The following is a 45516-nucleotide window of genomic DNA, read 5'->3' as shown; positions in this document are numbered from 1 at the left end:
TCCTTTCTCCTCCTTTACTATTTAAAAGTTTAATGCTAGACTTATTTTACCATAGATAGCAAGAATTTTCCACAAGCTGTGAAAAATAATCCACAATGTTATCAAATGTTATCCACAGGTTGGGGATAAAATCAGAAACTATTGATTTATTAAGCTTTTTATTAAAAAAAAGAGTGGATAACATTGTGAGATAAAAAAATAAAAGAACAGCCTTATTTCAGGCTGTTGATAATTCTACTGTATTCTTCTTGATTTGAGAAAGCAATAATGATTTTTCCGCTATCTTTTTTAGACAGTTTGATTTCTACATCTAATCCGAGTAGTTTTTTTAACTGTTCTTCTTCATTTTGTATGAAATGATTCGTTTTTTGAAGTTTCTTTTGTTTTTTCTCTGTCAGAAGAGCTTCTAACTTCCTTACAGAAATGTCTTCCTCTATAATTCGTTGAAAGAAATAGTCTTGTTGTTCCTTATTCAACCCAACTAGAGAACGCGCATGAGCTTGTGATAGTTTGCCATTTTCTACTTCTGAGATAATCTGTTCTGGTAAGGAAAGCAAACGAATGGAGTTGCTGATATAAGGACGAGACTTGCCCATTTTATCTGCAATTTCAGCATGGGTAAATCCTTTCTCTACAAGAGATTCATAGGCGCGTGCTTCTTCTATTGGATTTAAATTTTCTCTTTGTAAATTTTCAATGATGGACTGGACCATCATCTCTTGGTCTGAAAGTTGTTTAACAACAGCTGGGATAGACGTTAGACCAGCTAAAAGTGAAGCGCGATAGCGTCTCTCTCCTGCAAGGATTTCATAACCAATAACAGGAGATTGACGAACAATAATCGGTTGAATGACCCCATTTTCTTTGATAGACTGTGCTAGTTCATGTAGTTTTTCTCCATCAAATTCTTTTCGAGGTTGATAGGGATTTTTTTGTATATCCGTGATAGAAATCATTTCAAATTTTTCCATGATTCTACACTAACACATCTTTTCTCTTATGTAAAGCTTTCTTTACATAGATGTCAATTAAGATTCTAAATCACCTGAACTCTTGTCAAGTTTAATAGATGTAGTTTCTTCTTTACCGTTACGATAGTAAGTTATCTTAATGGTGTCTCCGATAGAATGATTGTAAAGAGCACTTTGTAAGTCTGTTGATGAAGCGATGTCTTTGTCATCTACTTTTGTAATAACATCGTATTTTTCAAGGTGACCATTTGCAGGCATATTACTTTGCACAGAACGAACAACTACACCAGATGTTACACTGCTTGGAATATTCAGTCTTCTAATATCACTTGTATTAATATTTGAGAGATTGACCATTTGAATTCCCAAAGCTGGACGAGTCACTTTTCCGTTCTTTTCTAATTGTTCAATAATATTGATAGCATCATTTGCAGGGATTGCAAAACCAAGACCTTCTACAGATGTTCCTCCATTTGTGGCAATTTTACTTGAGGTAATTCCGATAACCTGTCCTTGAATATTGATTAGTGGGCCACCAGAGTTACCTGGGTTAATAGCAGTATCAGTTTGGATGGCTTTCGTAGAAATGGCTTGTCCATCTTCAGATTTTAAAGATACATTTCGATTAAGACTAGATACGATACCTTGAGTGACAGTATTTGCATATTCAGAACCTAACGGGCTACCGATGGCAATAGCAGTTTCTCCTACGGTTAACTTGCTAGAATCACCAAACTCAGCTACTGTTGTCACTTTTTCTGAAGAGATTTTGACGACAGCGATATCAGAGAAAGTATCAGCTCCGACGATTTCTCCAGGTACTTTAGTTCCATCTGACAAACGAATATCTACTTTGCTGGCGCCATTTATAACGTGATTGTTGGTGACAATGTAAGCTTCTTTGTCATTCTTTTTATAAATAACCCCAGAGCCTTCACTAGAGATTTGCTGAGAATCTGTGTTAGTATCATCATTACCAAATACGCTATTTTGTCTGTTTGCTGAATAAGTAATAACAGAAACAACAGCATCTTTTACTTTGTTAACAGCCTGTGTTGTTGAATTTTCGTTCTTATAGGCAGTCTGTGTAATGGTGCTATTGTTGTTCGAGCTACTTACACCAATTTTTTGAGTTAGCTGGGTTATTGAAAAACTACCCAAGGCTCCACTAAAAAAGCTAATGACGATAACGACTAATAATTGAAACCATTTTTTGTAAAATATTTTTAGATGTTTCATATTTGCCTCCATTTGTTTGAAATTACTGAAAGTATAAACTGACTAGCTTAATTATAACTTAAAAATAAAAGTTTTTCACAGATTGTGGATAACTTTCAAAAATCTGTGGTTTTCTCGGCTAAAATTAACCTTTTATTTTGTGAATAAGATGTGAAAAAATAGAGAATATGTTAGAATAGAGTCATGAAAATTAAAGTTGTAACAGTTGGGAAACTGAAAGAAAAGTATTTAAAAGATGGTATCGCAGAGTATTCAAAACGAATTTCTCGATTTGCTAAGCTTGAAATGATTGAGCTAGCAGATGAAAAAACACCAGATAGGGCCAGTGAGTCAGAAAATCAAAAGATTTTAGAAATAGAAGGTCAGAGAATTTTATCAAAAGTTGGTGACCGTGATTTTGTTATTGCGTTGGCTATCGAAGGGAGAACTTTCTCCTCAGAAGAATTTAGTAAGCAGCTAGAAGAAGCTTCTATAAAAGGATTTTCTACTCTTACCTTTATTATTGGAGGGAGTCTGGGGTTAGCACAGGATGTAAAAAAAAGAGCCAATCTTTCTGTTAGTTTTAGTCGCTTAACCTTGCCTCATCAGTTAATGAGACTAGTCCTTGTTGAACAAATCTATCGGGCTTTTACGATTCAGCAGGGATCACCCTATCATAAATAGAAAATTGACTTTCAATTGGATTTTTGGTAGAATAGCTGTATTAGGTCTCATAGCTCAGCTGGATAGAGCATTCGCCTTCTAAGCGAACGGTCGCAGGTTCGAATCCTGCTGGGATCAATATAGTAGCAAAGCTGGGAATTTTCCCGGCTTTTTTCTTAAAAAAGTACACTTGGGGAGAAAAAAATGACAGTTGAGAGAATTTTATCTACAATGAAATTCCATTTTGTATAATAGTTTTTGTAAGTTAGCTTACAGGAAAAAACACTTTAGGAGATTTTATTATGAAAAACACAGTTAAATTGGAACAGTTTGTAGCCTTGAAGGAAAAAGACTTGCAGGAGATTCGAGGTGGGGAAACTAGAAAAACAATTAATAGTTTACTTAATCTCTTCAAAAGAAGATAAGGGAGTAGAATAATGGATTTTTTCTTATTAGTAGATTTGATATTATATGTTTTTATTATTAGTCAAAGTTACCGTTTAATTTGTAAAAGGCAAATAAAAACAAAGGAATTATGCTTTTTTGGTGGTTATACATTACTAGTAGGAACAGTACTTGACCTTCCTTTTTATCTTCTATACTTAGAGGGGTTAGGGATTGGAACATTTTTATTTCCTTTGATGCTATATTTCTATTTTAAATGTATTAAACAGTATAAGAGGGATAGAGGACTATTCCTAAGTTTACTACTATCTCTTTTATATGAGAGCACTCATACCTTTCTGTCTGTAACTTTCTCCTCTCTAACAGGAGACAATTTTGTTTTACAATATTATGGCCTATTCTTTTTAGTTGTAACGGTGTTGACTTATGTCGTTATCGTAACAATCATTCGTTATTTCCATTTGGAACTAAACTATTTTGACAAAGATTATCTCTATCCTTTCTTGAAAAAAGTCTTTTTTGCTTTACTATTGCTACATATTGTATCTTTCATTTCAGATATGGTAAGTACGATTAAACATTTGAATAGTTTTGGAAGTATTTTATCATCTATTGTCTTTATCTCTTTACTTTTGACTTTCTTTGCAATGAACTCTCATAAAGAACAAATGGAGAAAGAGATTGCTTTGAAGCAGAAGAAATTTGAACAGAAACATTTACAGAATTATACAGACGAAATTGTTGCTTTGTATAATGAAATACGTGGGTTTAGACATGACTATGCTGGGATGCTTGTCAGCATGCAGATGGCAATTGACAGTGGTAATTTACAGGAAATTGACAGAGTTTATACTGAAGTTTTGGTCAAAGCAAATCACAAACTGCGTTCAGATAAATACACTTACTTTGACTTGAACAACATAGAAGATTCAGCTTTACGAAGTTTGGTTGCTCAGTCAATTGTCTATGCTCGAAATAATGGTGTAGAGTTTACACTGGAAGTAAAAGATACGATTACCAAGCTCCCAATTGAACTATTGGATTTGGTTCGTATCATGAGTGTTTTATTGAACAATGCTGTTGAAGGATCGGCTGATAGTTATAAAAAGCAGATGGAAGTAGCAGTTATTAAGATGGAAACTGAAACAGTTATTGTGATTCAGAATTCATGTAAAATGACGATGACTCCTTCAGGAGATCTATTTGCTTTAGGATTCTCCACTAAGGGAAGAAATCGCGGAGTAGGATTAAATAATGTGAAAGAACTATTAGATAAGTACAACAATATTATTTTAGAAACAGAGATGGAAGGCAGTACATTTAGACAAATCATTAGATTTAAGAGGGAATTTGAATGAAAGTTTTAATTTTAGAAGATGTTATTGAACATCAAGTGAGACTAGAGAGAATATTGGATGAAATTTCGAAAGAATCGAATATTCCAATATCATACAAGACAACGGGAAAAGTTCGTGAGTTTAAGGAATATATCGAAAATGATGAAGTAAACCAGCTTTATTTTCTAGATATTGATATTCATGGAATTGAGAAAAAAGGGTTTGAAGTTGCTCAGTTTATTCGTCATCACAATCCTTATGCTATTATCGTCTTTATCACCAGTCGATCAGAGTTTGCGACTCTAACCTATAAATACCAGGTATCAGCCTTAGATTTTGTTGATAAGGATATCAATGATGAGTTGTTTAAGAAGAGAATTGAGCAAAATATCTTCTACACGAAGAGTATGTTACTTGAAAATGAAGATGTGGTAGATTATTTTGACTATAATTACAAGGGAAATGATTTAAAAATTCCTTACCATGACATTCTGTATATTGAAACGACAGGAGTTTCTCATAAATTGCGCATTATTGGTAAAAATTTTGCAAAAGAGTTTTACGGTACCATGACAGATATTCAGGAAAAGGACAAACATACTCAGCGATTTTATTCTCCTCACAAGTCATTTTTGGTAAATATAGGGAATATCAGAGAAATTGATCGAAAAAACTTAGAAATTGTTTTCTATGAAGACCATCGTTGTCCTATTTCAAGATTAAAAATTAGAAAATTAAAAGATATTCTAGAGAAAAAATCTCAAAAGTGATTGACAATTAGTAAGAAATTGATATAATGGTTATATCTGCTACAGATAGAAGGTCCGTTGGTCAAGGGGTTAAGACACCGCCTTTTCACGGCGGTAACACGGGTTCGAATCCCGTACGGACTATTTTATCCGCCATAGCTCAGTTGGTAGTAGCGCATGACTGTTAATCATGATGTCGTAGGTTCGAGTCCTACTGGCGGAGTATAGATAAAAGGGAACACAACTGTGTTCCTCTTTTTGTATCAATTTGTATCACCAAGCATCTTCATAAGGAAGTCTGTTATTTCTTGAGGACTTTCTTTTTTTCCGTGTGCAATCCAAGTTTGACAAACACCAAAAAGTGCATGAGTTAGATAGATGCTACTATATTCTAATTCAGTGGTATTTAGATTTAGTTGCATAAAGCGTTTTTGTAAATCCGTACTGAGCATAATATGAAGTTTATTTCGTAAGAAATTTTGGATTTCTTTAGTCCCATTTTCAGAAAGAAGGGCAGCCAGAAGTGGTTCTGATTCTAGATATTCAAAGACTTCTAAAATAGCGTCTCTTTTGTGATGAGCATGTTTTTGAAAAATATATTCAAATGTATGGAATAGCTTGCTTTGATAGTGCTCAATCATATCATACTTATCCTTATAGTGAGTATAGAAGCTGGAACGACTAATTCCGGCTTTTTTTGCTAACTTGACAGTAGAAATTTGATCAAATGGCTGTTCTATCAGTAGTTGTACCATAGCATTTTCAATAGTTCGCTTTGTTTTTAAGCGTTTGTTACTTTCTTGCATATTTCCTCCTTATAAACAAATTAGACTATGTGTCTAAAAATTGATTTTTTTATCTTGTAATTTATATTTTTTATTGTATAATCTATTATATCAAAATTTTAGACAATATGTTTAAAAAAGGAGAAACTATGTTTAAAGAATGGAAAGCAATTTTTAAAAAACCAAACTTTATTATTGTCATGATAGGGATTTCTCTTATTCCCGCTCTGTACAATGTCATATTTTTGTCATCAATGTGGGATCCATATGGTCAATTGTCTGACTTACCTGTGGCAGTTGTCAATAATGATAAAGAAGCTTCCTATAACGGTAATACCATGGCTATAGGAAAAGACATGGTGTCTAATTTAGAGCAAAATAAATCATTGGATTTTCATTTTGTAGATGAAGATGAAGGAAAGAAGGGATTGGAAGATGGCGATTACTATATGGTAGTGACTTTACCAAGTGATTTATCTGAAAAAGCAGCTTCTATTTTAACGAACCATCCAGAGCAAATGCAAATCGATTATCAGACTTCAAGTGGTCATAGTTTTATTGCCAGCAAGATGAGCGATTCTGCGATGACACAGTTAAAACAGAATGTTTCTGCTAATGTAACCGAATCCTATACGAAAGCTTTATTTCAAAAGATGGGTGATTTAAAATCCGGTTTAACGAAGGCAGCCGATGGAAGTGAACAATTGGCTAACGGGGCCAGTCAGTTAGCTGTAGGAAGTCAGACATTGTCTTCAAATCTTGCTACTTTAGCTAGCTCAAGTTTAACCTTTTCGGATGGAACAGATCAATTTACAAAAGGGTTGACAACGTATGTCACAGGAGTAAAGCAACTGAATAGTGGCTTAGGAACATTTAATGATGGTTTACAGAACTATACAAGTGCGGTTTCACAGGTTGACACAGGACTTAATCAATTATCTTCGAAAACTCCAGAATTAGTTGCAGGTGTCAACCAGTTAAATACAGGGATGAAGTCATATGCTGGTGGAGTTTCACAACTCAATTCAGGTCTCAGTCAATTTTCGGTTGGTGTCAATGCCTATACAAGCGGAGTTGACAAATTATCTGTTGGTACAAACCAACTATCAAGTCAATCAGATACATTGAGAGACGGTATTACTCAATTAAATAAAGGAATAAAAGAAATATCCACACAATTAAATACTTCATCTCAACAGAAAGAGGATATAACACAGTTAGCAAGCAGTTTAGATGAGTTGAATAAGGCTCTCCAATCAGTTACAGTTTCAGATAATACTGATCTTAAAAATACAATATCTAATGACTTAACAAATATAACGACTCTTGCTCAAACTATTGTGACTAATAGTCAAGCAGAGCAAGAGAAAACTCTTACAAATCTTCAAGCAACAGCAACTTATCAATCTCTCACTGAAACTCAGAAAAAAGAATTGACTGAAGCTGTTTCAAATAATTCTAATTCTACGATAGAGTCAGCAAAAGCAATTTTAACGACGGCAGGAGATTTAAAAGAAAATTTAGGAAGTATAAACCAACCAGTCTCTAATCTTTCTACTTTACAGACTAAAGCAAATCAACTTTTACCTATAGCGTCTAGTTCCTTGACATTTATGTCAATTGGATTTACACAGTTGCAAAATGCTGTAGATAATCAGTTAGTTCCCGGAAGTCAATCAATTGAAAATGGAGTTAATGCGTATACTAAGGGATTGGATACTATTTCTTTAGGTGTAAATCAACTAAGTAAAAAGAATACAACTTTAACAACAAGTTTGGATCAATTGGTTTCTGGCTCAACCAAGTTGACAGAAAACTCTTCAAAATTGACAACTGGTTTGGATACTCTAGCTGGGAAAACTCCAGAATTAGTAACAGGTATTGAAAAACTATCATCTGGTTCTGCTCAATTGAACAATAAGAGTCCAGAGTTAATAGCAGGTCTTACTAAATTACAATTTGGCTCTGATCAATTAACAGATAAATCAACACAATTACTTTCTGCAGCATCCCAACTAGGAAGTGGCGCTATGAAGATAGCAGATGGTACTGGAAAATTAGCTGAAGGTGGAGCAACTTTAACTGCTGGTATTGAAAGTTTACAAGTAGGAACTACTGATCTAGGACAAGGCTTAAGAAGTGCTAGCAATCAACTAAAATCAGCATCAACAGAATCTAAAAATGCAGAGATTTTGTCAAATCCACTCAATCTTTCAAAAACAGACAATGATCAAGTTCCTGTAAATGGGATTGCTATGGCTCCTTATATGATATCAGTCGCTCTCTTTGTCGCTGCATTATCAACAAATATGATTTTTGCTAAATTACCTTCAGGTCGTCATCCTGAAACTCGCTGGGCTTGGTTCAAATCTCGCTTTGAGATAAATGGAGTTATAGCTGTTTTAGCCGCTGTCTTAGTCTATGGTGGCGTTCATCTTATTGGTCTAACAGCAAATCATGAAATGAGAACCTTGTTCTTAATTATTATCGCAAGCTTAACATTTATGTCTATTGTAACTGCATTAACAACATGGAATAGCCGTGTAGGAGCTTTCTTCTCTCTTATTTTGCTATTATTACAGTTAGCATCAAGTGCAGGTACCTATCCACTTGCTTTGACAAATAATTTCTTTAGAGCTATTAATCCTTGGTTACCAATGAGTTATTCAGTTTCGGGATTACGACAAACAATTTCTATGACAGGAAATATTCATCATCAAGTCATTTTCCTTGCTGTGATATTAGCCCTATTTACTGGTTTAGGTATGCTAGCTTATCGACCTAAGAAAATGGAAGAAGATTAAAAAAATCGACCAACTGGTCGATTTTTTTATGTCTTAGATGACTTTCGTTTGTGATTATAGATTCCAAATAGTAAAAGAGAAGTAAAGGAACAGATTGCTCCAATAACAAAACCATTGGGAATAAAGGAAAGTGTAATAGTTCCTTTTCCCTTAGGAACGTCAATTTTCATAAAGCCAGTTTGAGCTTGTTTAATTTCTATTTTTTTACCATCTTGGTAGGCAGACCAACCTTTGTCATAAGGAATGGTGAAAAAAATGGACGTATCTTGTTTGACATCATATGTAGCAAAGACCTTGTTTTTAGAAGTTGATACTGTGACAGGTTGTTCTTTAATTTTTTGAATTGCCTCGGTAAAAGTTTTGGTATCTAAACGATAGAAGGTAGGAGATTCAAATGATACCTGTGAATTTCCAGGGAAACTAACATTAATATTGAAAGTTTTTTTCTCTTTAGTATATCCTAGATTAAAGAAGGAGAAGACATTATCAGTTGTAAAAGTTTTCTTTTCCCCATTTACAAGGATGTCAACCTTTTTTTGTTTGTCATTAGAAAAGTGAAGGTTTGTGAAAGAAAGATAAACTTGACTGTTTTCTGGCACTTCAATTTGATACTGGATTTCTGCATCCTCATTTGAAGAACTTGTAACACTAATCAAATCATCAGTATTCTCTGTTTTTTCATAGGGGATTGGAGAAAAATAATCAAAATTGACGTCAGCAAGTTGATTTAAAAACGAGGCCTGATTATCTAGAGTATGTTCATTGAACTTGACATCGTTGTAAATAGATTGACTAGCAAAGGCAATTGGAAGAGAGTATTGATTTTCATATAGGGTAAGATTATCTTTTTGATAGATATCTTTAAAACCATACTTATCAATAGGACTGTCTGAGATATTATACTGGATGCCAAATAAACTATCAGCCAAAATACTATTATTTGCATAACGGAGATTGAGATTGGTCCCAGAGGATTTAAAGCCAAGTTTATCCAAAGTAGAGCTTGCTGAACGATTTCGAACAGATGAAAATTGAGAGATTCCATTGTAGTTGAATTTCATACTGTCATTCCCTGTCTGAGTTTGTAGTTTTTCAGTACGAGTAAATGGATCCTCAATATATGTTGAGAAAGATTCCATAGTTGGGATATCTCTATTATATGCACTTCGAGAAGCAAATCCCCATTCCTTTGCAATTCCGTCCATTTGAGATGAAGCATTTAAACTTATTTCAACCATTATAAATAAAGAGATTAGAATGGCAAATAGATTTACAGAGATAAACTTTTTGATAAATGCAAGGAGTAAAAGCGAATAGATAACCAAAAATTCAAGAGTAAGCAGAATATTCAAATCTGTTAAAAACGAATAATGCGATTTTAGATAGATGGTAGCTAAAAATCCTGTTACTACAAGAAAAAGCGAAACTAAAAAGTTCCAGATTTTAATTTCTTTCAGACGATTTAATACTTCCTCTGCTGTGTAAATTAACAAGGTAGAGAAAATCCAAGCATAGCGATGTAAAAACATGTTTGGAGTATGCATGCCTTGCCAAAATAAATCAAGAGCTTCAATATAAAAGCTTGCAATTAGAAATGTAAAGAAGATTGCATAGATAAGTTTCACGTGAAACTTAATAGATTTCAGCGTAAAAAATAAAATGGTCAAAATAAAGGGAAGTAGTCCAACAAAAATCATTGGGATGGCCCCATACTTTGTTGTGTCAAAGGAACCAATGAATTGCTTAGCAAAGAGATCAAGATACCAGCTACTTTCAGTTTGAAACTTTGTAACTTCAGTTAATTTTTCCCCATGTGTCTGTAAATCAAACAGAGTGGGAAGAGTCATAATCAAACTAGTCATACCAGCTAAAAAGGAGGTGACAACAAAATCAAGAAAAGATGATTTTCGAGTTTTAAAGTCCCAAGAAATTTGACAGAGATACCAGAAAATAAGAAACAATGCGATCATATAGCCAAAATAATAATTTTGAATAAACAAAATTGACAGACTTGTAAAGTATAAAAGTAGTTTCTTTTCAGTTATAAGTAGGTGTAAACCAGTTATAATTAAAGGAATCAAGATAAAAACATCTAGCCAGGTTTTTATCTCTAGTTGACTAACAGTGAAACTCATCAGAGCATAGGAAGTAGATAAAGCTAGTTTTAAAGTCTGAGGGATATTTTTAAATAATTTATTTAAACTAAATAAGGTTGACAGACCAATCAATCCAAATTTTAAGAGAGTTATCAGATAGACAGCATCTGGCATATTCGTTAGATCAAAAAAGTAAACCAGAGGCGCGAGAAAACTACCCAAGTAATAACTAGATAGGGCATAGAAGTTTAGTCCTAGACCACTTGTAAAGGTGTAAAACAAACTACCATTTTCATGTAGGATATTTCTTAGAGCCATATCAAAAATAACGTATTGATGAAAGCCATCTCCTAATAAAGGAGAGATGTCACTATTCCAGTAGATACCTTGAGATAGGTATACTCCTGCCATAATCAATACAGGAATGATGAAAGAAACAAAATAGGTCCAATATGTTTTAAAAAATAATTTCATGTTACCTCATAAAATGTTAGAAAACTCAGCTGGTTAACCCAACTGAGTTTTGAAGTTTTATTTAGTCTTTCCAAAGTTCTTTAACTTTTGCTTGTACTTCTGCATTTTCTAGGAATTCATCATAGGTTTCATCAATACGATCGATGACGCCATTTTTAGACAAGACAATGATATGGTTAGCCAAAGTTTGAATAAACTCGTGGTCATGACTGGCAAAGATGATTGATTCTTTAAAGTTTTTCAATCCATCATTCAAGCTTGAGATAGATTCCAAGTCCAAGTGATTGGTTGGGTCATCAAGTACAAGCACATTTGACTTCAAGAGCATTAGTTTTGAAAGCATGACACGAACTTTTTCTCCCCCTGACAAGACATTTACAGGTTTGTTAACCTCATCTCCAGAGAAGAGCATACGGCCGAGGAAACCGCGTAGGAAAGTATTGTCATCTTCTTCTTTACTTGCAAATTGACGCAACCAGTCAAGAATTGATTCTCCCCCTGCGAAATCGGCCGAGTTATCTTTTGGCAAGTAAGAACGGCTAGTAGTAACTCCCCACTTGACAGTTCCTTCATAGTCAATGTCTCCCATGATTGCACGAATTAATGCAGTCGTTTGGATGTCATTCTGTCCAATAAGAGCTGTCTTATCACCTGGACGCAAGATAAAGCTGATATTATCTAAAATAGTCTCACCATCAATCTTTACAGTTAGATTTTCTACTGTCAAGAGATCATTACCAATTTCACGCTCTGCTTTAAAGTTGATAAATGGATATTTACGACTAGATGGAACAATCTCTTCTAGCTCAATCTTATCAAGCATTTTCTTACGTGATGTTGCTTGTCTTGATTTAGAAGCATTAGCAGAGAAACGAGCTACGAATTCTTGCAATTGCTTAATTTTTTCTTCTGCTTTGGCATTACGGTCGGCTAGCAATTTAGCAGCAAGTTCAGAAGATTCCTTCCAGAAGTCATAGTTTCCGACATAGAGTTTGATTTTTCCAAAGTCAAGGTCAGCCATGTGGGTACATACTTTGTTTAAGAAGTGGCGGTCATGGGATACTACGATAACTGTATTATCAAAGTCAATCAAGAAGTCTTCTAACCATGTAATTGATTGGATGTCCAAACCGTTTGTAGGCTCATCTAATAGAAGAACATCTGGTTTACCAAAAAGTGCTTTAGCGAGGAGAACCTTTACTTTCTCACCATTGGCCAATTCGCTCATATTTTGGTAGTGCAATTCTTCTGGAATGTTTAGGTTTTGAAGTAGTTGAGAGGCTTCACTTTCTGCTTCCCAGCCTCCAAGCTCGGCAAACTCTCCTTCGAGTTCGGCAGCACGCACTCCATCCTCATCTGAGAAATCTTCCTTCATGTAGATGGCATCTTTCTCTTTCATGATGCTATAAAGTTTTTCATTTCCCATGATAACGACATCAATGGCACGTTCGTCTTCATAGTCAAAGTGATTTTGACGAAGAACAGAGAGACGTTCATCTGGACCAAGAGAGATGTGACCAGTAGTAGGTTCGATATCTCCGGCTAAAATTTTTAAAAAGGTAGATTTTCCGGCACCATTAGCACCAATTAATCCGTAAGTATTTCCTTCTGTAAATTTGATATTGACATCATCAAAAAGTTTGCGATCACTAAAACGTAGTGAAACATCAGATACTGTAAGCAATGTTTTTCTCCTATATGTGTAATATATTCATTCTACTAGAAAATACGGAAATATTCAAATTTTTATCTGTCAATTTTATGTAAATTACATTTACAGTATACTTTACACGAATCCGTAAATAGCAAGGCTGATTTATTTTGATAAATTACGGTTATTTCATTAAAAAAATGCTATAATTGAAGGGACTATATCGAAGGAGAATAAAATGATTAAACCCATTATTTTAACAGGAGACCGTCCAACAGGGAAATTGCATATTGGACATTATGTTGGAAGTCTCAAAAATCGAGTTTTATTACAGGAAGAGGATAAGTATGATATGTTTGTGTTCTTGGCTGACCAACAAGCTTTGACAGATCATGCTAAAGACCCTCAAACAATTGTAGAATCTATCGGAAATGTTGCTTTGGATTATCTTGCAGTTGGATTGGATCCAAATAAATCAACTATCTTTATTCAAAGCCAAATTCCAGAATTAGCTGAGTTGTCTATGTATTATATGAATTTGGTGTCATTGGCACGTTTGGAGCGTAATCCAACTGTCAAGACAGAAATTGCTCAGAAAGGATTTGGAGAAAGCATTCCGACAGGATTCTTGGTCTATCCAATAGCTCAAGCAGCTGACATCACAGCTTTCAAGGCTAATTATGTTCCTGTTGGGACAGATCAGAAACCAATGATTGAGCAAACTCGTGAAATTGTTCGTTCTTTTAATAATGCATATAACTGTGATGTCTTGGTAGAGCCGGAAGGTATTTATCCAGAAAATGAGAGAGCAGGGCGTTTGCCTGGTTTAGATGGAAATGCTAAAATGTCTAAGTCCCTTAATAACGGTATTTATTTAGCTGATGATGCGGATACTTTGCGTAAAAAAGTAATGAGTATGTATACAGATCCAGATCATATTCGAGTGGAAGATCCAGGTAAGATTGAGGGAAATATGGTTTTCCATTATCTAGATGTTTTTGGTCGTCCAGAAGATGCTCAAGAAATTGCTGACATGAAAGAACATTATCAACGAGGTGGTCTTGGTGATGTGAAGACCAAGCGTTATCTACTTGAAATATTAGAACGTGAACTGGGTCCTATTCGTGAGCGCCGTATTGAATTTGCTAAGGATATGGGAGAAGTTTATAATATGCTTCAAAAAGGTAGTGAAAGAGCGCGTGAAGTTGCAGGTCAAACCCTATCTGAGGTTAAAGGAGCAATGGGACTTCATTACTTTAACTAAGTTTATTTTACAAGAAACTATCATTTCTATCTCGAAGAAAAGATAGTTTTTTATTTACCCCTGTAACATTTGACAAATTTTTATAGAATGGTATGATAGATACAATATAAAAAGAGTCAAGCTCAAAAAGAAAGAAAAGAGGAAACTTCGAATGTCTAATTGGGACACTAAATTTTTGAAAAAAGGTTTTACCTTTGATGATGTATTGCTTATTCCAGCTGAAAGTCATGTGTTGCCTAACGATGCAGATTTAACAACTAAATTGGCAGATAATTTGACTTTAAATATCCCAATTATTACCGCTGCCATGGACACAGTTACAGAGAGTCAAATGGCCATTGCTATTGCTCGTGCAGGCGGTCTCGGAGTTATCCATAAAAACATGTCAATTGCTCAACAAGCAGAGGAGGTTCGTAAGGTAAAACGTTCTGAAAATGGAGTTATTATTGATCCGTTCTTCTTGACGCCTGAACATACAATTGCTGAAGCAGATGAGCTTATGGGTCGTTACCGTATCAGTGGTGTTCCAGTTGTTGAAACACTTGAAAATCGTAAATTGGTTGGTATTTTGACAAACCGAGATCTTCGTTTCATTTCAGATTATAACCAACCAATCTCAAACCATATGACTAGTGAAAATCTTGTTACTGCTCCTGTGGGTACAGATCTTGCAACAGCTGAGAGCATTCTTCAAGAACACCGTATTGAAAAACTTCCTTTGGTAGATGAAGAAGGTCGTCTTTCTGGTTTGATTACTATCAAAGATATTGAAAAAGTTATTGAGTTTCCAAATGCTGCTAAAGATGAGTTTGGTCGTCTCTTAGTTGCAGGTGCAGTAGGTGTTACTTCAGATACCTTTGAACGTGCAGAGGCTCTCTTTGAAGCAGGAGCGGATGCGATTGTTATTGATACTGCACATGGTCATTCTGCAGGTGTCTTGCGTAAAATTGCTGAGATTCGTACTCATTTCCCAGATCGTACCTTGATTGCTGGAAATATTGCAACTGCTGAAGGTGCACGTGCCCTTTATGAAGCAGGTGTAGATGTTGTAAAGGTTGGTATTGGACCAGGTTCTATCTGTACTACTCGTGTGATTGCAGGTGTTGGTGTTCCACAAGTAACAGCTATCTACGATGCTGCAGCCGTTGCGCGTGAATATGGTAAAACGATTATTGCTGACGGTGGAATCAAGTATTCTGGAGATATTGTAAAAGCCCTTGCTGCAGGTGGAAATGCAGTTATGCTTGGATCAATGTTTGCTGGAACAGACGAAGCACCAGGTGAAACTGAAATCTTCCAAGGACGTAAGTTCAAGACTTACCGTGGTATGGGATCAATCGCAGCGATGAAGAAAGGTTCAAGCGATCGTTACTTCCAAGGTTCTGTCAATGAAGCAAATAAACTCGTTCCAGAAGGAATTGAAGGTCGTGTTGCTTATAAAGGAGCGGCAGCTGATATCGTCTTCCAAATGATTGGCGGTATCCGATCTGGTATGGGTTACTGTGGTGCGGCTAACCTTAAAGAGTTGCATGATAATGCTCAATTTATTGAAATGTCTGGTGCTGGTTTGAAAGAAAGCCATCCTCATGATGTACAAATTACTAATGAGGCACCAAATTATTCTATGTAAAAGAAATAAAAAGAACTCCCGTGAAAACAGGAGTTCTTTTACAATGTTGTCAATTTTCGTTTACAAAAACTTTACCACCCTGAATAGTGAAGATACTTAGATTTTTTGGTAGATTTTGAAGATGGTCTAAGCTTGTTGTTGTGATAAAGGTTTGGATTGACTGAGAAATCGTTTCTAATAATTTTAACTGTCTAGTATTGTCAAGTTCACTCATAACATCGTCAAGCAATAATATCGGAGATTCTGTAGTAATACTTTCCATTAACTCGATTTCTGCTAATTTTATAGAAAGGACGAGACTGCGATGTTGACCTTGACTTCCAAAGCTAGCATCCATCCCATTTATATAAAAAGAAATATCATCTCGATGAGGACCAACGCCAGTATTCTTTTTAAATAAATCTCTGGTTCTACTTTTTTCTAAAGCAATTTTGAAAGATTTGGATAAGTTTTGTTTGTCAGTTATCTTGACAGAAGATTGATAAGATATTGACAACTCTTCAATCTGATTTGAGAGTTCAAAATGTTTCTTACGCGCAAATGATTCTAGTTTTTTTATGAAATCTAAGCGGTGATTCATTACACGACATCCATAATCAACTAGCTGATCATCCAATACTGAAAGGAAGGTTTCATCTATTTTTTGAGCTGATTTTAGATAAGTGTTTCTTTGTTTTAGGATGTGATTATAATTGGTTAAGTCAGATAAATAGATTGGCTTGATTTGTCCAAGTTCCATATCAATGAATTTCCGTCGAACCGAAGGTGCTCCTTTAATTAGTTGTAAATCTTCAGGAGCAAATAAAACAACATTCATGTGTCCTACATAATCTGAAAGGCGCGCCTGTTTTAAGTGATTAACTTTTGTCACACGGCCTTTTTGTGTTAGTTCGATTTCTAGGGGAATGGATCCAGTTTTTTTCTGAACGAGACCTGAAAGATGAAGTTGTTCCTCATCAAAATGAATGAGATTTTTATCTGTTCGAGTTCGATGACTACGCGTTAAGGCTAAAAAATAGATAGCCTCTAGCATATTTGTTTTTCCTTGTGCATTGCGTCCTAAAAAGACATTCAATTTAGGATTAAAGTCTATTTTCGTCTCTTTGTAGTTACGAAAAGTCTTGAGAGATAGGTTTTGTAGCCACATGATTATCTACCAGGGAATCGCGGAGCTTGTTTGTTTTTAGGTGATGAAGCAGGTTTCGATTTGTCTTTTTTAATTCCCTTATTCATCTCTTTGACAAGTTTAGCGATCCGTTCTTTTTCAACTTTATCAGCTTGGTATTCCTCTTGTTCTTCAGAAGTAGGTTGTGTCAACAAGATGTCAATGTCCATGTCAGGGATGTCAACTTTATCACCAATACGAAGTTTTTTACCACGACGACTCTCTAATTCCCCATTAAAGTAAACAGAATGTTCAGAGAGAAATGATTTGATAGCTCCTCCGCTATGTGTAATTCCAAGTTCTTTGAGTAGTGCTTGGAGGGTAATAAATTCTTCAAATAATTTGTATTCCATAATTCACCTCAATCTTTGGTATTATACCATATTTTCCTAAAAATAGTGAGAGAAACAGGGGGGGATGTAAGCGATTTTTATTTCAAAAGTGTTACAGAGAACAGGAAAATTTCAGGTTTTCGTGATATAATAGAAGTCTGTATATAAGGAGGTAAATCATGGAGTTAGTGCATGGAATTTCAACACATTTTATCCAATCAAAAAAGTTTAAAACGAACAAAATCACCGTGCGTTTTACCGCTCCATTATCTCTTAATACGATTGCAGGTCGCATGTTGAGTGCGAGTATGCTAGAGACTGCTAATCAGATGTACCCCACTTCTCAAGATTTGAGAAGACATTTGGCCAGTCTATACGGTACAGATATGTCAACCAATTGTTTCAGAAGAGGGCAAAGTCATATTGTAGAATTGACATTCACATATGTTCGTGATGAGTTTTTAAGTAGGAAAAATGTGCTAACTGATCAGGTTTTGGAACTAGTAAAAGAAACTCTTTTTTCACCCGTAGTAGTTGATAATGGGTTTGATTCGGCCTTATTTGAAATTGAGAAAAAGCAATTGCTAGCAAGTTTAGCAGCTGATATGGATGATTCTTTTTATTTTGCACATAAAGAATTGGATAAATTGTTTTTTCATGATGAACGTCTTCAATTGGAATATAGTGATTTACGAAATCGTATTTTAGCTGAAACTCCACAAAGTTCTTATTCCTGTTTCCAAGAATTTTTGACCAATGATCGAATAGATTTCTTTTTCCTAGGTGATTTTAATGAGGTTGAAATTCTAAATGTATTAGAATCATTTGGTTTTATGGGTCGAGAAGGTAATGTGAAGGTTCAGTATTGTCAACCTTATTCCAATATCCTTCAGGAAGGCATGGTTCGGAAAAATGTGGGACAGTCTATTTTAGAGTTGGGCTATCATTGCTCTGCTGAATATGGTGATGAGCAACATTTACCTATGATTGTAATGAATGGTTTACTGGGTGGATTTGCTCACTCTAAACTCTTTACAAATGTCCGTGAAAATGCTGGATTGGCTTATACTATTTCAAGTCAGCTTGATTTGTTTAGTGGATTCTTGAGGATGTATGCTGGCATTGATCGAGAAAATCGGAATCAGGCTCGAAAAATGATGAATAATCAACTGCTTGATTTAAAAAAAGGATATTTTACAGAGCTTGAGCTAGAGCAGACCAAGGAAATGATTCGTCGGTCTTTGTTACTTTCTCAAGATAATCCAAGTTCATTGATTGAACGTGCTTATCAAAATGCCTTACTTGGAAAATCTTCAGCAGACTTTAAAGGTTGGATTGCAAAACTCGATCAAGTTGACAAAGATGCTATTTGTAGAGCAGCTAAGAATGTGAAACTACAGGCGATTTACTTTATGGAAGGAATAGAATGACAAAGGTTGTTTTTGAAGAAAAATACTATCCAGCTGTAAAAGAAATGGTTTATCGAACTCGTTTGGCAAACGGATTGACAGTTGCTCTTTTGCCTAAAAAGGAATTTAAAGAGGTTTACGGGAGTGTAACTGTCCAGTTTGGTTCGATAGATACGCTTGTCACAGACGTTGACGGAAATGTAAAAGAATATCCTGGAGGAATTGCTCATTTTCTTGAACATAAATTATTTGAGAGAGAAGATGCTAGCGATTTGATGTCAGCTTTTACGAGTCTAGGTGCAGATAGTAATGCCTTTACAAGCTTTACAAAAACAAGCTATCTTTTTTCAGCAACGGATCATTTTTTAGAAAATTTAGACTTACTTGATGAATTGGTAACATCAGCACACTTTACTGAAGGTTCCATTTTAAGAGAGCAGGATATTATCCAGCAAGAACGAGAAATGTATCAAGATGATCCAGATTCGTGTTTATTCTTTTCAACTTTAGCGAATTTGTATCCAGGCACACCTTTAGCAACTGATATAGTTGGCAGTGAGGAGTCCATTTCCCAAATAAATCTAACTAATTTGCAAGAAAATTTTACAAGATTTTACAAACCTGTAAACATGTCTCTGTTTTTAGTTGGCAATTTTGATGTGGATCAAGTACAGGACTATTTTGAAAGAAAAGAACTGGAAGATTTAGATGTTCAGGAAGTAGCAAGAGAAAAGTTTGTTTTAAAAGATGTAAAGCAAACAGACAGTATAAGAATGGAAGTCTCTTCTCCCAAACTAGCGATTGGTATTAGAGGTAAACAAGATGTTGCTGAGACTGATTGCTATCGAAATCATATTTTATTAAAATTATTGTTTGCAATGATGTTTGGTTGGACTTCGGATCGTTTTCAGAAATTATATGAATCAGGTAAAATTGATGCGTCCTTATCTCTGGAAGTTGAAGTAACAAGTCGCTTTCATTTTGTTATGTTGACAATGGATACAAAAGAGCCAGTTGCTTTATCTCATCAGTTTAAAAAGTCTATTCGTAATTTCACAAAGGATTTAGATATTACAGAGGATCATTTAGACATTATCAAAAGAGAGATGTTTGGAGAATTTTTCAGTAGCATGAACTCTCTTGAATTTATTGCAACGCAATATGATGCTTTTGGACAAGGTGAGACAATCTTTGATTTGCCGAAAATTTTACAGGAAATTACTTTAGAGGATGTCCTTGATGCTGGACACCATTTAATAGATGATGGTGATATAGTTGATTTTACAATATTCCCATCGTAGTAACTAATCATAATAGACACTAGAAACATAATAGAAACTAGAAAGAAGGAATGACAAGTATGAGGAAAAAAACAATTGGTGAGGTTTTACGTTTAGCTAGAACCAACCAAGGGTTAACTTTAGAAGAATTACACAAAAAAACAGAAATTCAGTTGGATATGTTGGAGGCAATGGAAGCTGATGATTTTGATCAACTTCCTAGTCCATTTTATACTCGTTCTTTTTTGAGAAAGTATGCGTGGGCAGTTGAACTTGATGAGCGAATTGTCTTGGATGCTTATGATTCTGGGAGCATGATTACTTATGAGGAAGTAGATGTTGATGAAGAGGAGTTGACAGGTAGGAGACGTTCAAGTAAGAAAAATAGGACATCATTTTTACCTTTATTTTATTTTATACTCTTTGCCCTATCGATTGTCATTTTTGTGACTTATTATGTTTGGAATTATATTCAGACTCAACCGGAGCGTTCATCTGCGTCTAGTTATAGTGTAGTCCAAGCAACAAGCTCGACTAGTTCTGCAACTCCATCTTCAACTAGTAGTGGTTCATCAAGTAGCTCTTCGAATATTGAACCAGTTATAAGTGTATCAGGTGAAGGAAATTATGTAGAAATCGCTTATAAAACAAGTAAGGAAACCGCAAAATTGCAATTATCGGTTTCAGATGCTAGAAGTTGGGTTAGTGTTTCAGAAAGTGAGCTTGAGGGTGGTGTGACCTTATCACCGGATAATAAAAGTGCAGAAACAACAGTTTCAACAAAAAATCCTGTGACCATTACCTTAGGTGTTGTCAAAGGTGTTGCTTTAACAGTAGATGATCAGACTGTTGATTTATCGAAATTAACAGCTCAAACTGGACAAATCACTGTAACCTTTACTAGAAATTAAGGAAAAAGAATGAAAAAAGAACAAATTCCCAATCTCTTAACAATAGGTCGAATTCTCTTTATACCTATTTTTATCTTTATTTTAACGATAGGAAATTCGCTAGAAAGTCATATAGTAGCAGCTATTATATTTGCTATTGCCAGTATTACCGACTATTTAGATGGATATTTAGCTCGTAAATGGAATGTGGTCAGTAATTTTGGCAAATTTGCAGATCCTATGGCGGATAAGTTACTAGTTATGTCTGCTTTTATTATGCTGATTGAGTTAGGTATGGCTCCAGCTTGGATTGTTGCAGTGATCATCTGTCGTGAGTTGGCTGTAACAGGTTTAAGACTTTTATTAGTTGAAACTGGTGGGACAGTTTTAGCAGCAGCAATGCCTGGAAAAATTAAAACTTTTAGTCAGATGTTTGCCATTGTTTTCTTGCTATTACATTGGATTTTGCTTGGTCAAGTTCTACTTTATGTAGCCTTGTTTTTCACTATCTACTCTGGTTATGATTATTTCAAGGGTAGTGCCTATGTATTTAAAGGGACATTTGGTTCGAAATGAAATCAGTAATTGATGTAAAAAATCTTTCTTTTCGCTATAAGGAAAGTCAGGAATACTATGATGTGAAGGATATTACGTTTCACGTGAAACGTGGAGAATGGCTTTCGATTGTAGGGCATAATGGTAGTGGTAAATCAACAACGGTTCGCTTAATTGATGGCTTACTGGAAGCAGAATCCGGAGAGATTGTAATCAATGGCCAACAGTTGACTGAGGAGAATGTTTGGAGCATACGTCGTCAAATCGGTATGGTTTTTCAAAATCCAGATAATCAATTTGTTGGAGCGACTGTTGAAGATGATGTTGCCTTTGGTTTGGAAAATCAGGGACTTTCTCGTCAAGAAATGAAAAAGAGAGTGGAAGAAGCTCTGGATTTGGTTGGCATGTTGGACTTTAAAAAGAGAGAGCCAGCACGTCTATCAGGTGGCCAAAAGCAACGTGTGGCTATTGCAGGTGTTGTAGCCCTAAGACCAGCTATTTTAATCCTAGATGAAGCAACGAGTATGTTGGATCCTGAGGGACGTAGAGAACTGATTGAGACAGTAAAAGGAATTCGGAAAGACTATGATATGACGGTCATTTCCATTACACATGATTTGGAAGAAGTCGCCATGAGTGATCGTGTGTTGGTCATGAAAAAAGGGTCAATTGAATCAACTAGTAGCCCAAGAGAACTTTTCTCACGAAATGATTTGGATCAAATTGGATTAGACGATCCTTTTGCTAATCAATTAAAACATTCTTTGAGCCAGAATGGCTATGATTTGCCTGAAAATTATTTGACAGAAAGTGAGCTAGAGGATAAACTATGGGAATTGCTCTAGAAAATGTGAGTTTTACGTATCAAGAAGGGACTCCCTTAGCTTCAACAGCTTTGTCAGATGTTTCTTTGACGATTGAAGATGGTTCTTATACGGCTTTAATTGGCCACACAGGTAGTGGTAAATCAACTATTTTGCAACTCTTAAATGGTTTATTGGTGCCAAGTCAAGGGAGTGTGCGAGTTTTTGATACCTTAATCACTTCGACTTCTAAAAATAAAGATATTCGTCAAATTAGAAAACAGGTTGGCTTGGTATTTCAGTTTGCTGAAAATCAGATCTTTGAAGAAACGGTTTTGAAGGATGTTGCTTTTGGACCGCAAAATTTTGGAGTTTCTGAAGAAGATGCGGAGCAGATTGCGCGTGAGAAACTGGCTTTGGTTGGAATTGATGAATCACTTTTTAATCGTAGTCCGTTTGAGCTATCAGGTGGACAAATGAGACGTGTGGCCATTGCAGGCATACTTGCCATGGAACCAGCCATATTAGTCTTAGATGAGCCCACAGCAGGCCTAGATCCCCTGGGAAGAAAAGAGCTGATGAATTTGTTCAAAAAACTCCACCAGTCAGGGATGACAATTGTCTTAGTAACACATTTGATGGATGATGTTGCTGAATATGCGAACCAGGTATATGTGATGGAAAAGGGACGTTTAGTTAAGTTTGGTAAACCTAGTGATGTCTTTCAAGATGTTGTTTTTATGGAAGAAGTTCAGTTGGGAGTACCTAAAATTACAGCTTTTTGTAAACGATTGGCTGATAGAGGCGTGTCATTTAAACGATTACCGATTAAGATAGAGGAGTTCAAGGAGTCGCTAAATGGATAGTATGATTTTGGGGCGTTATATCCCAGGGGATTCGATTGTTCACCGATTGGATCCACGTAGCAAATTGCTTGCCATGATGCTACTGATTTTGATTGTGTTTTGGGCTAATAACCCCTTGACGAATCTAATTCTTTTTATAGCGACAGGGATATTTATTGCCTTGTCAGGAGTATCTCTTTCATTTTTTATTCAGGGCTTGAAGTCTATGTTTTTCTTGATTGCCTTCACAACTATTTTTCAACTGTTTTTCATTTCTAATGGGAATGTTTTATTTGAGTTTTCATTTGTGAGAATTACGGATTATGCTTTGCAACAAGCTGGAATTATTTTTTGTCGCTTTGTATTGATTATTTTCTTTTCAACTTTGTTAACTTTAACTACCATGCCCTTAAGTTTGGCATCAGCTGTCGAAGCTTTGTTAGCACCTTTAAAACGTGTGAAAGTTCCAGTTCATGAAATTGGATTGATGCTGTCCATGAGTCTACGTTTTGTCCCAACCTTGGTGGATGATACGACGCGGATTATGAATGCACAGAAAGCGCGTGGAGTTGATTTTGGTGAAGGAAGCATTGTTCAAAAAGTAAAGGCTATGATTCCTATTTTGATTCCTCTTTTTGCAACAAGTTTAAAACGTGCGGATTCCTTGGCTATTGCTATGGAAGCGCGTGGTTATCAGGGGGGAAAAGGCAGAAGTCAATACCGACAATTGAAGTGGACTCGAAAGGATACGCTGACCATTCTTGTTATTATCGTACTTGGTTGTTGCTTATTTTTCTTAAAATCTTAGTAGCTTTCAGGAATTCATAAAAAATTACTGTAACAGTTTTTGATATAAAGGTAGGGATATGAACCGTTTTAAAAAATCAAAATATGTCATTATTGTTTTTGTCATTGTTCTGCTTGTGTCAGCTCTCTTAGCGACGACTTATTCAAGTACAATTGTGACAAAATTAGGAGATGGAATCTCATTGGTTGATAGAGTTGTTCAAAAACCTTTTCAGTGGTTTGATTCTGTCAAATCAGATTTGGCTCATTTGACACGAACTTATAATGAAAATGAAAGTTTGAAGAAACAGATTTATCAATTAGAAGTTAAATCAAATGAGGCGGAAAGTTTAAAGACCGAAAATGAACAACTGCGCCAATTGCTTGATATGAAATCCAAGTTGCAAGCTACAAAGACTTTAGCAGCAGATGTTATTATGCGTTCTCCAGTATCTTGGAAGCAGGAATTGACCCTGGATGCAGGTAAATCAAAAGGGGCTTCTGAGAACATGTTAGCTATTGCAAATGGTGGTTTGATTGGGAGCGTTTCAAAAGTAGAGGAGAACTCTACTATGATCAACCTTCTGACAAATACGGAAAATGCTGATAAGATTTCTGTTAAAATTCAACATGGTTCTACTACAATTTATGGAATTATTGTTGGCTATGACAAGGAAAATGAAGTTCTTAAAATTAGCCAATTAAATAGTAATAGTGAGATTAGTGCAGGAGATAAGGTGACCACTGGTGGATTAGGAAACTTTAATGTTGCGGATATTCCTGTTGGTGAAGTGGTTGCCACAACGCATAGTACAGACTATTTGACACGAGAAGTAACTGTTAAATTGAGTGCAGATACTCATAATGTGGATGTGATAGAATTAGTGGGGAATTCATAATGAGACATTTGAAGCGGGTTGGAGTGTTTTTATTGCTCCCTTTCTTTGTTCTAATTGACGCCCATATTAGCCAGCTTCTGGGCTCATTTTTTCCCCACGTACAGTTGGCTAGTCATTTTCTGTTTTTATTTCTCTTATTTGAGACGATTGAAGTATCAGAATATCTCTATTTAGCTTATTGTTTTGTAGTTGGTTTGGTCTATGATATTTACTTTTTCCACTTGATAGGGATTGCGACTCTGTTGTTCGTCTTGTTGGGGGTATTTCTCCATAAATTTAATAGTGTTATTTTATTGAATCGTTGGACGAGAATGTTAGCAATTATTGTCATGACTTTTCTATTTGAAATGGGGGCTTACATATTTGCAATAGCGGTAGGTTTAACTGTGGATAGTATGTCTTTGTTCATAGTCTATAGTTTAGTGCCATCAATGATTTTGAACCTTATATGGATGATTACTTTTCAGTTTATTTTTGAAAAATTTTACCTATAAGAAAGAAATAAAAATGTAACAAAGGCGTAATATTCATTAGGCCTTTTTTTGGTATACTAGTAATGTCTTTAAAAGAAGGAGTATCTACGAAATATGAAGAAAAAAATCTTAGCGTCACTTTTACTAAGTACAGTAATGGTTTCTCAAGCAGCTGTTTTAACAACTGCGCATGCAGAAACTACTGATGACAAAATTGCTGCTCAAGATAATAAAATTAGCAACTTAACAGCACAACAACAAGAAGCCCAAAAACAAGTTGATCAAGTTCAGGAGCAAGTATCTGCTATTCAAACAGAGCAATCAAACTTGCAATCTGAAAATGATAGACTACAAGAAGAATCTAAAAAGCTTGAGGGTGAAATTACAGAACTTTCTAAGAATATTGTATCTCGCAATGATTCATTACAAAAACAAGCTCGTAGTGCTCAAACAAATGGAGCTGCAACAAGTTACATTAATACAATTGTAAACTCAAAATCAATTACAGAAGCTATTTCACGTGTTGCTGCAATGAGTGAAATCGTATCTGCAAACAACAAAATGTTGGAACAACAAAAAGCAGATAAAAAAGCTATTTCTGAAAAACAAGTAGCAAACAATGATGCAATTAATACAGTTATTGCAAATCAGCAAAAATTAGCTGATGATGCTCAATCATTAACTACAAAACAAGCTGAGTTGAAAGCTGCAGAATTGAATCTTGCTGCTGAAAAGGCTACTGCAGAGGATGAAAAAGCAAGTTTACTTGAGAAAAAAGCTGCAGCAGAAGCAGAAGCTAAAGCAGCTGCAGAAGCAGAAGCAGCTTATAAAGCTAAACAAGCAAGTCAACAACAAAAAGTCGTTGCTTCTGGAAATACAACTTTTACAGCAGAAGTTCAAGCAGTATCAACTACTTCTTCGTCATCTAGTTCGTCTGAATCATCTTCAAGTAGTGCTTCAGCGGAATCAACAAGCTATACTCCTGCACCAGTGAAACAACATCCGACATACAGTACAAATGCATCAAGCTATCCTGTAGGTCAATGTACATGGGGAGTAAAAACTTTAGCACCATGGGCTGGTGATTACTGGGGTAATGGCGGTCAATGGGCTGCAAGTGCAGCAGCTGCAGGTTTCCGTACAGGTTCTACACCACAAGTTGGCGCGATTGCATGTTGGGATGATGGAGGATACGGTCACGTAGCAGTTGTTACAGCAGTTGAATCATCAACTCGTATTCAAGTTTCTGAGTGTAACTATGATGGAAGTGGAACTCAACCAATTGGAAATTATCGTGGATGGTTTAATCCGACAGCATCAAGAGGTACTGTAAGATACATTTATCCAAACTAATATACTGATTATTACTATACAAAGGGTGAGATCTTATTAATCTCACCCTTTGTATAGTGCTGGAAAAATTAATTTCATTATATAATTACTTGAACTTATTTTCTATTTTTATAATTATTTAATTAAAGTAAAATGAAACGTAGAGATTTAGTACGAGTGTAGCATGTTAATAAAAAATGGTTTCTAAGGGAGTCGGTGTTGAAGTTATGTTTAGGTATAAAATAAATGTTGATGTTAAAGAGTGGGATTTATTTTTAGAAAATCATCCTCAAGGAAATTTATTGCAGAGTAGTGATTGGTCCAAGATAAAGGATACTTGGGGGAACGAGAGAGTTGGTTTTTATAAAGATAATCAATTAGTTGGAGTAGCAAATATCTTAATTCAGCCGCTACCATTAGGATTTTCTATGTTTTATATTCCAAGAGGTCCAGTAATTGACTATGAAGATAAAGAACTTCTGAAATTTGTTCTTTTAACGTTGAAAAAACTTGCTAAAAAAAGCCATGCAATAATGGTTAAATTTGACCCAAGTTTATTTATAAGTAGAGGTCTTATTGACCAAGAATCTGTCCAAAATTCTATGACTTTAGCAATTGTCGAAGAACTGAAAAAAAATAAAGTTTATTGGACAGGCTTAACAAAGGATATGGCAGAAAATATACAACCACGTTTTCAAGCTAATATTCATAAAGAAAATTTCTCACTGGATCAACTTTCTAAGTCTACTAGACAGGCCATCCGAACTGCAAGAAATAAAGGATTAGAAGTAAAATTTGGTGGACTTGATTTATTAGATGACTTTTCATTTTTAATGAAGAAAACAGAGTCTCGCAAGAATATCAGTTTACGAGGCAAAGATTATTATCAGAAGTTACTGGATACTTATCCTGATCACTCCTTTATCACACTGAGCTTTTTAGATCTACCTAATAGACTGAAAGAAGTTGAGCAACAATTCGAAAAGAATCTAAAAACAGAGCAGAAGTTTACAGATAAAACGAAAGAAGGTAAAATAAAAGAGAATCAGCAAGAGAGAGAACGATTAAAGGAAGAAATTTCTTTTCTTAAGAACCATATTGACAGAGGGGATAGTATTGTCCCATTGTCTGGTACTTTAACCATCGAATTTGGGAAAACTTCTGAGAACTTATATGCTGGAATGAATGAAGAATTTAGACACTATCAACCTGCTATTCCTACATGGTTTGAGACAGCACAACATTCTTTTGAACGAGGGGCTGAGACTCATAATATGGGTGGAATTGAAAACAATTTAGAGGGTGGGTTAATTAGCTTTAAATCCAAGTTTAATCCTACTATCGAGGAATTTGCTGGTGAGTTTAATTATCCAACTAGTTCATTATATTTTTTGTTTAATCTAGCTTATAAAATTCGTAAGAAACTTCGAAGTAGATAAGATAAACTAATGATTTTGCCACTATATTAAATTTAAAAAAATTTAGCTATTAGAGCATCTTAGTAGTATATGTTGGGAAGTTAGCAGAAATTATCTACTTTAAAAATCTACTAAAATCACTTGAAAATATTGAAAAAGTATGGTAAAATGAAACTTGTCGTGTGAACGATAATACTCATTCTTGATGAATTGTGAAACAGTTGCCTTTGGGTCGTTTTGCGAGTTGAAGTCAAGAAGAGGAAAAAAACAAAAAGGAGAAATACTCATGGCAGTAATTTCAATGAAACAACTTCTTGAGGCTGGTGTACACTTTGGTCACCAAACTCGTCGCTGGAACCCTAAGATGGCTAAGTACATCTTCACTGAGCGTAACGGAATCCACGTTATTGACTTGCAACAAACTGTAAAATACGCAGACCAAGCATACGATTTCATGCGTGATGCAGCAGCTAACGATGCAGTTGTATTGTTCGTTGGTACGAAGAAACAAGCAGCTGATGCAGTTGCTGAAGAAGCAGTACGTTCAGGTCAATACTTCATCAACCACCGTTGGTTGGGTGGAACTCTTACAAACTGGGGAACAATCCAAAAACGTATCGCTCGTTTGAAAGAAATCAAACGTATGGAAGAAGATGGAACTTTTGAAGTTCTTCCTAAGAAAGAAGTTGCACTTCTTAACAAACAACGTGCACGTCTTGAAAAATTCTTGGGTGGTATCGAAGATATGCCTCGTATCCCAGATGTGATGTACGTAGTTGACCCACATAAAGAGCAAATCGCTGTTAAAGAAGCTAAAAAATTGGGAATCCCAGTTGTGGCGATGGTTGACACAAACACTGATCCAGATGATATCGATGTAATCATCCCAGCTAACGATGATGCTATCCGCGCTGTTAAATTGATCACAGCTAAATTGGCTGACGCTATCATCGAAGGACGTCAAGGTGAAGATGCAGTAGCAGTTGAAGCAGAATTTGTAGCTTCTGAAGCTCAAGCAGATTCAATTGAAGAAATCGTTGAAGTTGTAGAAGGCGACAACGCTTAATTCATATAATTAGTAATTACCTAGGAGGGCGGGGCTTAGCCCGGCTCTCCTATTTTTAAAAAATATAGGAGAATCAAAATGGCAGAAATTACAGCTAAACTTGTAAAAGAGTTGCGTGAAAAATCTGGTGCCGGAGTTATGGACGCTAAAAAAGCGCTTGTAGAAACAGACGGTGACATCGAAAAAGCGATTGAATTGCTTCGTGAAAAAGGTATGGCTAAGGCAGCTAAGAAAGCTGACCGTGTTGCTGCAGAAGGTTTGACTGGTGTTTACGTTAACGGTAATGTTGCAGCAGTTATTGAAGTAAACGCTGAAACTGACTTCGTTGCGAAAAATGCTCAATTCGTTGAATTGGTAAATACTACAGCTAAAGTTATTGCTGAAGGAAAACCTGCTAATAATGAAGAAGCACTTGCTTTGACAATGCCTTCAGGTGAAACTCTTGAAGCTGCATACGTATCTGCAACAGCAACTATCGGAGAAAAAATCTCATTCCGTCGCTTTGCATTGATTGAAAAAACAGACGCACAACACTTTGGAGCATACCAACATAACGGTGGACGTATCGGTGTTATTTCAGTTGTTGAAGGTGGAGACGAAGCACTTGCTAAACAATTGTCAATGCACATCGCAGCGATGAAACCAACAGTTCTTTCTTACAAAGAATTGGATGAGCAATTCGTTAAAGATGAGTTGGCACAATTGAACCACGTTATCGACCAAGACAACGAAAGTCGTGCAATGGTTAACAAACCAGCTCTTCCACACTTGAAGTATGGATCAAAAGCTCAATTGACTGATGAAGTGATTGCCCAAGCTGAAGCTGACATCAAAGCTGAATTGGCTGCAGAAGGCAAACCAGAAAAAATCTGGGACAAAATCATCCCAGGTAAAATGGACCGCTTCATGCTTGACAACACTAAAGTTGACCAAGCTTACACACTTCTTGCACAAGTATACATCATGGATGACAGCAAGACAGTTGAAGCATATCTTGAATCAGTTAACGCTTCAGTAGTTGAGTTCGCTCGCTTTGAAGTTGGTGAAGGTATTGAAAAAGCTGCAAACGACTTCGAAGCTGAAGTTGCAGCTACAATGGCAGCAGCCTTGAATAACTAATAATAAAAAGGAAGGAAGCTAAATTGCTTCCTTTTTTCTATGCAGTCAATCTTTATAGGGAGATGTTCCTATTTTTAAGGTATAAATAAAAAGCCCTATAATAAGGGCTAAGTGTACTTAGGAGACTACACTTCAAATTCATAGAGTGCTGTAGAGAGATAACGTTCACCGTTATCTGGTGCTAGAGCAAGAACTTTTTTACCTGTACCTAATTTCTTAGCAACTTCAATTGCTCCGTAGATAGCTGCAGCTGAAGAAATACCAACAAGGAAGCCTTCTTTTCCGCCAATCTCACGGCCAAGTGCTAAAGCATTGTCTGATGTTACACGAACGATACCATCATAAGCCTTTGTATCCAGTGTATCAGGAATAAATCCAGCTGAGATACCTTGAATTTTGTGAGGACCAGGTTTTTCACCAGATAGAATAGCAGATTCATCAGCTTCCACTGCATAAACTTGAATGTTTGAATTTGCTGTTTTGAGTGCATGAGAAACACCAGAAATTGTTCCACCGGTACCAACTCCAGCAACAAAGGCGTCTAATCCATCTTTACCGAAAGCAGCTAGTATTTCAGCTCCTGTTGTTCTTTCGTGTACTTCTGGATTTGCTGGATTGTCAAATTGAAGAGGAAGGAAACCATCACGTTCAGCAGCGATTTCTTGAGCCTTGGCGATAGCACCTTTCATTCCTTCGCTACCAGGAGTGAGGACGAGTTCGGCACCATAGGCTTGGATAATCTTACGTCGTTCCACACTCATAGTTTCAGGCATAACGATAACAACTTTATACCCTTTAGCAGCACCTACCCATGAAAGTCCAATACCAGTGTTTCCACTTGTTGCTTCAACAATGGTAGCACCCGGTTTCAGAATACCATCTTGTTCCGCTTTTTCAATCATGCTAAGAGCAATACGGTCTTTTACAGATGAACCAGGGTTAAATGCTTCAAGTTTTACATAGACGTCCGCAGCACCTTCTGGCACAATGTTGTTGAGTTTAACAATCGGTGTTTGTCCGATTAGTTCAGTAATGTTGTTATAAATAGACATATGAATACCTCTTTGTATAAGATATTTCTAGTATAACTCTAACTATACCATTTGTAAAATATAGAAATCCTATCGAAGTGATAGGATTTTTTTATATCACAGGTCTAAGCCATTAATTTTCAAACGATTGTGATAAGCTAATTCTAATAAATAGGTGTAAAGTGGAACGATATCCGTTTTCTTAGGGAATTCAAATTTATGAGCACTAAAATGCTCATTATGTGCTTTTAGAAAAACATTTTCTAAATAAGTAATAGTAATTTCACTATCATCTATACCTGCTCCAGCAGTTTCCATTTCCACGTTAACAATGTTCATCAAAAAAATTGATTTAATAGACATCTTACGACCGGTAGCGCCTTGTTTATCTGTAAAGATGATACGTATATTTGTAAATATAATTGAGTCACGAATCAGTTTATATCCACTTTGAATTTCTTCATTTTCTAGTAGATATTGTCCATATTCTTTGATAAGAGTTTCTTTGTTTTGCTCGCTAAAGTTACCAGCGAGTCCTTGAATGAATTTACCAAATGCCATATTTTTCTCCTTTTTTTACACTAAGTTTACAGGAACTTCAACTTCTCGTAAACCTTGATCAGTTAAAGTGACTTTTCCATTAAAAAACTCTACCAGTGCAGCTTTAATATTTTCTTTTTCTTCTTTATCAACATAAATCATCGTATCGACTTGATCTGTAAAGTTTGTCTCAAGTTCCATGAGATCATGTTCCTTAAGGAAGTTACTGTACTCTTGATACTGAGCGTAAGACATTTGAATAGCAATGCCAGCCTGTTCCTTTATTTCAATAATGCCAATTTCTTTGACAGCTAAGGCAACACTGCCGGCATAAGCACGAATCAATCCTCCAGCGCCTAGCTTAATGCCTCCAAAGTAGCGTGTCACTACTACACAGACATTAGTAAGATTGTGATTTTCTAGTACCCCAAGCATGGGAACGCCAGCAGTACCACTGGGTTCACCATCATCACTTGTCCGTTTAATTTCACTACGTTCCCCAATAATAAAGGCTGAGCAGTTATGCGTAGCTTTGTAGTGTTCTTTTTTGATGGCAGTAATAAAGTCCCGAGCCTCTTCTTCGCTATAAACACGCTTTGCATGACAGATAAAGCGTGATTTTTTAATTTCTTCTTGGACTTGACCGTCCTCTTTAATTGTTCTAAATTCCATGATTTAATTGTACTAAAAAATTATCTAAAGCGCTAGGTTTTTACGAATAAAGAAGTATGAAAGTAAATCCAAATTATCTCGGTCGGTTGTTTACTGAGAATGAATTAACAGAAGAGGAACGTAAGTTGGCAGAGAACATTCCAGCAATGAGAAAGGAGAAGGGAAAATTTTTCTGTCAACGTTGTAATAGTACTATTCTAGAAGAATGGTATTTACCTATCGGTGCTTATTATTGTCGGGAGTGCTTAATTATGAAGCGAGTTAGGAGTGATCAAGCTTTATACTATTTCCCACAGGAGGATTTTCCGAAACAAGATGTTCTTAAATGGCGTGGCCAATTAACTCCTTTTCAAGAGAAGGTGTCAGAGGGATTGATTCAAGCAGTAGATAAGCAAGAACCAACCTTGGTACATGCGGTAACAGGAGCTGGAAAGACAGAAATGATTTATCAAGTAGTAGCTAAAGTGATCAATGCGGGTGGTGCAGTATGCTTGGCTAGTCCTCGCATAGATGTTTGTTTGGAGCTGTACAAGCGACTGCAAGATGATTTTGCTTGCGAGATATCTTTACTACACGGAGAATCAGAGCCGTATTTTCGAACACCACTAGTTGTTGCGACGACCCATCAGTTATTGAAGTTTTATCAAGCTTTTGATTTGCTGATAGTGGATGAAGTAGATGCCTTTCCTTATGTTGACAATCCCACGCTTTACCATGCTGTCAAGAATAGTGTAAAGAAGAATGGCTTGAGAATCTTTTTAACAGCAACTTCTACCGATGAGTTAGATAGGAAGGTTCGCATCGGAGAATTAAAACGATTGAGTTTGCCTAGACGGTTTCATGGAAATCCGTTGATTATTCCAAAGCCTGTCTGGTTATCGGATTTTAATCGCTATTTGGATAAGAATCGTTTGTCACCAAAGCTAAAGACTTATATTGAGAAACAGAGAAAGACAGGCTATCACTTACTCATTTTTGCTTCAGAAATTAAGAAAGGAGAGCAACTAAAAGAAATCTTACAGGAGCAATTTCCAAATGAGAAAATTGGCTTTGTATCTTCTGTAACAGAAGATAGATTAGAGCAGGTACAAGCTTTTCGAGATGGAGAACTGACAATACTTATCAGTACGACAATCTTGGAGCGTGGAGTTACCTTCCCTTGTGTGGATGTTTTTGTAGTAGAAGCCAACCATCGTCTGTTTACCAAATCTAGTTTGATTCAGATTGGTGGACGAGTTGGACGAAGCATGGATAGACCGACAGGAGATTTGCTTTTCTTCCATGACGGGTTAAATGCTTCAATCAAAAAGGCAATTAAGGAAATTCAACAGATGAATAAGGAGGCGGGTCTATGAAGTGTTTATTATGTGGGCAGACTATGAAGGCTGTTTTAACTTTCAGTAGTCTTTTACTTCTGAAGAATGATGCATCCTGTCTTTGTTTAGATTGTGATTCTACTTTTGATAAGATTGGAGAAGAGAACTGTCCAAACTGTATGAAAACAGGATTGTCAACAAAGTGTCAAGATTGTCAATTTTGGTGTAAAGAAGGAGTTGAAGTCAGTCATAGAGCGATTTTTATTTACAATCAAGCTATGAAGGATTTTTTCAGTCGGTATAAGTTTGATGGAGACTTCCTTTTAAGAAAAGTCTTTGCTTCAGTTTTAAGTGAGGAGTTAAAAAAGTACAAAGAGTATCAATTTGTTGTAATTCCCCTAAGTCCTGAAAGATTGCTCGAGAGGGGATTTAACCAGGTTGAAGGTTTAGTTGAAGCAGCAGGGTTCTCTTTTCAAGACTTACTAGAGAAGAGAGAAGAGCGAGCTAGTTCTTCCAAAAATCGTTCAGAACGCTTGGCAACAGAACTTCCCTTCTTTGTCAAAAGTGGAGTCACTATTCCTAAAAAAATCCTACTTATAGATGATATCTATACTACCGGAACAACTATAAATCGTATGAAGAAACTGTTGGAAGAAGCTGGTGCTGAGGATGTAAAAACATTTTCCCTTGTAAGATGAGGAAAAAATTTGCAAAAACAAAATGAAAGCGTTATAATGAAATCAGAAAAACAAAAACGTTTAGAAAGAAGGTACTCATATGATTAAATATAGTATCCGTGGTGAAAACCTAGAAGTAACAGAAGCAATTCGTGATTATGTAGTTTCTAAACTCGAAAAGATCGAAAAGTATTTTCAAGCTGAACAAGAGTTGGATGCTCGAGTTAACTTGAAGGTGTATCGTGAAAAAACGGCTAAAGTGGAGGTGACGATTCCGCTTGGCTCAATTACTCTTCGTGCAGAAGATGTGTCTCAAGATATGTATGGTTCAATTGACCTTGTAACCGATAAAATTGAACGTCAGATTCGTAAAAATAAAACAAAAATCGAGCGTAAAAATAAAAATAAGGTAGCAACTAGTCAATTATTTACAGATGCTTTGGTGGAAGATACAAATGTTGTCCAATCAAGAGTTGTTCGTTCAAAACAAATTGATTTAAAACCAATGGATTTGGAAGAAGCTATTCTACAGATGGATTTGTTGGGACATGATTTCTTTATCTATGTGGATGTTGAAGATCAGACAACCAATGTGATTTATCGTCGTGAAGATGGCGAGATTGGCTTGTTAGAAGTTAAAGAATCTTAATTTCAATATGTGTAAAGGAAGGTTTACTAAATTGTAAATCTCCTTTTTCTTATAATTGATAGAATTACTGATTACACTTTTAAAAAGTCGCTTTTTGGTGGTTATTATGGTATAATGGGTGCCAAGAGGTTTGGAATGAAAAAATTTTATGTAAGTCCTATTTTCCCCTTAATATTAGGAATAGTGGCGTTCGGAGTGCTATCTGTGCAACTTGTTTTTGTAACGAATACACTGGTAACGCTATTTCTTTTGCTACTTATTTTGGGTTCATATATTTTACTATTCATCCATCAGAGAGACTACTACTCAAAGAGTGAAGTAGAACAAATCCAGTATGTAAACCACCAAGCTGAAGATAGTTTGACAACTTTGTTAGAACAGATGCCTGTCGGAGTTATTAAACTAGACTTATCGTCAGGTGAAGTTGAATGGTTCAATCCTTACGCTGAATTGATTTTGACTAATGAAGTGGGGGAGATTGATGTTGCATTAATTCAAACAATTATAAAGGCGTCTGTGGGGAATCCAGGTTCTTATGCCACCTTGGGTGAGACTCGCTATTCGGTTCATATGGACAAGGTATCTGGTGTTCTTTACTTCTTTGATGTGTCTGGAGAATACGAAGCGACTGTTGAGTTAGTGACGAGTCGTCCGGTTATTGGAATTGTTTCCGTTGATAACTATGACGATTTAGAAGATGCGACATCGGAGTCTGACATTAGTCATATTAACAGTTTTGTAGCCAATTTTGTTTCAGAATTTGCTGGGAAGCATGCCATGTTCTCCCGTCGAGTAAGCATGGACCGTTTTTATCTATTTACGGACTACACAGTACTTGAAGGATTGATGAATGATAAATTTTCTGTTATTGATGCTTTTAGAGAAGAGTCCAAACAGAGACAGTTGCCATTGACCCTAAGTATGGGATTTTCTTATGGTGATGGAAATCATGATGAGATAGGGAAAGTTGCTCTGCTCAACTTGAACTTGGCTGAAGTGCGTGGTGGCGACCAAGTTGTTGTCAAGGAAAACGACGAAACGAAAAATCCAGTTTATTTTGGTGGTGGCTCTGCTGCCTCAATCAAACGTACACGGACCCGTACGCGTGCTATGATGACGGCTATTTCAGATAAGATTCGTAGTGTGGATCAGGTTTTTGTAGTTGGTCACAAAAATCTAGATATGGATGCTCTTGGCTCTGCTGTAGGTATGCACTTGTTTGCCAGCAATGTGACTGAAAATAGTTATGCCCTTTATGATGAAAATCAAATGTCGCCGGATATTGAACGAGCTGTTTCATTCTTAGAAAAAGAAGGAGTTACAAAGTTGTTGTCTGTTAAGGACGCAATGGGGATGGTGACCAATCGTTCTTTGTTGATTCTTGTAGACCATTCAAAGACTGCCTTAACTTTATCAAAAGATTTTTATGATTTATTTACCCAAACCATCGTCATCGACCACCACAGACGGGATCAGGATTTTCCAGATAATGCGGTTATTACTTATATCGAAAGTGGTGCAAGTAGTGCCAGTGAGTTGGTAACGGAATTGATTCAGTTCCAGAATTCTAAGAAAAATCGTTTGAGTCGTATGCAAGCAAGTGTTTTAATGGCTGGTATGATGTTGGATACTAAAAATTTCACCTCACGAGTGACTAGTCGGACATTTGATGTTGCTAGCTATCTCAGAACGAGAGGAAGTGATAGTATTGCTATCCAAGAAATTGCTGCGACAGATTTTGAAGAATATCGTGAGGTCAATGAACTGATTTTACAGGGGCGTAAATTAGGTTCAGATGTACTAATAGCAGAGGCTAAGGACTCGAAATGTTATGATACAGTTGTTATTAGTAAGGCAGCAGATGCCATGTTAGCTATGTCAGGTATTGAAGCGAGTTTTGTTCTTGCGAAGAATACACAAGGATTTATCTCTATCTCAGCTCGCAGTCGTAGTAAGCTGAATGTACAACGGATTATGGAAGAGCTGGGAGGTGGAGGCCACTTTAATTTGGCAGCAGCTCAAATTAAGGATTCAACCTTGTCAGAAGCAGGTGAAAAACTGACAGAAATTGTATTAAATGAAATAAAGGAAAAGGAGAAAGAAGAATGAAAGTAATCTTTTTAGCAGATGTCAAAGGAAAAGGTAAAAAAGGCGAAATTAAGGAAGTACCAACAGGGTATGCGCAAAACTTTCTTATCAAAAAGAGTCTAGCCAAAGAAGCGACTGCTCAAGCTGTAGGTGAACTTCGTGGTAAACAAAAATCGGAAGAAAAAGCTCATGCTGAGATGATTGCAGAAGCAAAAGCAATTAAAGCTCAACTAGAAGCAGAGGAAACTATTGTAGAATTTGTTGAAAAAGTTGGTCCAGATGGTCGTACCTTTGGTTCCATTACCAATAAGAAAATTGCAGAAGAATTGCAAAAGCAATTTGGAATTAAGATTGATAAACGTCATATCCAAGTACAAGCTCCGATTCGAGCAGTTGGTTTGATTGATGTACCAGTGAAAATCTATCAAGATATTACAAGTGTAATCAATCTTCGTGTGAAAGAAGGGTAAATTTACACTTTCTTGACAAGATTGTAAAAGGAAGGGAAGTCTGATGGCAGAAGTAGAAGAGTTACGAGTACAACCTCAAGATATCTTAGCTGAGCAATCCGTTTTAGGGGCTATCTTTATTGACGAGAGTAAGCTTGTTTTTGTGCGAGAATATATTGAGTCTCGGGACTTTTTTAAGTATGCCCATCGTTTGATTTTCCAAGCTATGGTCGATTTATCCGATCGTGGCGATGCTATAGATGCAACAACGGTTCGCACCATTCTTGATAATCAAGGTGATTTACAGAATATTGGTGGCCTGTCTTACTTGGTTGAGATTGTCAATTCTGTGCCAACTTCTGCTAATGCGGAGTATTATGCTAAGATTGTTGCAGAGAAGGCCATGCTACGTCGATTAATCTCCAAGTTGACAGAGTCTGTCAATCAAGCTTACGAGGCTTCGCAACCAGCTGATGAAATCATTGCTCAGGCAGAAAAAGGCCTGATTGATGTCAGCGAAAATGCTAATCGAAGTGGATTTAAGAACATTCGAGATGTGTTGAATATCAACTTTGGAAATCTGGAAGCTCGCTCGCAACAAACGACCGATATTACAGGTATTGCGACAGGCTATCGTGACTTGGATCATATGACGACTGGACTTCATGAGGAGGAGTTGATTATCCTAGCAGCCCGTCCGGCGGTTGGTAAGACAGCCTTTGCCTTGAATATTGCTCAGAATATTGGGACTAAGTTGGACAAAACAGTTGCTATTTTTTCACTCGAAATGGGTGCGGAAAGTCTAGTGGACCGTATGTTGGCGGCAGAAGGTTTGGTGGAATCGCATTCTATTCGTACGGGTCAATTGACTGATGAGGAGTGGCAAAAATATACCATTGCTCAAGGGAATCTAGCTAATGCAAGTATCTATATCGATGATACGCCAGGGATTCGGATTACAGAGATTCGTTCTCGTTCTCGTAAACTGGCTCAAGAAACTGGAAATCTTGGTTTGATTTTGATAGACTATTTGCAGCTTATCACGGGAACTGGTAGAGAAAATCGTCAACAAGAGGTTTCAGAAATTTCACGTCAGTTGAAAATTTTAGCTAAGGAACTGAAGGTTCCAGTAATCGCTCTAAGTCAGCTTTCTCGTGGTGTAGAACAACGTCAGGATAAGAGACCGGTCTTGTCTGATATTCGTGAATCTGGGTCTATTGAGCAGGACGCTGATATCGTAGCCTTTCTTTATCGCGACGATTACTATGAGCGTGGTGGAGAAGAAGAGGAAGGCATACCGAATAATAAGGTAGAAGTTATTATCGAGAAAAACCGTAGTGGAGCTCGTGGAACGGTGGAATTAATTTTCCAAAAAGAATACAATAAATTTTCAAGTATCTCAAAGAGGGAGGCATAAGATGTCAGATGCATTTACAGATGTTGCCAAGATGAAAAAAATCAAAGAAGAAATCAAGGCACATGAGGGACAAGTCGTAGAAATGACTTTGGAGAATGGTCGTAAGCGCCAAAAAAATAGATTGGGTAAGCTAATTGAGGTTTATCCATCCCTATTTATCGTTGAATTTGGGAACGTTGAAGGAGATAAACAAGCTAATGTTTACGTTGAATCCTTTACTTACTCAGATATCCTTACAGAAAAGAATTTGATTCATTATCTTGACTAAAGTGAGAAATTTTCTCACTTTTTCTTTTTTCTCCGAATAGTTTAAGTGAAGGTAATCTTCGATTTATATTATTTTTCAAGGAGGAAGAATGAAAATTTCACCATTTAAAGTAGCAGAGACAAGGCTTTCTATTAGAAAGTCAGTTAAAAAGGTTGTTCCTTTTTTAGTAGTAGGGCTGATGTTGTCGGCTGGAGAAAGTGTTCATGCAAACAGTTCTTATGCTCGTGGAGATGATTATCCTGCTTATTATAAAAATGGGAGTCAGAGTATTGATAAGTGGAGGATGTATTCTCGTCAGTGTACTTCATTTGCTGCTTTTCGCTTGAGTGGAGTAAATGGTTTTGAGCTTCCAGGTGCTTATGGTAATGCTGGTGAATGGGGTTATCGTGCTCGTCGTGAAGGTTATCGTGTCGATAATACACCAGCTATCGGATCTATTGCTTGGTCTACTGCAGGAGGTTATGGCCATGTTGCTTGGGTTTCAAATGTGATGGGAGATAATATAGAAATTGAGGAATATAACTATGATTATAAAGGTAATTATAATAAACGAATTGTAAAAGCAAACAAGATGACCGGTTTTATTCATTTTAAAGATTTATCAAGCAATTCTAAAGAAGTCCCAAGCAGTTCAAAAGATTCGACAAGCAATCATGTTGTGACCAGTCAATCGTCATCTTTGATGAGAGGAACTCATTATTTTAAGGTGGAGACTCCTATTAAAGATCAACCATTATTGAATGCAACTCCACTTGCATATTATTCTCCAGGTGAGAGTGTTCATTATGATCAGGTGATAGAAAAGGATGGTTACAAGTGGTTGAGTTATATTTCTTATAGCGGGAGTCGACGTTATATTCAGTTGGAGGGAGTGATTTCGTCACAAAATCAATCAGTAAATAAATCTAATCATGGTTCAAATAATGGATTGACTGTGGGTTGGAAGAAAATAAATGGTAGTTGGTATTATTTCAAATCAGATGGTTCTAAGGCGACGGGATGGCTGAAAGATGGTTCTACCTGGTATTATTTGAAATCATCTGGTGAAATGCAGACAGGCTGGTTACAGGAGAAAGGATTTTGGTATTATCTAGATGACTCAGGGGCAATGAAAACGGGCTGGTATCAAGTCTCTGGTAAGTGGTATTATTCTTACTCTTCAGGTGAGCTAGCTGTTAATACAATAGTAGACGGTTATACTGTAAATCATAATGGTGAGTGGATTAAAGAAAAATAAACTAAAAAACTTGATTCATTATCATTTTTAACTATATTCAAAAGTAATTAGCACTATTTTAAATATTTACTTGAAGCGTTCTTATATATTTTTTTATTGTAGCTTGTTTGATCCGAACTATTTTCATGAGATAAATTCTTTAATAAAGAATTTATTGCTTATCTAGGTTTCCGTAGTAATATTAGAAAGTTAAAAATATGTTTATATTGACATTATTCTTTTCTAGTCGATATAAATATATTTTTTAAACAACTTAATATATTGTTTTCGTTAATCTATATTAAAAGTTATAATAGAGAGAAATATAATTCCACAAAGGGGCGTTTTAAAAATGGATAAAAAAATGATCTTGACTAGCTTAGCTAGTGTTACGGTTTTAGGTGCGGTTTTTGCTGTGTCTCAACCGTCGGTTGTAAAAGCTGATGCACTACATCTACTAGCACATCCGGAGAAACTGGATCCACACCTGACCTGTGGTTAAAACTCCAAAAACTGAAGTCGGAAAAGCTAAAGAAGATTTAACTGAAACAATTGAAAACTTGACGGATGATGCTGAGAAATTAAAAGCCGATGCTGAAAAGAAAGCTGAAATTGGTAAAGAAGCTATTCTAGATTACGTTGAAAAAGGTGATTTATCTGCTAAAGATGTTCTAAAAGAATTAGAAAACGACCATAACACTAGAAACAAAGCTCCTGAAAAAGTTGATAAAACTAAAAAATTAGATGCTGAAGAAGCTAAAAAAATTGATGAAGCTACTAAAAAAGAAGCTTCTAAATCAATCGTTAAAAAACTTACAGATATAGCTGATGATTTAGCTGATACTGGTGAAAAAGCTAAGGTAGTAGAAGAGAAAAATGCTGCCTTAGATAAACAAAAAGAAACCTTAGAAAAAGCTAAAGTTGCTCTTGAAACAGCTAAAACGAATAAAGCTGATCAAGATGTTATCGATAAATTACAAGATGCTGTAACTAAACTAGAAGGTTCTGTCGCTTCTGCTAAAGCTTCTGTTGATGAAGCTCAAGCTAAATTTGACGAAGTTAATGAATCATTACAAGATCGTAAGCAATCGATATACTAACTGACGATGACAACGCAACTTTAGGTTACATCGAAAAATTAAAAGAAGTTCCTAAGGATGAAGAACTGAAAGACTTCAGTGGTGGAGTAAGTGATGATGCAACACCTACTGAACCTGCTAAGGAAGCAGATGAAGTACCAACTGCTCCTAACGCTCCAGAATTTAATGGTGGTGTGAATCCTAGTGATTCTCCTTCTGGAGATAATGAATCTGATTTCACTGGTGGGGTAAATGATGCAACACCTCCTACTGTAGCCGATGCTCCAGAATATACAGGAGGCGTTAATAGTGTAGAAGTAGCAATTAACGAAGTTCCACAATATACTCTTACAACAGCAGGTACTAACAAGGATAATACTTATCAAGCGCCAGCAGTAAAAACAGAAGATAAAAAAGAACTTCCAAATACTGGTGGTAAAGATAATGTTGCAGTTGCATCATTAGGATTCCTTGGATTGTTCCTTGGTGCCCTTCCATTTGTGAAACGTAAAAACTAATTCATTTCGTAGTTTGAAAGAGAGGGAGTAACTTCCTTCTCTTTTTACTATTATCTTAGTTTCTCTCAGGGAACTCTTCCCAATGGTATTTTTTGGTGCTTTCCTTTATAATGGGTGTATGGATAAGAAAAAATTATTATTGATTGATGGGTCTTCTGTTGCTTTTCGGGCGTTTTTTGCGCTCTATCAGCAGTTGGACCGTTTTAAGAATGCGGCTGGTTTGCATACCAATGCGATTTATGGCTTTCAGTTGATGTTGAGCCATTTGTTGGAGCGGGTTGAGCCAAGTCATATTTTGGTGGCTTTTGATGCAGGAAAGACGACCTTCCGTACAGAGATGTATGCGGACTATAAGGGTGGTCGGGCTAAGACTCCTGATGAGTTTCGTGAGCAATTTCCTTTCATTCGTGAGTTGTTGGATCATATGGGGATTCGTCACTATGAATTGGCTCAGTATGAGGCGGATGACATTATTGGGACACTAGATAAATTAGCTGAGCAAGATGGTTTTGATATTACCATTGTCAGTGGGGACAAGGACTTGATTCAGCTGACGGATGAGCATACGGTGGTTGAGATTTCCAAGAAAGGTGTGGCTGAGTTTGAGGCCTTTACGCCAGAATATCTTATGGAAAAGATGGGCATTACACCGGCTCAGTTTATCGATCTCAAGGCGCTCATGGGTGATAAGTCGGATAATATCCCTGGAGTGACCAAAATCGGTGAAAAGACGGGTATCAAGCTCTTGCTGGAGCATGGTTCGCTTGAGGGTATTTATGAAAATATCGATGGGATGAAGGCTTCTAAGATGAAGGAAAATCTTATCAATGATAAGGAACAGGCCTTTTTGTCTAAAACACTAGCGACCATTGATACCAAGGCACCGATTGAGATTGGTTTGGAGGAGTTGGTCTATAGCGGTCCAGATGTTGAAAACCTTGGGAAATTCTACGATGAGATGGGCTTCAAACAGCTCAAGCAGACTTTAAATGCATCGTCAGCTGAAGTGGCTGAGAGTTTGGACTTTACTATTGTTGACCAAATCAGTCAAGACATGCTGAGTGAAGAGTCTATCTTCCATTTTGAGCTTTTTGGTGAGAATTACCATACGGATGATTTGGTTGGTTTTGCCTGGTCTTGTGGGGAAAAGCTCTATGCTACAGACAAGCTTGAGCTTTTTCAGGAACCTATTTTCAAGGATTTCTTAGAAAAAACATCTTTGAAAATTTATGATTTTAAAAAATCCAAGGTTCTCTTGCGTCGTTTTGGTGTGGATTTGCAGGCTCCTTCCTTTGATAGCCGCTTGGCTAAATACTTATTATCAACTGTAGAAGACAATGAAATTTCAACCATTGCTAGACTGTATGGTCAGACTTACTTGGTTGATGATGAGACCTTCTACGGTAAAGGTGTTAAAAAGGCCATTCCTGAACGTAAGAAATTCTTGGAACATTTGGCGCGTAAGCTTGCTGTTTTGGTTGAGACTGAGCCTGTTTTGCTTGAAAAACTCAGTGAAAATGGGCAATTAGAGCTTCTTTATGATATGGAGCAGCCTCTGGCTTTTGTCCTTGCCAAGATGGAAATTGCTGGGATTACGGTCAGGAAAGAGACCTTGCTTGAGATGCAGGCTGAAAATGAGCTTGTTATTGAAAAACTGACTCAGGAGATTTACGAACTGGCTGGTGAGGAGTTTAATATCAACTCGCCTAAGCAGTTGGGTGTCCTTCTCTTTGAAAAATTGGGACTTCCTTTAGAATACACCAAGAAAACTAAAACAGGTTACTCGACAGCAGTGGATGTGTTAGAGCGTCTGGCTCCGATTGCACCGATTGTTAAGAAAATCCTGGATTACCGTCAGATTGCTAAGATTCAGTCTACTTATGTGATTGGCTTGCAGGACTGGATTTTGGCTGATGGCAAGATTCATACGCGCTATGTGCAGGATTTGACCCAGACTGGGCGTCTGTCTAGTGTGGATCCAAACTTGCAAAATATCCCTGTGCGTTTGGAACAGGGGCGTCTCATTCGTAAGGCTTTTGTGCCTGAGTGGGAGGATAGTGTACTTCTCAGCTCCGACTATTCACAGATTGAATTGCGTGTTTTGGCGCATATTTCTAAAGACGAGCACTTGATTAAGGCTTTTCAAGAGGGGGCAGATATCCATACTTCGACAGCCATGCGGGTCTTTGGCATTGAGCGTCCCGAGGATGTGACTGCAAATGACCGTCGTAATGCCAAGGCGGTTAACTTTGGAGTGGTTTACGGGATTTCAGACTTTGGTTTGTCTAATAATTTGGGCATCAGCCGTAAGGAGGCCAAAGCCTACATTGATACCTACTTTGAACGCTTCCCAGGTATTAAAAACTACATGGATGAAGTGGTGCGTGAAGCGCGTGATAAGGGCTATGTAGAGACTCTCTTCAAGCGTCGTCGTGAGTTACCAGATATCAATTCGCGTAACTTTAATATTCGTGGTTTTGCGGAGCGGACTGCTATCAACTCTCCTATTCAGGGTTCGGCGGCAGATATTCTCAAGATTGCTATGATTCAGCTAGACAAGGCCTTGGTTGCAGGTGCTTATCAGACTAAGATGCTTCTGCAAGTGCACGATGAAATCGTCCTTGAAGTGCCTAAATCGGAACTAGCAGAGATGAAAAAATTGGTCAAACAAACTATGGAAGAAGCCATTCAACTCAGTGTTCCCCTCATCGCAGATGAAAATGAAGGGGCAACATGGTACGAAGCTAAATAAAAAAGCTATATAGAGTTTGAAGCACTTGTTTTCAAACTCTTTTTCATGTTTTTCTGTAAGCAGTTTCCTTGACATTTTTTTTGTTTTGCGCTATCATATGTCCATATAATATATGGGAGTCTGTGTACAGTCTGAGAGGAAGTGTTAAACTTCGACCGCACCTGATCTGGGTAATGCCAGCGTAGGGAACGTTACTTAATCTATTCTGCACCTTTTCCATATATGGTAAAGGTTTTTCTTTTTGTCAAAGGAAAATGAGAAGAGGAGGTTGTTATGAAAGCAAGCATTGCCTTGCAAGTTTTACCCCTATCACAGGGGATTGATCGGATAGCTGTTATCGATCAGGTCATTGCTTATCTGCAAGCTCAAGAAGTGACCATGGTGGTGACACCATTTGAAACGGTCTTGGAAGGAGAGTTTGATGA

42 protein-coding genes, 3 tRNA genes and 1 riboswitch (1 of these 46 cut by a window edge) are annotated in these 45516 nt (G+C 36.5%); of the genes, 35 read left to right on the top strand and 10 right to left on the bottom strand.

The window, feature by feature from the left end; translation table 11 throughout:
• Positions 1–212: 212 nt before the first annotated feature.
• Both JJN14_RS10000 and JJN14_RS09995 read right to left on the bottom strand, forming a co-directional pair.
• Positions 213–971 (bottom strand): ParB/RepB/Spo0J family partition protein, encoded by a 759-nt coding sequence (locus JJN14_RS10000; protein WP_049509403.1) that lies wholly within the window; start codon positions 969–971, stop codon positions 213–215.
• Positions 972–1028: 57 nt separating this feature from the next.
• Complete coding sequence (locus JJN14_RS09995; RefSeq protein WP_153219714.1) at positions 1029–2210, bottom strand: S1C family serine protease; 1182 nt, start codon at positions 2208–2210, stop codon at positions 1029–1031.
• A 183-nt stretch (positions 2211–2393) separates the two neighbouring features.
• Between JJN14_RS09995 and rlmH the strand changes: the two genes are divergently transcribed.
• From rlmH to JJN14_RS09960, 7 genes are all read left to right on the top strand, one after another.
• On the top strand, positions 2394–2873 hold the full coding sequence (rlmH, locus tag JJN14_RS09990) for a 23S rRNA (pseudouridine(1915)-N(3))-methyltransferase RlmH (protein WP_064276841.1): 480 nt from the start codon (positions 2394–2396) through the stop codon (positions 2871–2873).
• A gap of 43 nt (positions 2874–2916) precedes the next feature.
• Positions 2917–2990 (top strand) — tRNA-Arg (locus JJN14_RS09985).
• A gap of 164 nt (positions 2991–3154) precedes the next feature.
• Positions 3155–3277, top strand: a complete 123-nt coding sequence (gene comC / locus JJN14_RS09980; RefSeq protein WP_020902306.1) for a competence-stimulating peptide ComC — start codon at positions 3155–3157, stop codon at positions 3275–3277.
• Between the two features lie 12 nt (positions 3278–3289).
• Positions 3290–4615: a competence system sensor histidine kinase ComD gene (gene comD / locus JJN14_RS09975; RefSeq protein ID WP_201058574.1), complete on the top strand. Its 1326-nt coding sequence runs from the start codon at positions 3290–3292 to the stop codon at positions 4613–4615.
• Positions 4612–5364 (top strand): competence system response regulator transcription factor ComE, encoded by a 753-nt coding sequence (gene comE, locus JJN14_RS09970; protein ID WP_000866073.1) that lies wholly within the window; start codon positions 4612–4614, stop codon positions 5362–5364. Before comD ends, comE begins: the two co-directional genes overlap by 4 nt.
• A gap of 51 nt (positions 5365–5415) precedes the next feature.
• A tRNA-Glu gene (locus tag JJN14_RS09965) sits at positions 5416–5487 on the top strand.
• 5 nt (positions 5488–5492) lie between these two features.
• Positions 5493–5566 (top strand) — tRNA-Asn (locus JJN14_RS09960).
• Between the two features lie 40 nt (positions 5567–5606).
• Here the strand turns inward: JJN14_RS09960 and JJN14_RS09955 are convergent.
• Positions 5607–6149, bottom strand: a complete 543-nt coding sequence (locus tag JJN14_RS09955) for a TetR/AcrR family transcriptional regulator (RefSeq protein ID WP_201058573.1) — start codon at positions 6147–6149, stop codon at positions 5607–5609.
• A gap of 128 nt (positions 6150–6277) precedes the next feature.
• On the opposite strand from JJN14_RS09955, the gene JJN14_RS09950 reads away from it, so the two are divergent.
• Positions 6278–8932, top strand: coding sequence for a YhgE/Pip domain-containing protein (locus JJN14_RS09950; RefSeq protein WP_201058572.1), 2655 nt, complete (start codon positions 6278–6280; stop codon positions 8930–8932).
• A 26-nt stretch (positions 8933–8958) separates the two neighbouring features.
• Here the strand turns inward: JJN14_RS09950 and JJN14_RS09945 are convergent, their stop codons facing one another.
• Both JJN14_RS09945 and JJN14_RS09940 read right to left on the bottom strand, forming a co-directional pair.
• Positions 8959–11502, bottom strand: coding sequence for a YfhO family protein (locus JJN14_RS09945; protein ID WP_201058571.1), 2544 nt, complete (start codon positions 11500–11502; stop codon positions 8959–8961).
• Positions 11503–11563: 61 nt separating this feature from the next.
• Positions 11564–13186, bottom strand: coding sequence for an ATP-binding cassette domain-containing protein (locus tag JJN14_RS09940; protein ID WP_000958774.1), 1623 nt, complete (start codon positions 13184–13186; stop codon positions 11564–11566).
• A 205-nt stretch (positions 13187–13391) separates the two neighbouring features.
• On the opposite strand from JJN14_RS09940, the gene trpS reads away from it, so the two are divergent.
• Positions 13392–14417 carry a tryptophan--tRNA ligase gene (gene trpS, locus JJN14_RS09935; protein WP_201058570.1) on the top strand — a complete coding sequence of 342 codons (1026 nt, stop codon included), beginning with the start codon at positions 13392–13394 and terminating at the stop codon, positions 14415–14417.
• 151 nt (positions 14418–14568) lie between these two features.
• Entirely contained in the window at positions 14569–16047 is a 1479-nt protein-coding gene (gene guaB / locus JJN14_RS09930; RefSeq protein ID WP_201058569.1) for an IMP dehydrogenase, read from the top strand.
• Positions 16048–16096: 49 nt separating this feature from the next.
• Here the strand turns inward: guaB and recF are convergent, their stop codons facing one another.
• Together recF and yaaA are read right to left on the bottom strand one after the other, a co-directional pair.
• Entirely contained in the window at positions 16097–17194 is a 1098-nt protein-coding gene (gene recF, locus JJN14_RS09925) for a DNA replication/repair protein RecF (RefSeq protein WP_201058568.1), read from the bottom strand.
• A 2-nt stretch (positions 17195–17196) separates the two neighbouring features.
• Positions 17197–17565, bottom strand: coding sequence for a S4 domain-containing protein YaaA (gene yaaA, locus JJN14_RS09920; protein WP_201058567.1), 369 nt, complete (start codon positions 17563–17565; stop codon positions 17197–17199).
• A 158-nt stretch (positions 17566–17723) separates the two neighbouring features.
• Here yaaA and yfmF point away from each other — a divergent pair, with 158 nt between their 5' ends.
• The 13 genes from yfmF (at position 17724) to tsf (ending at position 30419) form a co-directional block, all read left to right on the top strand.
• Positions 17724–18974: an EF-P 5-aminopentanol modification-associated protein YfmF gene (yfmF, locus tag JJN14_RS09915; RefSeq protein WP_201058566.1), complete on the top strand. Its 1251-nt coding sequence runs from the start codon at positions 17724–17726 to the stop codon at positions 18972–18974.
• Positions 18971–20254 carry an EF-P 5-aminopentanol modification-associated protein YfmH gene (gene yfmH, locus JJN14_RS09910; protein WP_201058565.1) on the top strand — a complete coding sequence of 428 codons (1284 nt, stop codon included), beginning with the start codon at positions 18971–18973 and terminating at the stop codon, positions 20252–20254. Before yfmF ends, yfmH begins: the two co-directional genes overlap by 4 nt.
• Positions 20255–20313: 59 nt before the next feature.
• A complete protein-coding gene (gene rodZ, locus JJN14_RS09905; protein WP_201058564.1) occupies positions 20314–21144 on the top strand; it encodes a cytoskeleton protein RodZ in 831 nt (276 codons plus the stop codon).
• Between the two features lie 9 nt (positions 21145–21153).
• Positions 21154–21699: a CDP-diacylglycerol--glycerol-3-phosphate 3-phosphatidyltransferase gene (gene pgsA, locus JJN14_RS09900; protein ID WP_125386272.1), complete on the top strand. Its 546-nt coding sequence runs from the start codon at positions 21154–21156 to the stop codon at positions 21697–21699.
• On the top strand, positions 21696–22523 hold the full coding sequence (locus tag JJN14_RS09895; protein WP_125455880.1) for an energy-coupling factor ABC transporter ATP-binding protein: 828 nt from the start codon (positions 21696–21698) through the stop codon (positions 22521–22523). The genes pgsA and JJN14_RS09895 overlap by 4 nt, the downstream gene beginning before the upstream one ends.
• A complete protein-coding gene (locus JJN14_RS09890; RefSeq protein WP_064276832.1) occupies positions 22508–23347 on the top strand; it encodes an energy-coupling factor transporter ATPase in 840 nt (279 codons plus the stop codon). The genes JJN14_RS09895 and JJN14_RS09890 overlap by 16 nt, the downstream gene beginning before the upstream one ends.
• Positions 23340–24134, top strand: a complete 795-nt coding sequence (locus JJN14_RS09885) for an energy-coupling factor transporter transmembrane component T family protein (RefSeq protein WP_201058563.1) — start codon at positions 23340–23342, stop codon at positions 24132–24134. Before JJN14_RS09890 ends, JJN14_RS09885 begins: the two co-directional genes overlap by 8 nt.
• Before the next feature lie 58 nt (positions 24135–24192).
• Entirely contained in the window at positions 24193–25011 is an 819-nt protein-coding gene (mreC, locus tag JJN14_RS09880; RefSeq protein ID WP_201058562.1) for a rod shape-determining protein MreC, read from the top strand.
• Positions 25011–25505 carry a rod shape-determining protein MreD gene (mreD, locus tag JJN14_RS09875; RefSeq protein ID WP_201058561.1) on the top strand — a complete coding sequence of 165 codons (495 nt, stop codon included), beginning with the start codon at positions 25011–25013 and terminating at the stop codon, positions 25503–25505. Before mreC ends, mreD begins: the two co-directional genes overlap by 1 nt.
• Before the next feature lie 93 nt (positions 25506–25598).
• Positions 25599–26837 (top strand): peptidoglycan hydrolase PcsB, encoded by a 1239-nt coding sequence (gene pcsB, locus JJN14_RS09870; RefSeq protein ID WP_201058560.1) that lies wholly within the window; start codon positions 25599–25601, stop codon positions 26835–26837.
• Positions 26838–27043: 206 nt separating this feature from the next.
• Complete coding sequence (locus tag JJN14_RS09865; RefSeq protein ID WP_201059161.1) at positions 27044–28255, top strand: aminoacyltransferase; 1212 nt, start codon at positions 27044–27046, stop codon at positions 28253–28255.
• A gap of 265 nt (positions 28256–28520) precedes the next feature.
• Positions 28521–29300, top strand: a complete 780-nt coding sequence (gene rpsB / locus JJN14_RS09860) for a 30S ribosomal protein S2 (RefSeq protein ID WP_000268469.1) — start codon at positions 28521–28523, stop codon at positions 29298–29300.
• A gap of 78 nt (positions 29301–29378) precedes the next feature.
• The gene (gene tsf / locus JJN14_RS09855) at positions 29379–30419 is read left to right on the top strand and encodes a translation elongation factor Ts (protein WP_033682512.1); all 1041 of its coding nucleotides are present in this window, start codon (positions 29379–29381) and stop codon (positions 30417–30419) included.
• Between the two features lie 125 nt (positions 30420–30544).
• On the opposite strand, the gene cysK is transcribed toward tsf, so the two are convergent.
• The 3 genes from cysK to JJN14_RS09840 form a co-directional block, all read right to left on the bottom strand.
• Positions 30545–31471: a cysteine synthase A gene (cysK, locus tag JJN14_RS09850; protein WP_201058559.1), complete on the bottom strand. Its 927-nt coding sequence runs from the start codon at positions 31469–31471 to the stop codon at positions 30545–30547.
• A gap of 96 nt (positions 31472–31567) precedes the next feature.
• Positions 31568–32011 carry a PH domain-containing protein gene (locus JJN14_RS09845; protein ID WP_061088574.1) on the bottom strand — a complete coding sequence of 148 codons (444 nt, stop codon included), beginning with the start codon at positions 32009–32011 and terminating at the stop codon, positions 31568–31570.
• 15 nt (positions 32012–32026) lie between these two features.
• The gene (locus JJN14_RS09840; protein WP_033682509.1) at positions 32027–32662 is read right to left on the bottom strand and encodes a YigZ family protein; all 636 of its coding nucleotides are present in this window, start codon (positions 32660–32662) and stop codon (positions 32027–32029) included.
• Between the two features lie 56 nt (positions 32663–32718).
• On the opposite strand from JJN14_RS09840, the gene JJN14_RS09835 reads away from it, so the two are divergent.
• The 12 genes from JJN14_RS09835 to JJN14_RS09780 all read left to right on the top strand — a co-directional run.
• Positions 32719–34017 (top strand): DEAD/DEAH box helicase, encoded by a 1299-nt coding sequence (locus tag JJN14_RS09835; RefSeq protein WP_201058558.1) that lies wholly within the window; start codon positions 32719–32721, stop codon positions 34015–34017.
• Positions 34014–34676: a ComF family protein gene (locus JJN14_RS09830; protein ID WP_201058557.1), complete on the top strand. Its 663-nt coding sequence runs from the start codon at positions 34014–34016 to the stop codon at positions 34674–34676. The genes JJN14_RS09835 and JJN14_RS09830 overlap by 4 nt, the downstream gene beginning before the upstream one ends.
• Before the next feature lie 79 nt (positions 34677–34755).
• The gene (gene hpf, locus JJN14_RS09825) at positions 34756–35304 is read left to right on the top strand and encodes a ribosome hibernation-promoting factor, HPF/YfiA family (RefSeq protein ID WP_004255322.1); all 549 of its coding nucleotides are present in this window, start codon (positions 34756–34758) and stop codon (positions 35302–35304) included.
• 135 nt (positions 35305–35439) lie between these two features.
• Positions 35440–37413 carry a DHH family phosphoesterase gene (locus JJN14_RS09820; RefSeq protein WP_201058556.1) on the top strand — a complete coding sequence of 658 codons (1974 nt, stop codon included), beginning with the start codon at positions 35440–35442 and terminating at the stop codon, positions 37411–37413.
• Positions 37410–37862, top strand: a complete 453-nt coding sequence (gene rplI / locus JJN14_RS09815; RefSeq protein ID WP_060627336.1) for a 50S ribosomal protein L9 — start codon at positions 37410–37412, stop codon at positions 37860–37862. The genes JJN14_RS09820 and rplI overlap by 4 nt, the downstream gene beginning before the upstream one ends.
• Positions 37863–37905: 43 nt before the next feature.
• Positions 37906–39258: a replicative DNA helicase gene (dnaB, locus tag JJN14_RS09810; RefSeq protein ID WP_004263550.1), complete on the top strand. Its 1353-nt coding sequence runs from the start codon at positions 37906–37908 to the stop codon at positions 39256–39258.
• Position 39259: 1 nt separating this feature from the next.
• The gene (locus JJN14_RS09805) at positions 39260–39526 is read left to right on the top strand and encodes a Veg family protein (RefSeq protein ID WP_001278169.1); all 267 of its coding nucleotides are present in this window, start codon (positions 39260–39262) and stop codon (positions 39524–39526) included.
• A gap of 88 nt (positions 39527–39614) precedes the next feature.
• Complete coding sequence (locus JJN14_RS09800; protein WP_201058555.1) at positions 39615–40763, top strand: SH3 domain-containing protein; 1149 nt, start codon at positions 39615–39617, stop codon at positions 40761–40763.
• A gap of 473 nt (positions 40764–41236) precedes the next feature.
• The gene (locus JJN14_RS10275) at positions 41237–41842 is read left to right on the top strand and encodes a hypothetical protein (RefSeq protein WP_201058554.1); all 606 of its coding nucleotides are present in this window, start codon (positions 41237–41239) and stop codon (positions 41840–41842) included.
• A 173-nt stretch (positions 41843–42015) separates the two neighbouring features.
• Positions 42016–42339 carry an SIALI-17 repeat-containing surface protein gene (locus tag JJN14_RS10270; protein WP_322107889.1) on the top strand — a complete coding sequence of 108 codons (324 nt, stop codon included), beginning with the start codon at positions 42016–42018 and terminating at the stop codon, positions 42337–42339.
• 118 nt (positions 42340–42457) lie between these two features.
• Positions 42458–45091, top strand: coding sequence for a DNA polymerase I (gene polA, locus JJN14_RS09785; RefSeq protein ID WP_201058553.1), 2634 nt, complete (start codon positions 42458–42460; stop codon positions 45089–45091).
• A gap of 102 nt (positions 45092–45193) precedes the next feature.
• Positions 45194–45296, top strand: a riboswitch (TPP riboswitch).
• Between the two features lie 68 nt (positions 45297–45364).
• A protein-coding gene (locus JJN14_RS09780; RefSeq protein WP_061589694.1) for a thiamine-binding protein crosses the window boundary here: on the top strand, positions 45365–45516 show its 5' portion. The gene runs 139 nt beyond the window's last position; 152 of the gene's 291 nt are visible here — the first part of the coding sequence; the start codon lies at positions 45365–45367; the stop codon falls past the right edge of the window.

The organism is Streptococcus mitis (genome assembly GCF_016658865.1).
GTDB lineage: Bacteria > Bacillota > Bacilli > Lactobacillales > Streptococcaceae > Streptococcus > Streptococcus mitis_BT.
This window is presented reverse-complemented; position numbering and strand designations above follow the sequence as displayed.

Bases quoted from the DNA above. Each gene is read 5' to 3' on its own strand.
- JJN14_RS10000 (WP_049509403.1), bottom strand. From the start codon at position 971: ATGGAAAAATTTGAAATGATTTCTATCACGGATATACAAAAAAATCCC.
- JJN14_RS09995 (WP_153219714.1), bottom strand. From the start codon at position 2,210: ATGAAACATCTAAAAATATTTTACAAAAAATGGTTTCAATTATTAGTC.
- rlmH (WP_064276841.1), top strand. From the start codon at position 2,394: ATGAAAATTAAAGTTGTAACAGTTGGGAAACTGAAAGAAAAGTATTTA.
- comC (WP_020902306.1), top strand. From the start codon at position 3,155: ATGAAAAACACAGTTAAATTGGAACAGTTTGTAGCCTTGAAGGAAAAA.
- comD (WP_201058574.1), top strand. From the start codon at position 3,290: ATGGATTTTTTCTTATTAGTAGATTTGATATTATATGTTTTTATTATT.
- comE (WP_000866073.1), top strand. From the start codon at position 4,612: ATGAAAGTTTTAATTTTAGAAGATGTTATTGAACATCAAGTGAGACTA.
- JJN14_RS09955 (WP_201058573.1), bottom strand. From the start codon at position 6,149: ATGCAAGAAAGTAACAAACGCTTAAAAACAAAGCGAACTATTGAAAAT.
- JJN14_RS09950 (WP_201058572.1), top strand. From the start codon at position 6,278: ATGTTTAAAGAATGGAAAGCAATTTTTAAAAAACCAAACTTTATTATT.
- JJN14_RS09945 (WP_201058571.1), bottom strand. From the start codon at position 11,502: ATGAAATTATTTTTTAAAACATATTGGACCTATTTTGTTTCTTTCATC.
- trpS (WP_201058570.1), top strand. From the start codon at position 13,392: ATGATTAAACCCATTATTTTAACAGGAGACCGTCCAACAGGGAAATTG.
- guaB (WP_201058569.1), top strand. From the start codon at position 14,569: ATGTCTAATTGGGACACTAAATTTTTGAAAAAAGGTTTTACCTTTGAT.
- recF (WP_201058568.1), bottom strand. From the start codon at position 17,194: ATGTGGCTACAAAACCTATCTCTCAAGACTTTTCGTAACTACAAAGAG.
- yaaA (WP_201058567.1), bottom strand. From the start codon at position 17,565: ATGGAATACAAATTATTTGAAGAATTTATTACCCTCCAAGCACTACTC.
- yfmF (WP_201058566.1), top strand. From the start codon at position 17,724: ATGGAGTTAGTGCATGGAATTTCAACACATTTTATCCAATCAAAAAAG.
- yfmH (WP_201058565.1), top strand. From the start codon at position 18,971: ATGACAAAGGTTGTTTTTGAAGAAAAATACTATCCAGCTGTAAAAGAA.
- rodZ (WP_201058564.1), top strand. From the start codon at position 20,314: ATGAGGAAAAAAACAATTGGTGAGGTTTTACGTTTAGCTAGAACCAAC.
- pgsA (WP_125386272.1), top strand. From the start codon at position 21,154: ATGAAAAAAGAACAAATTCCCAATCTCTTAACAATAGGTCGAATTCTC.
- JJN14_RS09895 (WP_125455880.1), top strand. From the start codon at position 21,696: ATGAAATCAGTAATTGATGTAAAAAATCTTTCTTTTCGCTATAAGGAA.
- JJN14_RS09890 (WP_064276832.1), top strand. From the start codon at position 22,508: ATGGGAATTGCTCTAGAAAATGTGAGTTTTACGTATCAAGAAGGGACT.
- JJN14_RS09885 (WP_201058563.1), top strand. From the start codon at position 23,340: ATGGATAGTATGATTTTGGGGCGTTATATCCCAGGGGATTCGATTGTT.
- mreC (WP_201058562.1), top strand. From the start codon at position 24,193: ATGAACCGTTTTAAAAAATCAAAATATGTCATTATTGTTTTTGTCATT.
- mreD (WP_201058561.1), top strand. From the start codon at position 25,011: ATGAGACATTTGAAGCGGGTTGGAGTGTTTTTATTGCTCCCTTTCTTT.
- pcsB (WP_201058560.1), top strand. From the start codon at position 25,599: ATGAAGAAAAAAATCTTAGCGTCACTTTTACTAAGTACAGTAATGGTT.
- JJN14_RS09865 (WP_201059161.1), top strand. From the start codon at position 27,044: ATGTTTAGGTATAAAATAAATGTTGATGTTAAAGAGTGGGATTTATTT.
- rpsB (WP_000268469.1), top strand. From the start codon at position 28,521: ATGGCAGTAATTTCAATGAAACAACTTCTTGAGGCTGGTGTACACTTT.
- tsf (WP_033682512.1), top strand. From the start codon at position 29,379: ATGGCAGAAATTACAGCTAAACTTGTAAAAGAGTTGCGTGAAAAATCT.
- cysK (WP_201058559.1), bottom strand. From the start codon at position 31,471: ATGTCTATTTATAACAACATTACTGAACTAATCGGACAAACACCGATT.
- JJN14_RS09845 (WP_061088574.1), bottom strand. From the start codon at position 32,011: ATGGCATTTGGTAAATTCATTCAAGGACTCGCTGGTAACTTTAGCGAG.
- JJN14_RS09840 (WP_033682509.1), bottom strand. From the start codon at position 32,662: ATGGAATTTAGAACAATTAAAGAGGACGGTCAAGTCCAAGAAGAAATT.
- JJN14_RS09835 (WP_201058558.1), top strand. From the start codon at position 32,719: ATGAAAGTAAATCCAAATTATCTCGGTCGGTTGTTTACTGAGAATGAA.
- JJN14_RS09830 (WP_201058557.1), top strand. From the start codon at position 34,014: ATGAAGTGTTTATTATGTGGGCAGACTATGAAGGCTGTTTTAACTTTC.
- hpf (WP_004255322.1), top strand. From the start codon at position 34,756: ATGATTAAATATAGTATCCGTGGTGAAAACCTAGAAGTAACAGAAGCA.
- JJN14_RS09820 (WP_201058556.1), top strand. From the start codon at position 35,440: ATGAAAAAATTTTATGTAAGTCCTATTTTCCCCTTAATATTAGGAATA.
- rplI (WP_060627336.1), top strand. From the start codon at position 37,410: ATGAAAGTAATCTTTTTAGCAGATGTCAAAGGAAAAGGTAAAAAAGGC.
- dnaB (WP_004263550.1), top strand. From the start codon at position 37,906: ATGGCAGAAGTAGAAGAGTTACGAGTACAACCTCAAGATATCTTAGCT.
- JJN14_RS09805 (WP_001278169.1), top strand. From the start codon at position 39,260: ATGTCAGATGCATTTACAGATGTTGCCAAGATGAAAAAAATCAAAGAA.
- JJN14_RS09800 (WP_201058555.1), top strand. From the start codon at position 39,615: ATGAAAATTTCACCATTTAAAGTAGCAGAGACAAGGCTTTCTATTAGA.
- polA (WP_201058553.1), top strand. From the start codon at position 42,458: ATGGATAAGAAAAAATTATTATTGATTGATGGGTCTTCTGTTGCTTTT.